At 45.4% G+C, this 57,671-nt stretch carries 41 protein-coding genes (2 of these 41 running past the window's edge); 15 read left to right on the top strand and 26 right to left on the bottom strand.

Annotated features, from left to right (window positions below; translation table 11 throughout):
- Positions 1-229: the final stretch of a DUF4302 domain-containing protein gene (locus ACDQ55_RS09215; RefSeq protein WP_420981081.1), read on the top strand. It extends 1,160 nt beyond the left edge of the window; only the last 229 of its 1,389 coding nucleotides appear in the window; its start codon lies beyond the left edge, outside the window; it ends in the stop codon at positions 227-229.
- A gap of 59 nt (positions 230-288) precedes the next feature.
- Positions 289-690, top strand: a complete 402-nt coding sequence (locus ACDQ55_RS09210) for a hypothetical protein (protein WP_420981080.1) — start codon at positions 289-291, stop codon at positions 688-690.
- Between the two features lie 78 nt (positions 691-768).
- Here ACDQ55_RS09210 and ACDQ55_RS09205 read toward each other — a convergent pair whose 3' ends face one another.
- The gene (locus ACDQ55_RS09205; RefSeq protein WP_420981079.1) at positions 769-1,131 is read right to left on the bottom strand and encodes a winged helix-turn-helix transcriptional regulator; all 363 of its coding nucleotides are present in this window, start codon (positions 1,129-1,131) and stop codon (positions 769-771) included.
- 333 nt (positions 1,132-1,464) lie between these two features.
- On the opposite strand from ACDQ55_RS09205, the gene ACDQ55_RS09200 reads away from it, so the two are divergent.
- Positions 1,465-4,095, top strand: a complete 2,631-nt coding sequence (locus tag ACDQ55_RS09200; protein ID WP_420981078.1) for a putative LPS assembly protein LptD — start codon at positions 1,465-1,467, stop codon at positions 4,093-4,095.
- 75 nt (positions 4,096-4,170) lie between these two features.
- On the opposite strand, the gene ACDQ55_RS09195 is transcribed toward ACDQ55_RS09200, so the two are convergent.
- Positions 4,171-4,731, bottom strand: coding sequence for a YceI family protein (locus tag ACDQ55_RS09195; RefSeq protein ID WP_420981077.1), 561 nt, complete (start codon positions 4,729-4,731; stop codon positions 4,171-4,173).
- 375 nt (positions 4,732-5,106) lie between these two features.
- On the opposite strand from ACDQ55_RS09195, the gene ACDQ55_RS09190 reads away from it, so the two are divergent.
- Positions 5,107-6,093, top strand: a complete 987-nt coding sequence (locus ACDQ55_RS09190; RefSeq protein WP_420981076.1) for an aldo/keto reductase — start codon at positions 5,107-5,109, stop codon at positions 6,091-6,093.
- A gap of 98 nt (positions 6,094-6,191) precedes the next feature.
- Here ACDQ55_RS09190 and ACDQ55_RS09185 read toward each other — a convergent pair whose 3' ends face one another.
- The 5 genes from ACDQ55_RS09185 to ACDQ55_RS09165 form a co-directional block, all read right to left on the bottom strand.
- Positions 6,192-7,544, bottom strand: coding sequence for a hypothetical protein (locus ACDQ55_RS09185; RefSeq protein ID WP_420981075.1), 1,353 nt, complete (start codon positions 7,542-7,544; stop codon positions 6,192-6,194).
- Between the two features lie 28 nt (positions 7,545-7,572).
- Positions 7,573-8,826 (bottom strand): YeiH family protein, encoded by a 1,254-nt coding sequence (locus ACDQ55_RS09180; protein ID WP_420981074.1) that lies wholly within the window; start codon positions 8,824-8,826, stop codon positions 7,573-7,575.
- Positions 8,827-8,853: 27 nt separating this feature from the next.
- Positions 8,854-10,272: a phytoene desaturase family protein gene (locus ACDQ55_RS09175; RefSeq protein ID WP_420981073.1), complete on the bottom strand. Its 1,419-nt coding sequence runs from the start codon at positions 10,270-10,272 to the stop codon at positions 8,854-8,856.
- A gap of 110 nt (positions 10,273-10,382) precedes the next feature.
- Positions 10,383-12,707, bottom strand: a complete 2,325-nt coding sequence (locus ACDQ55_RS09170; protein ID WP_420981072.1) for a GAF domain-containing protein — start codon at positions 12,705-12,707, stop codon at positions 10,383-10,385.
- Positions 12,708-12,807: 100 nt separating this feature from the next.
- Positions 12,808-13,698 (bottom strand): carbohydrate kinase family protein, encoded by an 891-nt coding sequence (locus ACDQ55_RS09165; protein WP_420981071.1) that lies wholly within the window; start codon positions 13,696-13,698, stop codon positions 12,808-12,810.
- 85 nt (positions 13,699-13,783) lie between these two features.
- On the opposite strand from ACDQ55_RS09165, the gene ACDQ55_RS09160 reads away from it, so the two are divergent.
- Together ACDQ55_RS09160 and ACDQ55_RS09155 are read left to right on the top strand one after the other, a co-directional pair.
- Entirely contained in the window at positions 13,784-14,467 is a 684-nt protein-coding gene (locus ACDQ55_RS09160; protein ID WP_420981070.1) for a VIT1/CCC1 transporter family protein, read from the top strand.
- A gap of 80 nt (positions 14,468-14,547) precedes the next feature.
- Complete coding sequence (locus tag ACDQ55_RS09155; protein ID WP_420981069.1) at positions 14,548-16,668, top strand: DNA topoisomerase 3; 2,121 nt, start codon at positions 14,548-14,550, stop codon at positions 16,666-16,668.
- A gap of 41 nt (positions 16,669-16,709) precedes the next feature.
- Here ACDQ55_RS09155 and ACDQ55_RS09150 read toward each other — a convergent pair whose 3' ends face one another.
- From ACDQ55_RS09150 to ACDQ55_RS09135, 4 genes are all read right to left on the bottom strand, one after another.
- A complete protein-coding gene (locus tag ACDQ55_RS09150; RefSeq protein WP_420981068.1) occupies positions 16,710-17,543 on the bottom strand; it encodes an oxidoreductase in 834 nt (277 codons plus the stop codon).
- A 238-nt stretch (positions 17,544-17,781) separates the two neighbouring features.
- Positions 17,782-18,483 carry a ribose 5-phosphate isomerase A gene (gene rpiA, locus ACDQ55_RS09145; RefSeq protein ID WP_420981067.1) on the bottom strand — a complete coding sequence of 234 codons (702 nt, stop codon included), beginning with the start codon at positions 18,481-18,483 and terminating at the stop codon, positions 17,782-17,784.
- A 128-nt stretch (positions 18,484-18,611) separates the two neighbouring features.
- Positions 18,612-21,065, bottom strand: a complete 2,454-nt coding sequence (locus ACDQ55_RS09140) for a glycosyl hydrolase family 95 catalytic domain-containing protein (protein ID WP_420981066.1) — start codon at positions 21,063-21,065, stop codon at positions 18,612-18,614.
- A gap of 60 nt (positions 21,066-21,125) precedes the next feature.
- A complete protein-coding gene (locus ACDQ55_RS09135; RefSeq protein WP_420981065.1) occupies positions 21,126-22,064 on the bottom strand; it encodes a YihY/virulence factor BrkB family protein in 939 nt (312 codons plus the stop codon).
- A 219-nt stretch (positions 22,065-22,283) separates the two neighbouring features.
- Between ACDQ55_RS09135 and ACDQ55_RS09130 the strand changes: the two genes are divergently transcribed.
- Positions 22,284-24,536, top strand: a complete 2,253-nt coding sequence (locus tag ACDQ55_RS09130; protein WP_420981064.1) for a cation:proton antiporter — start codon at positions 22,284-22,286, stop codon at positions 24,534-24,536.
- Positions 24,537-24,644: 108 nt separating this feature from the next.
- Here ACDQ55_RS09130 and acnA read toward each other — a convergent pair whose 3' ends face one another.
- Positions 24,645-27,371, bottom strand: a complete 2,727-nt coding sequence (gene acnA / locus ACDQ55_RS09125) for an aconitate hydratase AcnA (protein ID WP_420981063.1) — start codon at positions 27,369-27,371, stop codon at positions 24,645-24,647.
- Between the two features lie 122 nt (positions 27,372-27,493).
- Here acnA and ACDQ55_RS09120 point away from each other — a divergent pair, with 122 nt between their 5' ends.
- Positions 27,494-28,330, top strand: a complete 837-nt coding sequence (locus tag ACDQ55_RS09120; protein WP_420981062.1) for a class I SAM-dependent methyltransferase — start codon at positions 27,494-27,496, stop codon at positions 28,328-28,330.
- Positions 28,331-28,333: 3 nt separating this feature from the next.
- On the opposite strand, the gene ACDQ55_RS09115 is transcribed toward ACDQ55_RS09120, so the two are convergent.
- The 3 genes from ACDQ55_RS09115 to ACDQ55_RS09105 all read right to left on the bottom strand — a co-directional run bounded on the left by ACDQ55_RS09115 (position 28,334) and on the right by ACDQ55_RS09105 (position 31,513).
- A complete protein-coding gene (locus ACDQ55_RS09115; protein WP_420981061.1) occupies positions 28,334-29,347 on the bottom strand; it encodes an MBL fold metallo-hydrolase in 1,014 nt (337 codons plus the stop codon).
- 196 nt (positions 29,348-29,543) lie between these two features.
- Positions 29,544-30,359, bottom strand: a complete 816-nt coding sequence (locus ACDQ55_RS09110; RefSeq protein WP_420981060.1) for a tyrosine-protein phosphatase — start codon at positions 30,357-30,359, stop codon at positions 29,544-29,546.
- Between the two features lie 242 nt (positions 30,360-30,601).
- A complete protein-coding gene (locus tag ACDQ55_RS09105) occupies positions 30,602-31,513 on the bottom strand; it encodes a LysR family transcriptional regulator (RefSeq protein ID WP_420981059.1) in 912 nt (303 codons plus the stop codon).
- A gap of 93 nt (positions 31,514-31,606) precedes the next feature.
- Here ACDQ55_RS09105 and ACDQ55_RS09100 point away from each other — a divergent pair, with 93 nt between their 5' ends.
- The gene (locus tag ACDQ55_RS09100; RefSeq protein ID WP_420981058.1) at positions 31,607-32,731 is read left to right on the top strand and encodes an alkene reductase; all 1,125 of its coding nucleotides are present in this window, start codon (positions 31,607-31,609) and stop codon (positions 32,729-32,731) included.
- A gap of 556 nt (positions 32,732-33,287) precedes the next feature.
- Here ACDQ55_RS09100 and ACDQ55_RS09095 read toward each other — a convergent pair.
- The 8 genes from ACDQ55_RS09095 to ACDQ55_RS09060 all read right to left on the bottom strand — a co-directional run bounded on the left by ACDQ55_RS09095 (position 33,288) and on the right by ACDQ55_RS09060 (position 45,410).
- Positions 33,288-34,325: a zinc-dependent alcohol dehydrogenase family protein gene (locus tag ACDQ55_RS09095; RefSeq protein WP_420981057.1), complete on the bottom strand. Its 1,038-nt coding sequence runs from the start codon at positions 34,323-34,325 to the stop codon at positions 33,288-33,290.
- 26 nt (positions 34,326-34,351) lie between these two features.
- On the bottom strand, positions 34,352-35,545 hold the full coding sequence (locus ACDQ55_RS09090; RefSeq protein WP_420981055.1) for an MFS transporter: 1,194 nt from the start codon (positions 35,543-35,545) through the stop codon (positions 34,352-34,354).
- Between the two features lie 171 nt (positions 35,546-35,716).
- Positions 35,717-36,694: an LLM class oxidoreductase gene (locus ACDQ55_RS09085; protein ID WP_420981054.1), complete on the bottom strand. Its 978-nt coding sequence runs from the start codon at positions 36,692-36,694 to the stop codon at positions 35,717-35,719.
- Between the two features lie 60 nt (positions 36,695-36,754).
- A complete protein-coding gene (locus ACDQ55_RS09080) occupies positions 36,755-37,030 on the bottom strand; it encodes an ArsR/SmtB family transcription factor (protein ID WP_420981053.1) in 276 nt (91 codons plus the stop codon).
- 181 nt (positions 37,031-37,211) lie between these two features.
- Complete coding sequence (locus ACDQ55_RS09075) at positions 37,212-39,377, bottom strand: GH92 family glycosyl hydrolase (RefSeq protein WP_420981052.1); 2,166 nt, start codon at positions 39,375-39,377, stop codon at positions 37,212-37,214.
- 57 nt (positions 39,378-39,434) lie between these two features.
- Positions 39,435-40,358 (bottom strand): endonuclease/exonuclease/phosphatase family protein, encoded by a 924-nt coding sequence (locus ACDQ55_RS09070; RefSeq protein WP_420981051.1) that lies wholly within the window; start codon positions 40,356-40,358, stop codon positions 39,435-39,437.
- 20 nt (positions 40,359-40,378) lie between these two features.
- Positions 40,379-42,187, bottom strand: a complete 1,809-nt coding sequence (locus tag ACDQ55_RS09065; RefSeq protein WP_420981050.1) for a RagB/SusD family nutrient uptake outer membrane protein — start codon at positions 42,185-42,187, stop codon at positions 40,379-40,381.
- Positions 42,188-42,206: 19 nt separating this feature from the next.
- Complete coding sequence (locus ACDQ55_RS09060) at positions 42,207-45,410, bottom strand: SusC/RagA family TonB-linked outer membrane protein (RefSeq protein WP_420981049.1); 3,204 nt, start codon at positions 45,408-45,410, stop codon at positions 42,207-42,209.
- 302 nt (positions 45,411-45,712) lie between these two features.
- Between ACDQ55_RS09060 and ACDQ55_RS09055 the strand changes: the two genes are divergently transcribed.
- Positions 45,713-48,355 (top strand): hypothetical protein, encoded by a 2,643-nt coding sequence (locus ACDQ55_RS09055; RefSeq protein WP_420981048.1) that lies wholly within the window; start codon positions 45,713-45,715, stop codon positions 48,353-48,355.
- On the opposite strand, the gene prfH is transcribed toward ACDQ55_RS09055, so the two are convergent.
- Together prfH and ACDQ55_RS09045 are read right to left on the bottom strand one after the other, a co-directional pair.
- Positions 48,350-48,964, bottom strand: coding sequence for a peptide chain release factor H (prfH, locus tag ACDQ55_RS09050; protein ID WP_420981047.1), 615 nt, complete (start codon positions 48,962-48,964; stop codon positions 48,350-48,352). The genes ACDQ55_RS09055 and prfH overlap by 6 nt on opposite strands.
- 4 nt (positions 48,965-48,968) lie before the next feature.
- A complete protein-coding gene (locus ACDQ55_RS09045) occupies positions 48,969-50,369 on the bottom strand; it encodes an RtcB family protein (protein ID WP_420981046.1) in 1,401 nt (466 codons plus the stop codon).
- A 571-nt stretch (positions 50,370-50,940) separates the two neighbouring features.
- Between ACDQ55_RS09045 and ACDQ55_RS09040 the strand changes: the two genes are divergently transcribed.
- From ACDQ55_RS09040 to ACDQ55_RS09020, 5 genes are all read left to right on the top strand, one after another.
- The gene (locus ACDQ55_RS09040; RefSeq protein WP_420981045.1) at positions 50,941-51,567 is read left to right on the top strand and encodes a hypothetical protein; all 627 of its coding nucleotides are present in this window, start codon (positions 50,941-50,943) and stop codon (positions 51,565-51,567) included.
- A gap of 9 nt (positions 51,568-51,576) precedes the next feature.
- Positions 51,577-52,908: an ABC1 kinase family protein gene (locus tag ACDQ55_RS09035; RefSeq protein WP_420981044.1), complete on the top strand. Its 1,332-nt coding sequence runs from the start codon at positions 51,577-51,579 to the stop codon at positions 52,906-52,908.
- Positions 52,909-53,071: 163 nt separating this feature from the next.
- Positions 53,072-54,109, top strand: coding sequence for a sensor histidine kinase (locus tag ACDQ55_RS09030; RefSeq protein ID WP_420981043.1), 1,038 nt, complete (start codon positions 53,072-53,074; stop codon positions 54,107-54,109).
- Positions 54,110-54,111: 2 nt separating this feature from the next.
- Positions 54,112-54,813 carry a LytR/AlgR family response regulator transcription factor gene (locus tag ACDQ55_RS09025; RefSeq protein WP_420981042.1) on the top strand — a complete coding sequence of 234 codons (702 nt, stop codon included), beginning with the start codon at positions 54,112-54,114 and terminating at the stop codon, positions 54,811-54,813.
- Between the two features lie 136 nt (positions 54,814-54,949).
- A complete protein-coding gene (locus tag ACDQ55_RS09020; protein ID WP_420981041.1) occupies positions 54,950-57,502 on the top strand; it encodes an outer membrane beta-barrel protein in 2,553 nt (850 codons plus the stop codon).
- Positions 57,503-57,544: 42 nt separating this feature from the next.
- Here ACDQ55_RS09020 and ACDQ55_RS09015 read toward each other — a convergent pair whose 3' ends face one another.
- Positions 57,545-57,671, bottom strand: partial view of a metallophosphoesterase family protein gene (locus ACDQ55_RS09015; RefSeq protein ID WP_420981040.1) — the end only. The gene runs 722 nt beyond the window's last position; only the last 127 of its 849 coding nucleotides appear in the window; its start codon lies beyond the right edge, outside the window; its stop codon occupies positions 57,545-57,547.

Genomic DNA, 57,671 nt, shown 5'->3' with positions numbered 1-57,671 from the left:
TAACGGACAATTATATTTCAGCATATTATATGCAAACAGCCCATCTACCAACCCTGTAGGAATCGCCAAAACCATCAGCCTCCTGCAAAGTGGGCAAACTACTTATCCGGCTCCTACCGGCCCTCAGTATGGTTTCTATATTATTCCTAAGGAAGATGGCTATAGCTACGACATGGTAAATGCTGGTGGCGCTACCGCATGGATTAACTGGATTCCGAACGGAATGTAATGGGGAAATCCTGAATTGCCCTGATGGGCGCAGTGCTTATATTTATTTAATAATCAAGTATGAAAAAAATAATGATAATAAGTGCATGGCTGCTGCTAGGAAGCGGAATGATATATGCACAAACAAAAATTTCCGGCGATCCAGCCAAAGTAAAATCATCTGCCAATCAAATGCTGTCCACCACCGATTACTGCGGGATATTTCTCCAGGAGGCCGGTCTGAACAGTACGCAGTATACACAAGCCAATAAATTGTTCCAGGATTATATGGTAAATAAACGGAATCTCTTTCTGGCTAACAGAAAAAATCCGGATGCTTACCAGGAAAAAAAGACCACCTTGTTCAATACCTTAAAAGACAACCTGGCTACTGTGCTCAGTAGAGAACAATTGAACGCACTGCTTACAGCTAAACCAGCTAGCAATAATCAGCTGGTTCTTTTACAGATATTGGCAAATTAAGTAAGATGAAATTATACGGGGGTGTATCAACTAATTGATACACCCTCATTTATTTAGGATACCTAAATAAAATATTACTTATTCAAAAACCTGATTATTCTTTCCCAATACCATAGAGCGATGCAGCTCTCCCCACTCCCTCATAGCATTTAATACTGGCGTAAGGGTTTTGCAATAAGGTGTAAGATCATATTCTACCGTTACTGGCCGGGTATCGCACACCCGGCGGCTAATAAGCATATTCATCTCCAATTCCTGCAATTCCTTTGACAGCACCCTTGGAGAAATACTAATATCCCTCACCAGTTCTCGGAAACGTCGTTTGCCATTTTTATAAAATGTTAAAAGTATCAGTAGCTTCCATTTGCCGTTAATTACCTCTAAGGTATCTTTCACCGCCATCCCGGCGGATCTGCATTCTTTTTCGTTTAAATTTTCCATGTCAGTATCCTTTTTGTTACCGGTTTGCGCCCCACTACACGACAAACATATATGCTTCCGGTACTATTTTCGCCGGCCAAATCACCTTGGCCAACTGAGCATCAAAAAAACAGGAAAATGAGGAAAAAAATCTATCTGCATATGCATATTATGGTAACATTAACAATAGCAACTAGCTTTTAATTACGGGCTATTAGCTATCCGCTGCCTGTACCTGCGGATAGTTAACCGTGGATGCTTATCCATAACAACAACACTATTGCCACTTAGTATGGGATGATAGCAGTTAAGCGGCTTACCGCCAGCGACTGGATCTTATAAGCTAAAATATATATGGAACTGATTTGCCGGCTTCTCGCAATATCACTGACTGCCTTCATTTTCATCGCCGCAGGCATACCACATGCTTCCTTACGGAAGCTTCCGGATACAAAAGACAGCCTCCCGCTAGATACCTTGCCGGATACGCTTTCTACACCCAAACTGTCGAAAGACAGTTTGGACGCTCCTATTCATTATAAGGCCAAAGACTCTATTGTGATGCGCGTACCGCAGCAACAAATACTCCTATACGGTACTGCCTCCTCGAAATATAAAAACACCAACATTTCGGCCGAACATATACAGGTAGACCAGGAACGCGGCATGATGGGCGCCAGCAAGGGCACAGACCTCCAGGGAAAACCCTTCGGCCTGCCCGTAGTAGACGACAATGGCCAAAGCTTTGAGTCGGACAGCATGGAGTTTAACCTAAGCTCTCACAAAGCCAAAGTTTACCATACTCGCAGTCAATACGGAGAAAGCTTCCTCGCCAGCGACGCTTCAAAACGGATGCCTGATAATACTATCTTTGGCTTCAAAAACAGTTTTACAACCTGCGACCTGGATACGCCGCACTTTGCTTTCCGCGCCCGCAGAATAAAAGTAATTCCCGATAAACTCGTGATATCCGGACCTGCCAACCTGGAAATTATGGGTATCCCCACCCCCTTATTTATTCCGTTTGCCATATTTCCTATTACACAAGGGCAACGCTCCGGTATACTTACGCCACAATACGTATCCAACCAGCAAAAAGGAATCGGACTCGAAAACGGAGGGTACTACATGGGACTGGGCGAACACTTTGACCTGACCCTCCGGGGGAATGTATATTCCTATGGCAGCTGGGGGTTAACCGCCAGTCCAACCTACCGCAAACGCTATAAATATAACGGCGGACTTACCCTTAGCTTCGCCAATACCCGTTTCGGTGATCCTGCTGTAAAATCGGAGTTCAGCGCCTCCAAAGACTTCCGGATCACCTGGAACCATAGCATGGACAGCAAGGCCCATCCTGGCATGAACTTCGGCGCTGCGGTGAACTTCGGCACCTCTTCTTATAACAAATACAATGTATACGATTATACTACCCGGGTAAATAATAATATTGGATCTTCTATCACCTTTTCCAAAAGCTGGCAAGGCAAGCCATATAACCTGAGCATAGGCCTGAATCATTCCCAAAACCTCAGTACCCGTGACGTGTCGGTATCCTTCCCGGATGCTTCCTTTACGGTGAATACCATTTATCCTTTCCAGCAAAAGGAATTGAACGGCAACCCTAAATGGTACGAGAAAATAGGAATTTCCTACAACACGATCCTGCGCAACCAGGCCAACTTCAAAGATTCCCTGTTCGGAAAACAAGCCATGTTCGATGCCATGCAAACCGGTATGCAACATAACATTCCGATCTCTTTCTCTATCCCCGTATTTAAAACATTTACCTTATCGCCCGGTATCAACTATACCGAATACTGGTATGCTAAAAAATTTATCCGCCGCTGGAATCCTAATAAATTCAATCCCGGCCTGGATACCCTCGGCGCTATAGACACCACCTATCAGCCCGGCTTTTATGCAGCCCGGGACATCAGCGCCAGTATGTCGCTGTCTACCGCGATGTACGGAATGTATACCTTCGGAAAAGATGCAAAAATTAAAGCTATCCGTCATGTAATGCGACCCACACTGAGCGTTAGTTACCGGCCAGACCTTTCCAGCCAGTACTACCACGAACTACAATACAATAAACAAGGCGACAAACAGCTGGTATCCGATTTCGATGGCGCTATTATAGGAGTGCCCTCTCCCGGTACCTTTGGCGGGATTAACTTCGGCCTGGACAATAACCTGGAAATGAAAGTATTTTCCAGGAAAGACACCACTGCCAACCACGAAAAGAAAATCAAACTACTGGATGGTTTTGGTATCAACGGCAGCTACAACCTCGTAGCTGATTCCTTTAAACTGTCTACTTTCAGCCTATACGCCCGCACCAACCTATTCGACAAACTCAATATCTCCGCCAGCGGCAACATCGATCCATACCAGGTAGACTCCCGGGGCCACCGTATTGATAAATATGTATGGCAACAAGGAAAGATCAGCCTGGGAAGGCTTACTAACGCCAGCATTTCCATGAGCACTTCCTTCCAATCGAAAGATAAAAAGTCGCAGGCCAAAGAAATAAAAATCGATTCACTCAGCAATATACAAAGTACTGATGCCGCATTCTCGGCGCAGCAACGGCAGTTACAGATGGTACGTAATAACCCCGGCGAATATGTGGATTTCGATATCCCCTGGCGTATAGACCTCTCCTATAGCCTGGCCTATACCAATGCCATCATCGTAGATTCCGGCGGAGTGGTAAAACGAATCACACAATACATTAGTGTAAATGGCGATTTCAGTCTTACGCCTAAATGGAAGATCGGCGTAAACAGCGGTTTTGACTTCACCCATATGCAGGTAGCCTATACCAATATGTATATCTCCCGTGATCTACATGATTTCAACCTATCGATCAACCTGATCCCATTTGGTACTTTCCGGCAGTTCAGTATTACTATCGCCGCCAAAGCAGGACTTCTCCGGGATCTCAGAATTAACCGAACGAAACAGTTTTATAGCTACTGAGGATAGCCGCGCTTCCGCAGTAAGGTATGCCAACCTACCGGTTGCTTTACCGTTTCCGTGTAGCAGGTAAAATAGTTATTGCTTTTTCGCCAGCACTTGCAGCGATACTTTCAGCTTATCATCTATGGCATTATCTGGCCCCACTCCAAAATCATGGCGGTTAATGGTAAACTGGGCATTTAACTGGCAAGCATTTGATACCAGCACCGCAGTAAAGGGGAAGCTAACTGTTTTCGTAACTCCCTTTATGGTGAGCGTAGCAATGAGCTGGTAGGTATCCGGCTTACCTGCCGATACAACGCTGGTAGAAAGTATCCTTATCACCGGGTACTTCTCTGCATTAAAATATTTCTCTCCCAGCAGATCGCGGTCGCGCTTAGCAATGCCGGTATTGATTGTACTCACTTTTACAGTAGCATCTATTACTGCCGTTTTCAGATTTTGCGGATCAAAGGTAATATTGCCTTTGAGCCCTTTCAGATAACCGTTAACGGTAGTAGTAAATACCAGGTGATTCACAATAGTGAATTTCACCTGCGATCCATCATCCGTAGCCTGGTAATGTTGGGCGTGCAACGGACCACCACAAATGATTACAAGTAACAGGGCATATAAGAAAGTAAGTACTGTTTTCATACCTGCAAGTTGACAATTTATCTCATACCCAACAAGCCATTAAAGAAAAACAACAGGTTACATTTTGGATATCATCCAGATTGGCAACCCACTACAAATACACTTCCATTCAAGATAAATCATTAATAGCCAAGCCATATATATAAAGGGAAACAATACAAAGTCTACATTGTTTAAAGCGCAAAGTATTCAACACCATTCTCCAATATCTTTCTGGATAATGGTAAAATTATTATGCCTACCTGCTTCCAAAATCTGGGAATTCCACAATCTTTGATATACACAAATAATGCTGTTGTTTTTACAATTTTGATTTTTCAATGGGTTGTATCTTTGGTGAGCAAAAAACTTTCCTTAAAAACCAAATAGCAGCTTATGCAATACAGAACACTGGGCACTACGGATGTATCCCTTTCCTCCATCGGATTAGGTTGTATGGGAATGAGCCATGGTTATGGAGAACCCAACAACCCTGAGTCTATCGCTACGCTCGAGAAAGCATTGGAAATAGGTATTAATTTCTGGGATACGGCAGACATATACGGAGCCGGCCAGAACGAGATCCTGATCTCCGAGGTACTGAAAACCCATCGTCAAAAGATCTTTATTGCCACCAAATTTGGTTTTGTGAGCAATCCGGCCCTGGGCGCGCCTGCTTTAGACGCTTCCCCTGCCCACATAAAAAAAGCCGTAGAAGCCAGCTTAAAACGCCTGCAAACAGATGTGATTGACCTTTATTATGCCCACCGCATAGATCCTAAAGTACCAGTGGAAGAAACGGTAGGCGCCATGGCAGCACTGGTAAAAGAAGGAAAAGTACGCTTCTTGGGATTATCTGAAGCATCTGCCAACACCATCCGTAAGGCCCATGCTGTACACCCCATCAGCGCACTGCAAAGTGAATATTCCCTGCTGACAAGGGATGTGGAAAAAGAAATACTCCCCACCTGCAAAGAACTGGGCATTACCTTCGTACCATTTAGTCCGTTAGCAAGAGGCCTTGTTACCAACGACCTTAATATAAACGAGCTCAAAGAAGGGGATATGAGAAAATCCCTCCCGCGCTACCAAGGGGAATATGCAGAGAATAACCAGCACCTCGCAGCCGCTTTTGCAGAGTTGGCAGCCGGCAAAAACTGTACGCCAGCCCAGTTGGCGTTGGCCTGGATATTGGCGCAGGGCGATAATGTTATTCCTATCCCTGGTACCAAAAGAAGGAAATACCTGTTGGATAACGCCGGAGCTGTAGACGTACATTTAACAACGACGGATTTCGATAACATCGAAAAATTACTACAACAGTATCCTAATACCGGCGCCAGGTACTCTGCCGCTATGGACCAACTGGTAGACCGCAGTTAGCCGTTGCCGCTCATAATACGGGTATAGGTTCTGGCATGCATACCAGGACCTATACCCGTACCGGCCAGTAAAGATTGTTGCAAGAACTCCCGGTTATTCTACTCTCCGGTGTGCACCAATATTCCCTGGAGGCTATCTGATAAGATATTCAGCCTTAACCGTTGCTCCTCTGATATCGTGAGCTCCATCCGGAAACTACGGCCGTTACGTGGCAAAGCGTTGCTATCAGGAGTAAAATCGATACTGTAGTTATTTAAAAAATCTATCGAATTAAAAACGGGCAGCAGGAAAAACCCTTTCATCCGGTAAGCGCTATTTTCCGGCATCGCCTCATCGGCCATCCATTCCGGATTCCAGTACATGCCTACGTAAAAGTATATACGACTGGCAGAAAGGGGCAATGGCACCGCAATGCTCCCGTGTGGCTTTACATAACAGGAATAAAAAGAATCGGGCAATTGTATCAATATCACTGCGCCGGCACTCTCCAAACTGTTGCGTAACTGCAGGTATTGCCAGGCACTCCGACCTTCCCAGACATTGCCATACACAGGAATAGTATTTTCTATACCTGTATGCAAGCGGAAGGCTTTCATCAAGGCAGGCCCATATACATCCGTACCTGTGAGCGGTTCTGTAATTAATGGATGATTGACTACGCTTTGCATACGGGCCATGGAAGGCCGCCTTAATTGCGACAAAAGATATTTCACGGAGGGATCTGTAGGCGTAGCAGATAATAAGCTGATATCGGGGCGGATATACGCCTTTTCCTGCCTTTTTCGATAAAAAGAGGCGCCTGCATAAATGATTAAAGCCACAAGCGCAATAATTCCGAATTTAACAAGCAGTTCTTTGAGCGCCCCATCAGCCTTTGCAACAGGTTGCGAAATGGCGCGGAGCCCCACAGCATTCTGTTGACCGTAAACACTATGCTTACGGTATGCCGTTAGTAGTTGCAATGGCTCCAAACAGCAATGGAGAATTTTATTGTAGCAGTCTTGCAAACGCCGCCGGTCCAACAATACAGGTTGACTAAACAGTTGATCAAGCATTTCTGGCTGTTGCTGCTTAATAGCCTGTAATACCGCCGGGATAAATAATGGCTCAAAATAAGGCGCTATAAAAGACAAAAAAGCTTCGTCTTTATATAACGCCTTATCCATCAGCCAGCCATTGAACTGGCCTGTTTCCAGAAAATCTGTTAGTACAGCGTCTGCCTGTATTTCTTGGTGATAATATAGCAAAGTGGGTTGCTGCAAGCTTTCAAAGAATTGCAGCAGGTCGTTTTCATTGAACCACTCCTCACCTATCCGTAACGCCCGGTTGTTTGACAATTCCAGTTCTGCCATCATTTTTTTCCGGAGAAGGGCAATGCCCGATGTGTCCGAAATACTGACAGCTACACCATTCATTAGCACCAGGGTTGTATGAGGATTACGGTATTTCATACATACCCAAAGTACGATTATTTGCCGTTTACGAAAACAACAAATAAGCCAACACCAGCGTAATGATCACATTAAACCCCTGGGCTATCAGGAACGCATATACGGGCTTTCTGCTGTCGGTGCCAATCAAGTCTTTAAAATTGGTTTCCAGACCAATACTAGTAAAAGCCAATGCAAACCATAATCCCTGTAAACTTTTCAAAGGTCCTTTTACCTGGGCAATAGTAGCCGGTGAAATAAAGAAGCTGAATACCACTGAAGCCAGAATGAATCCAATCACAAACTTGGGGAATCTCTCCCAGATTACCCTAAGGGTAGGTTTGGTATTGGCATCTGCTGCACTGGGATGTTTGGTATAAGTCCAGTATACGGAAATTGCAAATGCAGCTACCCCCAATAGCACATTCTGTGAAAACTTAACGATGGTACTGATCTTCAATGCCGTTTCACCTACCAGCGATCCAGAAGCCACTACAGCGCCGGTGGTGTCGATACTGCCGCCTAACCAGGCGCCGGTTACTTCCTGCGAAAAATTAAAATAATGAGCAATCATGGGCATAAAGATCATCATCGGAATAGCGGTGATCAGTACCAGGGAAATAACGAGCGATAACTTTTTGGCATCTCCCTTAATAGCGCCGGAAGTAGCAATGGCAGCAGACACGCCGCAGATAGATACTGCGCTGGATAACATCATTGTCAGCTCATTATCTATTTTTAATCTTTTACATACCCAATAAGAAAAATACCAGACAGACAATACCACTACCAATGCCTGTATAAGGCCAAGGGAACCGGCTTTCAGTACATCAGAGAATATCACAGTAGTACCCAGCAATACCAGACCTATCTTCACAAAAAATTCTGAGGTAAGGGATTCACGGAGCCAGGAGGGCAATTTAAATAGATTACCGATCAATAAACCAATAATAAGGCTGAAGATCACGGCTTCCAATCCCAGCTCATTCAGCGCTGCATTGCCGGCCACTATCAGCGCCAGGGTGGTTAATGCATATACTACGGGGAATACCAGCAAGGTATTTTTCAGTGGCTTACCGGTAAGGAGGGACCCTAGCAAGGCGATAAGGATCACGTAGATAAACTGTTCTCCGATTTTCAACAAATTGGCGCCGGTTAATACTTTACCGGTAAGGTCTGCAGCGGTAGCCCATTTATATTCTGGTAAAGCAACCGTTACCCCGGCCAATGAAAGGAGGATGATCAGGAACCCGAGCGCAACGATGGCCCAGTCTTCCTGTAAATAAGACTTAACTGTAGGCATATAGTAACATTAATGATAGTGACGCTTTTAAAAAATATCCCGTAATACGGTATTAGCAGCATGATATCCACACATGCCATGCACTCCGCCGCCCGGAGGGGTGGCAGAAGAACAGATATAAATACCTTTGGCAGATGTACGATAAGGTGAAATACGTAGGGCAGGACGTGTGTACAATTGTTGGATATCAATGATACCACCATTGATGTCACCGCCAGTATAGTTGGGATTATAGGCTTCCATTTGCTGTGTATTCATGGTGTGTTTAGCAATTATCCGCTGTCTGAATCCAGGTGCAAAACGTTCAATTTGATTTTCAATGATTGTGGTCATATCTTCAGTAGAACCGTTTGGAACGTGGCAATAAGCCCAAGCGGTGTGTTTACCGGCGGGGGCCCTTTCATCAAACAGGCTTTGCTGCGATAATAATACAAACGGCGCTGTGCTGTGTTTACCTTCGTAAGCCAACTGTTCTGAGCGAGCAATTTCTTCGAAAGTACCGCCCAAATGCACCGTAGCCGCCTGCCGGCATTCCGGTGCCGTGAAAGGAATAGGGCCATCTAATGCCCAATCTATTTTAAATACACCGGGTCCATAACGGTAACGGCTCAACTGTCTTTTGTACAGCGGCGAAAATTTATCCCCAGCAATGGCAAGCAGTTGTTTGGGCGTAATATCAAATAATACAGCATGATGCGATGGCAGTTGTTGCAGCGAGCTAACGTTAACACCTGTTTGAATTTCGCCCCCCAGGGAGGTAAAATACCCCGCCAGGGCATTACCAATGGCTTGTGAGCCGCCTTTGGGAACCGGCCATCCATAGCGATGTCCTACGGCCAATAATACTATACCGATAGCTGCAGATGCAATATTCGTTAACGGTTGTATGGAGTGCGCAGCCATGCCTGCCCATAATCCACGGGCATGGGCAGTAGTAAACCTTCTGGAGATGGCGGTAGCCGATTGCAATGCATACCATCCAAAACGCGCCATGGTAAGTGGATGCCGGGGAATAGAAAATGGCCCTAGGCTATCTTCCGCTACTGCTTCCCAATGATTTGCCACAGGCTGCACCAGGCGGCGGTACATAGCTCCGTCTACCCCTAGCGCTTCAGCCGTTTCATCCAGCGAGCGGGCTAAAAAAGCGGCGCTGCCATCGTCGAATGGGTGTACTGCCTCCAACGGAGCATAAAGGAATTCCAACCCATATTCCGATAAGGGGAGCTGGGAAAAAAAAGGAGAGCCCATGGCCATAGGATGTACAGCTGAACATACATCATGATAAAAACCAGGTAAAGTGAGCTCCTGCGTACGCATCCCTCCGCCTATGGTATCTTTGGCTTCCAGGACCAATACAGATAACCCTGCCTGCTGCAGCCGGATAGCTGCAGATAAGCCATTAGGCCCTGATCCTACTACTATGGCATCGTAATCTCTTTTCTCCATATGTAAATGCGACGATCGGTTGATTTATAGTCTACAAACTTAGTATACTATTAATGGGAATGCAAATTATTTTTTTGAATAGCGGGTAACCAGCAGCTATCTGCTAAAAATTAGCCATTAACGGTTACCCTCAGCGCTTTTAAGCCGCTCAATCCCTGCAGTTCCTCTAATTCCAGTTCTTCTATCTCCGGCGTCAATACACCGGTTTCCTGCATATAATGAATAAACGGCAAGTAATCTTCCACATCCTTGCGATCGGAATAAATCAACGCAATTTTATCCGGTTGGGTTAACCGCTCTTCTGTATGGCGTATATGCACTTTATCGATCCGTTTCTTGATCATCTGATAGCGGATATTATAGGCGCCTTCCACATCAAACTTTCTCTCATCGGTCCGGAAGCTGATATCTATAGGATGGTTATGCACAAAAATCAATTGCGTGGTATGTAGTTGCCGTGGCATTTTTTCCAGCAGGTTGTGCGTTAACCTGGCGATATGCGCCATGGAAGACAACTGCCATAAACGCAGGTTTTTAAGATGAAAGTGATTAAACGGCCGGTCTGGCGCAATGGACTGCCCGATATAAATATCATACTCCACTCCATCAGTCCTGAACTTTTCAAAATAACAGGGATAAGATTCCTGTATTTTATGTTGCTCTGATTCGAAATACTGGTTCACCACATCGTTAATCAGCTGCATGGAAGCTTCCAGTGCATTCTTATTTATATCGCCAGACAGGTTATCCAGGCAGGTTTCCACGGTTTCCCGGCTTTTAGGATATTGTACTGCTATATGTTGCAGGTATTGTACTGCCTCTACTTCCAGGAAGATGTTCAGTTCATTTTCATCAGCAGGGCTCAATTGCTGTTCTACCAACACCTGTTGCCATTGTTGGCAGTGATAGATCATTTCTCTCAGCAGATCATTCTGTACAAACTGCCGCAAAGCGTCCAACGTGGCAACGAGCAGGCTCAGATGGCTGTCGAGGTCTGCGATGATCGCCCTATTCCTTTCTATTGTAGAATTCCGGATATCTATGGCTCCATAAAGCGGATACACTCCTTTAAAAAAGATGTGCTGCAAACCCGCCGGGAGGTTCTTTTTGATATTGTACAGATAATACCAGGCGGCTTCATTGAATTTCCATTGCACCGATGGTTGCACAGAAGTATAGCGTTCTTTGATTACCTTTTCAATTTCGAGATTAAACTCTTCGATGTATATCTGCAGCAACTGCGCCACCGGCCCAATAGCAGGTTCCAGCAAGGCCAGGGCCTTTTCATCGAAAGTGTCATCTCCCCAGGTATGCACGGCCATAATGCCCACCAGTTCATGCAGGTGAAAAACTGGCATCAGGGCTAGCGAGCGCACACCAAGCTTTCTGAAAAATTCCAGGAAAGCATATTCTTTCCTGTTCTCTTGAAAAATATCAGAAGAAAAATAAAATATCGGGCGGGAGGCAAATCCTTTGGCCTGACGGCTAAATTCCTGCGGCGACAACCGGTCTTCTCCCCATACGTCAAATAAAATACCAGTACCCCCTTTTTCCAGGCTATATACCGGTTCTCCATTTACCCGCAAAAAGGGAAACAGGTCAAACTCTATCTTACTGTTACGCACCAACGATTTGAGGGATTGAATCACCTCAGTATAACTTTTCTCCTCTACTAAAGCAGTACGTGAAAGCCTTACCCGGCTGATATTCTCTACTGCTTTACGGGCAGTTACCTCCGTAATGCTGATCACGCAAACACCCCTGAAACGGAACATATCCAGCGGCAGCATTTCTTCCAGTATCTCCATACCACCACCTTCGCTCAGGTGGGTATACAACTGCACAAAATCAATAACCGGCAAAGCTCCCTTGGCAGTTACTTCTACCAAGTCTGTATTAATATTCACCGCGTAATACTGCAATAACCCGGTCACTTTATTAATACCGGCATGGTACTGTTCAGTTTTTACCGGCGCCTGGAAATTATACAGCCGTTCCAATATGTAGGAATAAATTAGCTGCAGGCGGTCGCGGCGGTACTCCGAGGTATGCCTGTTCGCTTCATATTGGCTCGCATCTGCCCGTTTTCCTAGTAATTCATACAAGAGATCTGTACCATAAAAAGTAATGGGTAGAAAAGGGAAGGTAAGTCCCCAGGCCAATTGTTGTTCGGTATTGGAAACCGGAGAAAGACAGGCATATACATATTCCAGTTCCTTGATGTACAAATGGGCGTCTTCAATCAGTATATCACCGGTGCCCAGCGATGAACTTTTAAATTGAGCCAATGCCTCCCGGTACCATCCGGCTTTCACAGTTTGCTCTTCCTGTACTCTTTTTTCAAGGTAGGCGATGAAAGGTTCGAAGGAAATAGCGGCATCCAGCTGTAATGCTTGTCCTCTGTTGCCCGAAATATCCAAAATAATTGTCTGCATAAGGGACTATTCTTTCCTCACCAAAGGTAGGGAATATCATCCCGGTATAATGCCAAACTATTCTTAAATATCCATTGAAAATACCGGGGAATGCATACAATCATATCATCCCCATCTGTTCCTGCAATTGGGTAACATCATAATCTGGGCAGGCGCCAGGGTAAGAAGCCACTAATGCTCCAAGTGCATTGGCAAAAGCCAGGCATTCCCGGGCAGTGCGCTTCTGTATCAGGCCATGCAGGAAACCCGCCAGAAAGGCGTCTCCACTGCCAATAGTATCCACTACAGGTACGGCAATACCACCCATTGAGTAAATAGTATCATTCGTAAAAAGTAAAGCCCCCTCTTCTCCCATCGTTACTACGATGGTGTATACACGAAACCGTTCAGACAATAGCCGGATTGCCTGTTCTTTATCCACATAAGGTGCATACCAGCTGCTAACCAATTGCAATTCAGCTATATTAAGTTTTAACACATGGCATTGTCCCAGTAACCATTCTACATGTTCACGGGTATAATGCGGTTCGCGCAGATTAATATCCAATATCTTGATCACAGCTTCTTTCAACGCCTCTTCCAGGGTATGCCGCGATACTTCATGACGGGCGCACAAAGTACCAAATACCAGGTAGCGGGTATCCGGTTTGTTGATCAAAGCAGCCAAAGCAGGCTCCCATGTTATAAAATCCCACGCTGCCGGATATACGATATCATAATGCACATCATGAGGATTGGTGGTATCGGCAAATACCTTCCCCGTTTCATATTGCGGGTCTATTTGTATATAATTTGTGGGCAGGCCCAAACGCTGCAGCATATCCAACAGCCCCTGGCCGCGGATATCTTTACCTACCCGTGATACCAACGAGACCTTTTCTCCCAGCTTTTGCAGATGATAAGCAACATTCATGACAGCCCCTCCGGGTAATGCTTTCTCCGGCAATATGTCCCATAGCATTTCTCCAAAACAGACGATCTCTTCTGGCATAATTTTCAGGTTTAGTTTGTTTGTAACAAAATACAATAAAGCAACTTATATTTATAATAAGAAAATATCTGTAAACAGGGAAATAATGCACCACGAAGAACATTTAAAAAGCTCGGATTTTATTACAGACATGGTAATTGGTATGAGCGATGGCCTCACTGTACCTTTTGCGCTCGCCGCAGGGCTCAGCGGAGCGGTAAACAATAACGGCATCATTCTTACTGCCGGTATCGCCGAAATAGTAGCTGGCTGCATTGCCATGGGATTAGGTGGATACCTCGCTGGCAAAACAGAGCTGGAACATTATGAAAGCGAATTGAGAAGGGAATATACGGAGGTGGAAACGGTACCAGATAAAGAAATAGAAGAAGTGAAAGAAGTATTTGCCGAATATGGCCTTAGCCCCGAAGTCCAAACACTCATTGCTACCGAACTTGCCAAGGATAAAACCAAGTGGGTGAATTTTATGATGAAGTTTGAACTAGGACTGGAAGCGCCTGATCCCAACAGGGCGAGGCAAAGCGCCCTTACCATAGGCGCCTCTTACTTTGTAGGCGGCCTGCTCCCCCTATCTGCCTATCTTTTTACTGCCACCCCGAGACAGGGATTGATCGGTTCCACCGTACTCACTGTGGCCTGCCTCTTTATATTCGGATATTTCAAAAGCAAAGTAACCGGGCAACCGCCAGTACAAGGCGCACTGAAAGTAACCATGATTGGCATACTAGCAGCAGCGGCCGCCTTTGGCATTGCACACTTAGTGGCCTAACCGGCAAGAGCTATTCCCAATACATGAGTACCCATTTACAACTATTTATCCGACATTTGTTACCCAACTTTAAACAGATTATGAAAGTTTGCATTGCTGAAAAACCAAGTGTGGCAAGGGACATTGCAGAAGTGATTGGCGCTAAGGAACGCAAAGACGGCTACTATGAGGGCAATGGATTCCAGGTAACCTGGACTTTTGGCCATTTCTGCACCCTCAAAGAGCCACACGATTATTTTGAACAATGGAAGTTCTGGCGCCTGGAAGACCTTCCTATGATCCCTCCCAGCTTTGGTATCAAGCTAATAGAAAACAACGGCGTACAAAAACAATTCAACACTATCGCCACCCTAGTTCAGCAATGTGAAGAAGTGATCAACTGCGGAGATGCCGGCCAGGAAGGAGAACTCATACAACGATGGGTACTGCTGAAAGCAAAATGCAATGTTCCCGTAAAAAGACTGTGGATATCATCTCTAACGGTTGAGGCTATACGTGATGGTTTTCTTCATCTGAAAGAAGCAGAACAATATAACAATCTTTACGCGGCTGGCAGCGCACGCGCCATTGGCGACTGGCTATTGGGCATGAACGCAACCCGCCTCTTCACCAAAAAGTTTGCACAAGGAAAAGTAGTATTGTCGATTGGGCGGGTGCAAACGCCTACCCTCGCTATGATTGTACAGCGGCAAAAAGAGATCAATGCCTTTGTATCAGAAGACTACTGGGAGCTGAAAACGATTTACCGGGAAACAGAATTCACGGCAACCATAGACCGGCTCAAAAATCTGGAGAAAGCAGCCAAAGGGCTGGCTTACCTCAAAGAACACCCATTTGAAGTAACTTCCTTCGAAAAAAAAGACGGAAAGGAAGGAAATCCCCGCCTCTTTGACCTCACGGCCCTACAGGTGGAAGCTAATAAGAAATTTGCTTTCTCGGCAGACGATACACTCAAATACATTCAAAACCTCTATGAGAAAAAACTGGTTACCTACCCCAGGGTAGATACTACTTATCTCTCGGAAGACCTGCACCCGAAAATACACGGCATTTTGGAAGACATGACACCCTACAGTGCGCTCATCGCCCCGCTCCTGGTTAGTCCCATTCCTAAACTCAAAACGGTTTTCGACGATAAAAAAGTAACCGACCACCATGCCATTATTCCTACCGGTATGCACCCTGGAGGATTGCCGCTGGAAGAAAAACGTATATACGACCTGGTAGCCCGCCGCTTTATTGCCGCTTTTTACCCAGAGTGTAAGATATCCAATACCACGGTGCTAGGAAAGGTTGGTCAGGTACCTTTTAAGGTAACCGGTAAACAGATCCTGGAGCCTGGATGGAAAGAAGTATATGCCAATGACGTAAAGGAAAAAAAAGAAGGGGAGGAAGAAGAAAAGATATTACCACACTTCGAAGCCGGCGAAAGCGGCCCTCATACGCCCCGTATACACCAGGGTAAAACCTCTCCCCCAAAAGCCTTTACAGAAGCAACCTTGCTGCGGGCAATGGAAACCGCCGGCAAACAGGTAGACGATGAAGAAATGCGGGAGCTCTTGAAAGACAATGGGATCGGCCGGCCTTCTACCCGTGCCAATATCATTGAAACCTTGTTCAGGCGGAAGTATATTGAGAAAAAGAAAAAGAATATCTATGCTACCCAAACAGGTATAGACCTGATTGATACCATTCAAACTGAACTCTTGAAAAGCGCTGAGCTCACCGGCCAGTGGGAACGTAAGCTACGCCTCATTGAAAAAGGAGAATATGCTATGGACACTTTCAAGGATGAGCTCATACAAATGGTAGTGGATCTTACCAAAGAAGTAAAAACTGCCAGCTATAAATTTATTACCGTGGCGCCCGATCCTTTGCCGGTAACGGAAGAAAAAGAGACGTCTAAAAAAACAGCGGCCCCTAAAAAAGCAGTGGTCATTACAGATACCCTATGCCCCAGATGCCAGCAGCATCCGGTAAAAAAAGGCAATACCGCTTATGGCTGCGCCAATTTTAACGCCTGTGGCTTTAAAATCCCTTTCGAGGCATATGGAAAAAAATTAAGTGATAAACAAATCTCCGACCTGCTAACAAAAGGGAAAACCGGAAAAATAAAGGGGCTAAAAGTACCCGGTAGCGAGGAAGAAAAAGAAGGCAAGCTATCATTAGACAGCCACTGGCAGCTCATCATCAGCAGTTAACTACCGGCAGCCAACTGCTGATGAGATGATATTACACGGAATTAATAGCTGGTGGCAACAGTTTGTGCCTTCCAAGCTTCCAGATCTGCTTTTACGGCCTCTATTTTCTTATAAGCCATCTCATAAGCATCTTGCCCAAGAAACAAATGCAGTGGGGGCTGGGCTACATCGGCCATCTCAATAATAGTAGCCACTGCCTTCTCCGGATCTCCGGGCTGATTACCATTGATCTGTTGCTGATGCGCCTCCTGGGTTGCCCGCACAGACTCGTAAGCAGCTAAAGGATTAGCAGGCACACCCAAAGAACTGTTGGATAAGAAGGCTGTTCTAAAATACCCTGGAGATACAATAGTTACCTTAATACCAAAAGGCTTTACTTCTGCCGCCAGCGATTCAGATAAACCATCTACCGCAAACTTGGTGGCACAATAGCTACTAAAGCCAGGAAAATTACCGGTAAAACCAGCAATAGAAGAGATATTGAAAATACGTCCAGACTGCTGCGCTCTCATATAGGGCAATACCTGCCGGGTAAAATTAAACAGGCCAAATACATTCACATCAAAATTATCCCTGATCTCTCCGTCCGACAGCTCTTCCAGGCTCCCTATCTGTGCATAGCCAGCATTATTTACCAATATATCAATGCGGCCAAACTGACGGATGGTTTCAGCTACTGCCATTTGAATACTGTCTTCACTGGCGAGATCTACTCCCAGCGGTAAATAGTTACTATCCTGGGATATGTCTTCAAGAGCAGCTAAACTGCGGGAAGTTGCCGCTACCTTAACGCCTTTGCCCAACAGCTGTAATACCAGTGAGCGGCCCAAGCCTTTGGAGGCGCCGGTTATTAACCAAACTTTTTTGTTGTCCATGATCTTGCATTTTTTATTGATACAAAAGTAGTACAGGGACACACGGCGCTTGTTACGCTAGCCAAACCATTTACAAAGTTCAAGCAAACCTCCCATATGAAAAAGGGAATCTCCACGTTCAGATGAGGATCTGCTCGTTTTGATTATTCATATGGTGTAAGTTTTTTTAGATAAACAAGAGAACTTCTTGCTTGGTTGCTGGCCAGCTGTTAATTTTCCATTGTAGACAATAGTTGGATCAAAGTTGCCAGGCAGGATCTTTCCGGATCACTTCCACCCCTTTCTTACCCGCTATAATGGCGGCATGCGCCATATTATAAAAAAGAGAAGTTTCCAGCACACCCGGAATATCTTTTAACCGGTGATTAAGACTATCCAATGGTGGAAAAGAACGGAACCAGATATCAATGAGCAGATTTCCATTTTCTGTAATCACCGCACCATCTTTTTTATTGCTCAAACGAATCACGGGATTAGCCAATGAAAATAATTGCTTTATTTGTGTCATCACAAACGGCGTTGCTTCCGGGATCACTTCTATCACTACAGGGAAAGTAGTATACAGTTGAGTTACATACTTGGAGCCATCTCCGACCAGCACAAATTTTTCTGCCATTGCAGCCAATAGTTTTTCCCGGGTATGAATACCACCGCCACTTTTTAAGGCATTGAGCTGATGATCAAACTGATCGCAGCCATCTATATACAAATTCAGTTTGGATACCTCACTGATATGCTTTAACCGGAACTGCTGCTCTTCGAGCAATTGGCGGGTATTAAAAGAGGAAGTTACCGTAGTAATACTTTCCCACAAAACTGTTGTTTCCTTCAGATATCCTACCAGATGGGCGATGGTGGCACCAGCCCCCAGTCCCACTACATAACCTGGCTTTATGATATCCAACGCTGCTTTGGCGGCTATTTGCTTTAAGTCTTCCATAGAAGTAATAAATATGATTTTTTTGATTACCCTGATGTATGGATACAGTTGATTAAATCGTCATAAAAATAATCAGAAATATCAAATCAATATTTCTTACACCAGGGTAATCAAAAAAATCATATTCATCACATCTGCATGCTTATCAAATATTCCCTGCCTTTCTGCGTATCAAATACCATCGCTCCTTTTTCGTACCGGCGAGGCAGTACTTTACCGTTACGGTCTTTTACCACTGCATTTGGTGGTAACATAATTTTGCATACAGCGCCACTACCGGAATAAATGCTGGCCTGCTGCACTTTTTTATCTTTCCAGGAAAAATCAACTACAAAACCATTAACAGCGCAGAGACCTTTAACCTTACCCGCTGCAAAAGCTTCTTCACTGGGAAGGGCAGGCAGCAGGCGGATAATATTATCTACTCCATGGCTTTGCAGTAACATTTCTGCAATACCGGCAACAGCCCCCAGATTACCATCTATCTGAAAAGGCGGGTGCGCACAAAACAGGTTGGCGTAAGTGCCTGCGCCGGAGCGCATGCTGATTTCACCGGTAGCCGCAGTAGGCGTCCAAAGCTCACGCAGCATTTTCCAGGCATGATCACCATCTCCCAAACGTGCCCAGAAAGCTATTTTCCAGGCCCTGGACCATCCTGTACCGCCATCACCTCTCCTATTCAGTGTTTTTTCTGCCGCAGCAGCCAATGCTGGGGTATCCCAGGGCGTTATTTCGTCATAGGGGTACAAGCCATACAGCGGCGACACATGACGATGGTGCGGGTCTGCTTCTTTATAATCCTCCAACCATTCCTGTATACCACCTGTAGCAAAACTGATCTGGTCTGGGGCTAATTGGGCCCATACACTTTTAAGGCTATCTACCCAAAAACTGTCTGTATGTAAAATACCTGCAGCGGCGATAACGGCGCCCAGGAGCTCCCTGCCAATTTGCATGTCAATAGTAGGGCCCATACAGGTTTGGCCTTGTTGTTCGTTGGGAAGTATATATGCATTTTCGGGAGAATTAGAAGGCGCTGTTACCAGCCAATGATGCGTAGGCTCAGTGATCAGGATATCTTTATAAAAAATAGCGGCGCCTTTCAATACCGGATATGCCTGCGCCAGGAATGCCCGGTCTTGGGTATACTGATAATGCTTCCAGAGATGTGTAGCAACCCAGGCCCCACCGGTTAACGTAGCTCCCCAATCGGCACCTTCGCCAGGAGAGGTAAATCCCCAGGGATTGTTAATAACATGGGCCACCCAGCCGCCGGCATGATAATAAATACGGGCAGTACGCTGGCCATACTCCGACATTTGCCTGGCCAATGTGAATAGGGGTTGATGACAATCAGACAAATTAGTGATTTCTGCCGGCCAATAATTCATTTCTACATTGATGTTCAAATGATAATCCCCATTCCAGGGCGTCTGGTACTCTTCTGCCCACAATCCTTGCAGATTGGCCGGCATACCGCCGTTACGGGAAGAGCTGATGAGCAGGTAGCGGCCAAAATTAAAATACAAGGGCACCAGGGATGCATCCTGTCGCCCTTGCTGCAGTTGCTGCAAACGGTCTATGGTAGACAGCGTGTTGGCGTTATCGTTATTATCTGAAAACATTATGCGGCAACGGTTAAAATAAGACGTATAGTCTTTTACGTGATACATCAGCAATTGTTGCCAGGAAAAAGCAGTAGCCTTACGGATATCTGCCTGGGCCACCGGCATGGGTGCAGCGCCTCTTGTTTCCACGTGAGGCCAGTTCATATCGGTACGGGCAGCGAGCAGCAAAATACATTCATCTGCCCCACTTACCGTAATACCTTCCTTATCCTGCTGCTGACGGCCACCTTTATTCAATACTTTTAATACCGTAGCATATCTCACTCCTTCGTCGTTATTGCCGCCATCAAGAACGCCGCTCATAGTAACGCACTGTTGCCCCATCTGGATAACAGCGCGTTCTTTCCGGTGCAAACGGGTGGTAAAATATAGACTCCCCGGCTTGCTGGCCAACAACCGCACTACAATCACCTGTTGCGGAGCAGATACCAATACCTCTTCCCAGAAGCCAACGCCATTACGCTCCCAGCTTACCGTGCCTATAGCGCTATCGATCCGCAGAAGGCGTTGATAGTTATGTATATCCGACATCGTATCATGCCATTGAATGAACAAATCACCCAAAGTTTGGTAACACCCAAATTTCACATTGGCGCCATTACCATTGCCAGATCCAGCACCCTGGCAAACAAAATATTGCTGCAACATTTTCTGGGCGGCTATATTATCACCGTCTAGCAATAATTGCCTGATCTGCGGCAGGTAACTGCCAGCTTCCTTATTATCAGCATCCTGCACGCCGCCAGACCAGAGCGATATTTCATTCAAAACAATTCTTTCTGTATTGGGATTACCAAATACCATGGCGCCCATACGGCCATTGCCTAGCGGAGCAGCAGCTGTAAAATGCCGTGCAGGTTCGTTGAAGCGCACAGTCACATCCGACTGTGCCACTGCGTTGATTGCCCCTAATAAAATAATAATAATAGTCTTGTAATATATCTTGCGGTTCATATCTATCAAGATATATAAAAAATACCGTGAAAGAAAGAGAAAGCAGGCTATTAGCTGCTGCTAACTTCCCTTTTGCTCATCGGAAAGGGTGAGCTTATATTTGCTGGCTGAGCGCAAAGGATGTATGGGCCGATGAGTACGGGCAGACCAGGCATCGGTGAAACAAGCGCCATAGTAAAAGATCAGGGAAGCATAAAACATGAACAATAATATCAGGACAGTGGAAGCAGAGGCGCCATAAATACTGTTAATACTGCCATAAGTAAGCATTACTTTCAGAACAGCTTTACCAATGTTAAATAAAATACTGGTCACCAAAGCGCCTGTCAAACCCGCTTTCCAACGGGGACGCCCATCGGGTAAAAAATAAAACACCAGGAAAAACCAGATGGTAACGATGAGCACAGAGATCACATAATTTAATGCGCTATTATAGTAAGTAGCCAATACAGGCAGATAAAGATCAATATACTTCCCCAGAAAAGCACGGGCGGCTTCTGCTATCAAATCCATAATAAACAGGATGCCTGCAAATACAATAACCAATGCAGCTTTTAAGCGGGACACAAGTATCTGGAACACGCTTTCCTTATGGATACGTCTTATTCTCCATAATTCGTTGAGCGATCCTTTTATAATTTTAAATAAGGTAGTGGCTACGAACAACAGGAATATAAATCCACCAATGGCAATGATCCAGTTTTGCGCAATACTGCGGAAAGCCTGTAGGGTGCCCAGGATGGCTTCTGTGGTTTCACGGCCAAATAAGCCTTCCAACTGCATCATGAGGTGCCGGCCCGGGTGCTGTATACGGAATATCAGGCGGAACAACTGTATCAGGATGATCAGAATTGCCGGTAATGCGAAAGTGGTGAAGAATGCCGTGGCTCCTGCCATGCGCAACGGATCGCCGGCCTGCAGGGCCTTATAAGCGTCTTTAAACGAAAGCAAAAATAATTGCCAACGAGGTAATGTTTTATCAGTGGTACCGGTTTTCATGCCTACCTGTTATCATACTAATTTACTGATTAATTTGTACACCGTACCTTTGCCTGAAAATGCGGCGTAAGCGCCAGCGAACTTAATCTTGACCACCCGCAGGAAAAATGATATATTAGCAAATATCAAAGATCCGGAAACTGGCACCTGACACATATGAGCATGGTTATTCATTGCCATAAAAGTACAACACATGACATTTAAATCGATTTTTTCTGTATGCATCTACCAAAATTAATTATTGACCTGGCACTGATATTAGGAGCGGCGGGAATTATTACCTTACTGTTCAAACGGTTGAAACAACCAATGGTACTGGGGTATATTATAGCTGGTTTTTTGGTGGGTCCTAATTTCAGACTGTTTCCTACCATTGCAGATCCGGAAGGCGTAAAAACCTGGTCTGAAATAGGCGTTATATTCTTATTATTTTCCCTGGGCCTCGAATTCAGTTTCAAAAAACTGATGCGGGTGGGTGGTACAGCTGCCATTACTGCTTTTATAGAAATTGCGTGCATCACAGTAGCCGGTTATTTTACCGGGCAGCTAATGGGCTGGGGATTTATGGACAGCCTGTTCCTGGGCGGCTTGTTAGCCAGTTCTTCCACTACTATTATTATACGGGCCTTCGAAGAACTGGGCATTAAGCAAAAGCCCTTTACCAAGATTGTATTTGGCGTATTGGTGATAGAAGATATTGTGGTGATCCTGATGATGGTATTACTTTCTACTATGGCCGTGAGCAGGCAGTTCCATGGCGTGGAAATGTTATTTACCATCTTAAAATTGATGTTCTTTCTGGCCGTTTGGTTCCTCGCAGGCATTTTCCTGCTACCTACTTTCTTAAAAAAAATGGAAAAGTATATTAATGGGGAAACCTTACTGATCCTGAGTATTGCCCTTTGCTTTGGCATGGTGATATTAGCCACCAAAGTTGGGTTTTCTGCAGAACTCGGCGCTTTCATCATGGGTTCAATTATTGCAGAAACCACCTCTTCAGAAAAAATAGAACACCTTATTCAACCGGTAAAAGACCTTTTCGGCGCTATCTTCTTTGTATCTGTAGGCATGCTCATTAACCCGCACATGATCGCAGAATATAAGTGGCCGGTATTAATCGTTACCTTATTGACCATTATCGGCAAGTTTTTCAGCACCGCCACAGGCGCCTTACTTTCTGGCCAGCCGTTGAAACAGTCGGTACAAATAGGCATGAGTATGGCACAAGTAGGTGAGTTTGCCTTTATTATTGCCACCCTGGGCCTTTCCCTGGGCGTTACCAGTGAGTTCCTTTTTCCGGTGGCAGTAGGCGTTTCTGCCATTACTACTTTTACCACTCCTTACATGATCAGGTCTGCAATACCGCTATACAACTGGCTGGAAAAAATTCTGCCTCAAAGCTGGCTGAATGCCCTGAAGCGCTATACTACCAGTTCCCAAACCTTACAAGCGGAAAGCGATTGGCGCATTGTATTGCGTAGCTATGTAAGGGTAATCGTATTAAATAGCGTGATCATTCTGGCCATCATCCTGCTGGATGTATATTATATCGGCCCATTAATCATCTCCTATATCCTCGATCCGCTATGGACACGTTTATTATGCGTAACAATAGGCATTGTCCTGATGTCGCCTTTTATCTGGGCCCTCGTGGTACAAAAGATCTCTAGCGGTTCCTACAAGGAACTATGGCTGGATTCCAAATACAACCGTGGCCCGCTTGTAGTAGTGGAGGTAGTACGCAACGTAGTGGCCGTGTTGTTGGTGGGCTTCCTGGTAGACCAATACTTTACTTTCTGGCAAGCTTTCCTGGGTACAGCCGTTATCATGGCCTGCGTGCTGCTGGCACTGCGCTCCCAGCTGCAAAAATTCTATAACCGCATAGAACATCGTTTCCTCACCAATCTCAATGCCCGTGAAGATGCAGAAGCAGACGCCGCAGCACTGAAAAAAGCCAAAGACGCCGATCTGCTCCCCTGGGATGCACAGGTATCTGAAGTTGAGATAAACCCCTGGTCTACACTGATAGACATTCCATTGGCAGACTTACAACTGCGTGAGAAATATGGCATCAACGTAGGTGCTATCAAAAGAGGAGACGTTACCATCTACGCACCTACCCGCGATGAAAAACTGTTTCCTTATGATATCCTTTCTGCCATTGGTACAGAAGCCCAACTGGATGAATTTAACCGGGTGATCAACAATCTGAACATGCCACGCCATGACGACGGATCTGATGAGAACATCGGGCTTACCAGCATTCTCGTAGACGAACACAATGGCCTTAAAGGGCAAACGATCCGGAATTCCGGTATTCGCGAAAAAACAAAAGCGCTGGTGGTAGGCATTGCCCGCAACGGGGAGAAAATCCTAAACCCGGCCTCTGAAACCACATTCCAATGGGGAGATATCGTATGGCTGGTGGGCAACCGGAAATTAATCAATGAATTTTCCAGGAATAAGGGATAGGGGATAAATTACCTTTCTATCTTCCAATATGCTGCGGAGACGCCAACAAGTCCTCCGCAGCATGTTGTCTTTATGTTGAAGAATAATGGAATTTTATATTACATCATCTTATGCCTTTTGCAGGAAAGCCCTCAACACGTACTGTAAAATACCACCATTGCGATAGTACTCGATTTCTATCGCTGAATTCAATCTGCTTTTTACTTTAAATACAACCGGATGGCCAGATGAAGGTATAGCCGTTACCGTTAACACCTTACCCGGCTCCAGGTCGGAAGCAATGCCTGCTATGCTATACAACTCTGTACCCGTTAATCCCAGTGAGGCAGCATTTTCACCATCCAGGTATTGCAAGGGCAATACTCCCATCCCCACCAGGTTACTACGGTGGATACGTTCATAGCTTTCGGCAATCACGGCCTTTACTCCCAGCAGGTTGGTGCCTTTTGCAGCCCAGTCGCGGGAAGAACCGCTGCCATATTCCTTTCCTGCAAGTATAATTAAAGGCACTTTGGTTGCGGCGTATTGCATAGCGGCATCATATATGGGCAACACCATACCAGTGGGGATGATAGTCGTAAAACCACCTTCTTTAGGCGACAGTTCATTTTTAATACGCACATTAGCAAAGGTACCTCTGATCATCACTTCATGATTTCCCCGGCGGGAACCATAGGAGTTAAATAAACGCGGATCTATACCATGATCCAGCAGGTACTTACCGGCGGGTGTATCTGCTTTGAAAGAGCCAGCAGGTGAAATATGATCCGTGGTAACAGAGTCGCCCAGTTTCAGCAACACACGGGCGCCATTGATATCTTCCAAAGATGCCGGCTTTTCCGGCAGCCCATTAAAGAAAGGCGCTTCACGGATATAAGTAGAATCGTTGCTCCATTGGTAGTTATGGCCGGTGGGCGCCATCAGGCCACGCCATTGGTCATCTCCATCAAAAATTACCTTATATACCTCTTCAAAATCCTGTTGTTTTACCGCAGCGGCTACTGCTTCATTGATTTCTTCCTGGGTAGGCCATATATCACGGAGGTAAACGGCTTCCCCATTCGGGTCATATCCCAGGGGAGCAGTGAGCATGTCTACGTCTATTCTGCCGGCGATGGCATAAGCCACTACCAATAGTGGAGAAGCCAGGAAATTCATTTTCACCTGCGGATGTACTCTGGCTTCAAAATTACGGTTACCGGATAATACAGAGGCCACCACCAGGTTGCCTTTATCGATCGCTTCCGAAACCGCTGGCGGCAGCGGGCCACTGTTACCAATACACGAAGTACAGCCATAGCCCACTATATGAAAACGCAACGCTTCCAGCTCCGACAGCAAACCAGAACGTTTCAGGTATTCTGTTACTACTCTGGAACCTGGCGCCAGGCTTGTTTTCACCCAGGGCTTCACATACAATCCGCGGCTGATCGCTTTCTTCGCCACCAACCCTGCTCCTATCATCACGCTGGGGTTAGAAGTATTGGTACAACTGGTGATAGCGGCGATAGCAATAGCGCCATCGCTCAGCACATATTCCTCATCCTTTAGCTTGATGCGGACCGATTTGAGGTATTCCACTTCTATGGCTACATCTTCCACCGGCTTCTGTATCTCGTAAGTAAAAGTGGTACCGGAGCCGCCTTCCGATAGCCAGGCTGTATCACGACGTTTGCCTTCCGGAGTGTACATCCGTTTAAACTCCTTATTGAGCAGGGTTTCAAACTCATTGTGCAAATCACGCACCAGGATGCGGTCTTGCGGCCGCTTAGGACCCGCTACGGCCGATTGTATCTGGGAAAGGTCTAGCTCAAGTATATCTGAATAGGTAATTTCTTCCGTACCATGCCGCCATAACATATTTTCCCGGCAGTAAGATTCCACCTGTGCAATCTGCTCAGCAGAACGATTGGTACGGTGCATGTATTCCAGGGTTTGTTGATCAATAGGGAAATATGTGACCGTACAGCCAAATTCGGGCGACATATTAGAGATCGTAGCTCTATCTGGAACAGAGAGGGTATCCAGCCCTTCGCCAAACACTTCCACAAACTTATCCACCACACCATACTTACGAAGCAATTGGGTAATGGCCAACACCATATCAGTTGCAGTAACGCCTTCGCTTAACCGGCCAGTAAGCTTTAAACCGATTACCTGCGGACAGGTAAAATAAATGGGTTGCCCCAGGATGGCCGCTTCCGCCTCAATACCTCCTACTCCCCAGCCTAATACACCGATTCCATTCACCATGGGCGTATGGGAATCTGTACCTACCAGGGTATCAGGAAAAAGCCATCCATCGCGGTTAATAATGCCCTTAGCGAGGTACTCCAGGTTTACCTGATGACAAATACCCATGCCCGGCGGCACTACCGTAAAATTATCGAATGCCTGCTGTGCCCATTTCAGCAACTGGTAACGCTCTTTATTACGTTCATACTCGTAGGCTACATTTTTCACATACGAATAATCGGTGCCAAAAAAATCTACCTGCACCGAGTGGTCTACAACCAGATCTACCGGGATGGCCGGGTTAATGCTACTGCCTTCTTTTCCTTTCCGGACTACTTCCGCGCGGATAGATGCAATATCCACCACCGCTGCTACCCCTGTGAAATCTTGCATAAGTACACGGGCAGGTTTAAAAGGAATTTCATTATCGGTACCGGCCGGGTTCCAGTTGATAAGCGTATCCAGGTGTTCGTCTGTGATAGCGAAATTATCATGGTTTCTCAATACGTTTTCCAATAATATCCTGATGGAAAAAGGCAGGCGGGAAATTTGTTTTCCTTCCTGTTCCAATTTGCTGAGAGAAGCGATACGTGGCTGCATAATCTGAGTTGTTGACAATCTAAAAAAACAATACCGGCAGCATTTTGTTTATAAAGCCGCCAATATTCCCCTGCTGTACATATGCACGCCCAGGCAGTAGCTTTATCTAAAATGCTCTCAAAATGGCCCAAAAATTAAAAGTTCCCTCTACTTCCCGCCTGGTACTGGAAGCCGCCATGTCGCTTTATACCTCGCCTTTACAGCAGCGTTATATAGCCGCCATCGACTTCAGCGAAACCAGTGGCTTGTTTTATGACCTGAAACGGCAATATTCCAGCATTGTAGACATTATATGCCTGCGTAAAGAAAGCATCCGGCAAATGCTACAGGAAAAATTCTCCCAATCACCACAGCAACAGGTGGTTATCCTGGGTGCGGGCCTCGACCCGCTATCGCTCTACCTGCTGGAAAACTATGCCAATGACATCAGCCATATTATTGAAATAGACAATGGCTATATAGAAGAAAAACAAAAAATATACACTGATATCCTGCCTGAAACTGTACCCATCCACTTTTCGCGCTGCGATATCACCGACACAGACCTATTGTGGCATAAGCTCCGGGAAAATGGCTACAAGGAAGCATTACCCACCACCATCATTTTTGAAGGCGTGTTTCATTATATCCGTAACGAAGCTTTTATACAGCTGATGAAATTATTCCGGACCACAAACCACCGGAATACTGTAATGATGGATTATTTTTTATCTGATCAGGAAGTGCCAGACGGCTACCTCCCTGCCCAGCAACGTGTACTGGAGCTAATAGAAACTGCACTCGGACTATCGTTAAATATTCACAGCCGCGCAGTGATCAGTAGTTTGCTGGAGTACCTTGATGCCGATCAAGTAAAAACGGTAGCGCTGCATGAAGTAGAGAAAAAGCTTACCGGGAGCAACCAGCTATTGCATGCCCCCGGCGAAGGACTACTGGAAATGGTTCACTTCAATATCTGAGCCCTATTGTATAGTTTTCCACCAGTGGTCGTGCGGGTAATGTTCCCCTACAACTACTGGTTCGCCGATACGTGGCGTAGTTATCTGAAGGCCCCGTAAGGAGGCGCTGGCAGTACTGCGGGCAGGCGGCTCGTTCCAGGGATGATTGGCCAGTGTGAACTTAGCCCAATGCACCGGTAATAGTACTTTACCCTGCAAATCTATGGCTGCCTGCACCGTTTCTTCCGGTTGCATGTGAATAAAGGGCCAGAAATCATTGTACTGCCCACATTCCAGGATCACCAGATCGAAAGGACCGAATTTATCGCCAATTGCTTTAAAATGGGCATCGTAACCCGAATCGCCACCGATAAAGATCTTATACCCGAAGATCTGCAGTACAAAAGATGCCCACAGGCTTCCTCCCCTTTTCAGGCCACGACCTGAAAAATGTCGTGCAGGCGTAGCTGTTAGCGTAACATCCTTGGCTACCTCCCGGGTTTCCCACCAATCCATTTCTGTAATATTATGATTAGTTTCCACTATCGTTAAATCGCGCCCCACGCCCAAGGGCGTATAAATTGCTTTCACCCGCAACTGCAATTGTGCCAGTGTTTTTTTATCCAGATGATCGTAGTGGTTATGGGTAATAATCAACAAGTCTATTTCCGGCATGTCTTCCACCGTATATACGTCGGCGCCAGGAAAGGCTTTCACCATAAAAGGCACAGGACTGGCACTGCCGCTAAACACAGGGTCTACCAGGATATTAAAACCGCGCACTTGTATGAAATAGGACGAATGCCCAAACCATACTACTACGGGTTTTTCTGTATACAAAGTTTTCAGATCTGTTTTTACTGAGGGCAATAGCGCTGAAGGCCTTACATTAGCCCCCCGGTGCATCACCTCTTTCAACATCTGGTAATAGGTAACATGATCCGGCTTGAGGGGGGTAAGTGATAGGTTCTGAAAGGCTCCCTGCCGGAAATTTTGGGAATGTTGTATTCTCTCTTTTATAGAAACTTTGCGCTGCATGCCGTAAAATTAAAATGTTTATCTCATAGAAAAGACGAACAGCGTCGTAGTATATTGTATCAGCATACGGAAAGCAGTTTCAGTACACCAGCTTGCGCTGGTCGTTCGTCATCATGGCTGTTTGCCGCTTAGTGATCATGTGGGTAGTAAGGGGTATTCAAGCAGCCGCCAACAGCTAACCGTTGGCGGCCAACGCTTAAATCGTATATTTCTCTTTCAATAAAGCTCTTTCTTTAGCGCCTATCCCTAATTCCTTTTCAAAAAAATTATCTACTGTACCATATCTGTTTTTAATTGCATTGAACAAACTATGCAGCAGCTCAGGCTTTAATTCCATTGCTTTGCGGATCGTAGCTTCATCCAATCCCGTACCTTTCTGTAAACCGCTGTACATCTGATTGTTCATCGGCAACAGGTACACGTTACTGGCAGTAAAATCAGCTTCAATAACGCTTTGTGGCACACCCAGCACATAAAGGAACAAAGCCGTAGCCATACCCGTTCTGTCGCGCCCACCTGTGCAATGATACATCAGCGATTCGTTGGCTGGTAACACCAATAACTTCTGAAACAAGGGCTTGTAACGAGCACTCAGATAGGTGGTATTCCCATAAAATTGATCCAGCCAATTGCCACCGCTTTTAATCATATCCACCATCTGTGCCATACCAGGCAAGCTATCGCTGCCTGCGGGGCATAACTGGTAATCGGTATGCGGCAACAGGTGATCTGGCGCAACTGCGGCCTCTTTTACGCCCCGGAAATCAATAACAGTATGAATATGTTTCTGTTCCAATACAGACAGATCCTGCTCCGTAAGCCGGCTTACATCTGCAGAACGGAATACCTTACCCCATACCACACTTCTTCCATCTGTGGTTTTATAACCGCCCACATCGCGGAAGTTCACGGTCCCTTGCATACGCACTACCCGCTGCGTACTGTCTGTTAATTGCGCAAAGATGGCCCCAGGCAAGGCAATAGCCATCACTGACAGGATGAGTTTCTTCATAAATGCAATAATGATAGATAATCGTGATTGTTATCATGCACGAATCGATTTAAATGTACCAACATTTACCGATAACCTATCTTACAGCATATTACCAAATCATTACCGGTAAATATGCTCACACTTTGCGGGTTCAAAGCCAAATCTCCCTTTATCACCGGTGTAACGCCTACCGCATATATTAAAGCGATGATGGCCAGCTATTAAAACAAACAATCAGTTGCAGATTCCCCATAAAAAAACTAACCGGCAGCTAACTGCTCCCTAAATATGTCTTCAATACGTTTAATTTCCTCCGCATACATGGTTTTCTTCCTGGAACCGAAATAAAGGGTATTTTCGATTACCTGAAAGCCTTGCCAGGCCAACTTAATATGCCCCGCCGCTATTTCCTGGCTACATAAAAAATCAGGTACTACAGAAAAGCCTTCCCCATCACTCAGGCAGCGGATAATGGAACAAAGGTTAGGTACTATATAGTTAGGCTTAAACTCCAGATGGTGTTTAAAATTCTGCTGCCAGAATCTTTTCAGATGCTCGGTATCAGCAGCGGTACTGTACCATATCTGTTCTTTCAACCAGTTTTCTATTTCCTCTGCAGCGGCCGTCCCGGCCTTTAATAAGGCGGTTAGCGGTTTAATATTCGTTTTCTTTCCGGCTATCAATACCAGCCGCTCTTTGGAAAAAGGCTTGAATTCCAGGTTTCTCTGCTCCCCCTTTTGTGGTGTGATGATCAGGTCTAATAGGCCTTTATCCAGATCTTGTATCATTTCGGGATATAGACCAAATTTAATGATGATGTTAAATGGCAGGGAGGAAATATGCTTTTCCAGGGTAAACTGGAAGGTTTCAAAACACATTCCTATACTAATTGTAGCACGATCTGTTTTAGTGCTTTTGTGGAATAGTTGTTCTGCGTTTTCCAGTTTAAGTAAGGGCTCTTCAATAAAGTTGTAGATCACCTTTCCTCGCTCGGTGGGCACCATTTTTTTAGCCAACCGGTCGAATAGTTTATACCCGGTATAAGCTTCCAGCGAATTGAGGTGCAGACTTACCCCCGGTTGGGAAATAAACAGGACCTGCGCTGCCCCTGTCAGTGATCCTTGTTCATATATTGCTTTAAAGGTCCGGAGCCACTCCATGTTAAGTCCCATTTTTCTATAATTTTTCTGATACAAATGTATAATTTAAATAATTATTGTAATAGTACTTTTTGATAGACCTTTGCTGCGACAAAAGAGAAAATCATGCTTTTTACAGACTATACTTTAGGCGGATTAACATTAAAGAACCGGATCGTGATGCCGCCCATGACCCGCTCCCGTGCGGCCAAAGGGGATATAGCCACCGACCTGATGGCCGAATATTACCAGCAAAGGGCCTCTGCCGGCCTTATCATTGCTGAAGGTACCCAGATCAGCCGGCAGGGTCAGGGCTATGCCTGGACGCCAGGGATCTACACGCCTGATCAGATAGAAGGATGGAAGAAAGTAACGAAGGCAGTACATGCCCATAATGGGCGCATTTTTGCACAGTTATGGCATGTGGGCAGGGTATCCCACACTTCCATACAAGAAAACGGGGCCGCTCCGGTAGCGCCTTCCGCCTTACTGGCAGCTGGCGTTAAAGTATTTGCCGATCCGGAAGGAAAAGGACCTGAAAACGGCGCTGGGGAAATGGTACAGCACTCTATGCCCAGGGAGCTAAGCATCCCCGAAATAAAGGCCATCATCGATGATTACGCACAAGCCGCAAAAAATGCCATCAAAGCAGGCTTCGATGGCGTAGAACTACATGGCGCCAACGGCTATCTGATAGAACAATTCATAGATTCACAAACCAATCAGCGTACCGACGAATATGGCGGTTCCCTACAAAACAGGTTACGCTTTCTTAGAGAGGTGGTAACTGCCGTAGCATACGCAATAGGCAAAAACAGAACCGGTATCCGGCAAGCGCCTTTAACTACTTTAATGGGTGCGCAAGATGATCACCCGGAAGAAACTTACATTGCAGCCGCCAAAGTGCTAAACAATATCGGCATCGCTTTTATACACATCGCAGAAGCAGACTGGGAAGATGCTCCCGTAATGCCGGCTGCCTTTAAAACCGCCTACCGCGAAGCCTTCTCCGGAACGCTCATCTATTCCGGTAAATACACCAAAGAAAGAGCAGAAGAAGCTTTGCAAAATGGCTGGGCCGACCTAATCGGATTTGGCCGTCCGTTTATTGCCAACCCCGACCTTCCTTACCGGCTCGAACATGACCTGCCCTTGAATGCACTGGATAAAACCGCACTCTTCGGCGGCGGCACTAAAGGTTACACCGATTATCCAGCATATGAAACAACAACGGCAAATATATCATCGTAAAAACTCCCGGTAGTTTTATTATGAACTGATCATTGTCAAAAAATTGAGCCCCGGTAAATATACCGAGGCTCTTTCATAGGGGTTTCAGTAGATAGCTTATAATTTATAAAAAATTATATTCATCCCTACTACAGCAGTACCTAAGCATAGCGGAACATTTGTTTTATACTTATCAGCCAATAACAACATCCCCAACCGCTGGGTACTCATATAAAAAGAGGTAGAAATTCGTTTAATGATAGGCGTTATACCCATACAATCCATACCCAGCCTGCTACATGAGCACATTCCATCATTACACATACTAACCGTACGGTATATACGCAATGCAGGCAGTACCAAATATAAACAACTTTATACAATGCCACAATACATGCCGCAAGTTTTGTTTCCAGATTAGCCGGTAGCTACTATGCCCAGCCGTATAGCCATCTCCGTAAAACCTTTTATTTCTTAACCTCAATAGTTAGTTAAAGAAGCATCTCGTGTTTACAGCGCATTAAAAAAGCCGTCCCAATTTATTATGAGACGGCTTCTTATACTATGCTGCTTAAACTTATTCTGAAACTTTGATCACAATCTTTCCAAATGCACCTTTATCCAGGTGACGAAAAGCGGTAAGGGCATCTTCAAAAGCATATACCCGGTCAATTACCGGTTTTACCTCCTGATGCTCTGCCAAAAATGCGTTCATTTCTTCAAAGGCTTTCCGGTGGCCTACTGCTGAACCTTGTAAACGCGCCTGTTTAAAAATAACAGGTAGTATGTTGATGGTAGCTTCCTCTTTATCCAGGAATCCGATAAGGTTAATTAAGCCTTCTACCTTGATAGCCCGTACAGATTGATTGATGCTTTTATCACCGCCTACTACCTCCAATATCTGGTCTACTCCTTTACCACTGGTGATTTCCAATGCTACCCGGTCCCAATCAGGCGTTTTCACGTAATTGATGATATGGGAGGCGCCCAATGCCAATGCTTTCTTTCCTTTTTCATCATTGCTGGTGGTTACAATCACTTCCGCTCCCAGTGCACTGGCCAGCTGAATGGCAAAAATAGATACCCCACCGGTACCTTGTATTAACACAGTGCTTCCTTTACCGGGCCTGCCAAATCTGGTAAGTGCGTGCCACGCAGTTAACGCAGCTATGGGCAAAGTAGCGGCTTCTTCATCAGAGAGGTGCGCAGGTGCAGCTACTGCAGCATAGTCTGGTATGATCATGTATTCTGCAAGCCCGCCAGGCAAAGGTCCGCCTAACAAATAATTTGATTCATCAGGACGGGTTACGCCTTCCAACCACTGAGAAAATAAATGACTGGTTACACGATCTCCCACATTAAAGCGGGTTACCGCGTTACCTGCGCTCACCACGGTTCCTGCAACATCCCCTACTAGCGTTAAGGGACCCTGTAACAATATGTTTGGATCATAATATCCCTCAATAATGGCCTTATCCCTATAATTCAAGGATACCGCTCCTACCCTGATCAATAATTCTCCCGGGCCAGGAACTGGCACTGGCACTTCATCCAATTGCAAACGGTTCAGGTCGAAGGCGTGTAACCGCCATGCTTTCATATTTGTGTTTGACATATTATGTTGAATTTTAAATAATTTATTTAGTGAACAACTATTGGAGAAGGAATGGAAGATGGCTCCTCCCCGGTTTTCTGCCGGCCTTCCCAAATGCTTCTTACAAATACCAACAGTATTGCTATTACGCCAAAACTGATGGCAACCCAGGGAATCTGGCCAATGCCTTGATGTACAATTACCCAACCGCCTATCATCGTACCGGCTGTAATGCCGAAATTGGCGAAAGAAGCCGTGAGGCCATTGGCGAATTCCAACGCTTCATGTGCAGCAGCACTGATAGAAGACGTTGCGATTAAAAATCCGGGCGCATACAGGATACCCCATAATGCTACCCATGCCGTAGTGGCCAACGAAGTATGACCAGTGAAATATAAACCTAAAGGCACGAGGATATTACATCCCGCCAAAAAAGCAATATTGGACCAGGCAACATGCTTACTTAACGTTTTACCGGCTATCCATGTTCCTAATAAACCGGTAACGCCAAACAGGAACATCAGGTAGCTGATACCTTGGGGGCTCATTGCTTTTATTTGTACCATATAATCCGCAAAGTAGCTATACAGGGCAAATTCAGCGGAAAACATAAAAAAGGTCATCATCAGGCTCAACCACACAGAGGGTTTTCTGAGGATACCTAACTGATGGCCAAAAGTTACCTTGCCCGTTACCGGCATAGGTGGCATCACCGCATAGATACTAATAAGCGCTAACGCGCTGATCAGCGCCTGCAAAACAAAAGAATACTGCCAGGTAAAAACACTGGCTAGGTAAGTGGCCAATGGAATAGTACTTACTGTAGCGATACTGATGCCACTCAAGGCAATAGCCATCATTTTATGCTGATCTTTTTTAGGCGCTATCCTTATTACTGCTGCTATAGCTGCCGCATAATACACCGAATGCAGTAAAGCCGGCAATACCCTTACCGCTACCAATAACCAGAAGGGAGGCGATACGGCAGACACCACCCCGGTGATCAGGAATAGGCTTAAGCTAGTGAGCATTACTTTCTTGCGGTCGTAGCCCGAAGCTAACAAGCTCATAAAGGGACCGGCAATGGCTACTACAAAGGCAAAGGCACTTAATAATAATCCAGCCCTGTTGATACTGATATGATAGTGGACAGCTATCTGCGGAAGAATACCGATCACGCCAAATTCCGTTGTCAGGATGCCAATTACGCCCAGGCAGGACGCGTAAGCTAATTTTTTCATTTAGTGCGGATGTTGATTTATAATAGATAGATAAATAGCAATACATCTATATTTTAAAGCATAAAAAAGCTTTTAATTACGGGCTGGTTAACTTCCGGCCAGGCCGGCAACCATTGGTTTACCAATGGAAATGCCGGCATGTTTTGATGCAATAGACATACAGATAATTATTTACTTAACAGAGAGACTACGGAAATAAGGTATAATGTAAGTTCCGAATTCTTCTATAATATCTTCCGCCGGCCGCCTTGTTGGTTTCAGGTTCAATACGGCGTGCGATAACCCTGCTTGTAATTGTTCTTCCCAAAATCTGATCAATTGGTTTCTTCCTCCCCTCAACATGGTTCTGCCAAAAAAGATAGGTTCGTCCGGATTATCGGACAGATCGAAAAAGAGTCCATAACCGTAAGGTTTAAACACGCCATTAGTGGCTGCTTTCCAACGTGGAATCACATCCACCATCCTACGGGCGTCTGCTCCGTGCCATATCCACCCGTCTGTATTTTCAGCGATCCATTCCATCGTTTGCCCGGCCCTTCCAATGGCAATAGTGGGCAAATGATGGGTAACAGGCTTGGGGATCAGATCAATACCTCCATCCATTACTCCATAATATTGTGACTGATGCTGTGGAAATTCATTTTCAGTGACTACACGGATAATATCGCGGGCCTCACGGTAACGGGCTGCCTTGTTTTCGAAATTAACGCCAAAGGCAGGGTATTCACTATACCTGTCTCCTGAAGCCAGGCCCAGTAAAAAACGTCCCCCAGACAGGTGATCGATGCTGGCAGCCTGTTTAGCAACAATCAGCGGATCACGGAGAGGCAATACTATCCCTGCTGTACCAATAGCCATCCTTTTAGTGATGCCCGACAACCATCCCGCATATACTAATGGGTCTAATACCTGACCAGCATCTCCAAAAAGTGGATCCAGGAAAGGCACATCCCTTAACCAGATCACGTCTACACCGGCTGTATCCGCTTTACGCACCAACTTTTCATAGTTGGCCATATCCGGCAATGGTCCGTTAGGATAGCCATCCATTGGCGCCACAAAGCCAAAAGTGAGTTTACCTTCCTGGAATACCTGTGTAAAACCCGGATGCTGTTGCAGGTGATTAGCTGTTGTATTATTGTCTACCATATCCATTATATTTATAGATACATAGAAATTCATCTATGCTTAAGTCTTTAAAAAACCTTTTTATGGTTTTAAACTTTTTATATAATCCGCAAACTCATCGAGCACGGCAGTGTTCAATGCATATTTTATGTTGCGTCCTTCCTTAATGGATTCCAGTATGTTGGCATCCACCAGCTGCTTCACATGGTGTGAAATGGAAGGCTGCGTCATATCCAGTATCTCATGGATCCTGGAACAGGGTAAAAAATCTCCTGTAGTTTTAAATTCCTGCAAAATCTTCAGCCGGTGCGGATCGGCTAAAGCTTTACCTATCTTCTCAAACCGTTTACTATTCATATTTTTTCGATTCGCTTGGCAAAGGTAAACAAAAACATCGAAATATATCTATGTATCTTTCAACGTAATGACAATTGCTCAGCCTGCATGGGGCCGACTAAAGTAAACATTGGAAAGCGCTGTTTTATTCACAGCTGCCTATCCGGAGAATCCACTTTTTAGCCAGCCCCCACTATTGTAATTATAATGCATGCACACTGGCTCCCCAGCGCCTGGCGGGCCGATCCCCCATTTCCAGTTCCAACGTCCCTCCGTTAACTAACTGCCCATGCGTAAAAAAAGGCGTAGTTAAAGGCTCTCCATTCATTTTTGCACTTTGTATGTATTTATTGGCTGCTGAGCAATGACGCGCCAGAATGGTAAAATACTTACCATTGGGCAAGGAGATACGTACTTTACTGAATACGGGGCTACCTATGGTATAAATAGGAATACCTGGGGTAACCGGATAAAAACCCATGGAAGAAAATACCACAAAAGCGCTCATGCCACCGCCATCTTCGTCTCCGGGAATACCGAATACATTGTCTTTAAACCAGAGGTCCAGGAGGAAGCGGACGCGCTGTTGCGTTTTCCAGGCGGCGCCAACATAATTATACAGGTAGGGTATATGAAAACCGGGTTCGTTGCCCATAGAATATTGTCCTACCAAACCCGTAGCATCAGGGAATTTATGCCATAATTCATAACGTGGCATACCGGGGTCTTTACGGAACAGTTCATCCAGACGGGCTTCGAATTTCTTCTCTCCCCCCATCATATCAATCAAAGCGGGCAGGTTATGCTGCACCTGCCACATATAGGTCCAGCCGTTGTTTTCATCATAGTAATCCCGTCCGCCAGGGCCGCCGTCAAACGCGGGGTCGATATCAATCCAATTGCCGGCGCTGTCTTTTGGCATAAAAAATTTGCTGCAGCGATGCCATAAATGCCGGTAATTTTCTCCCCGGGCGGCAAACAAGCGGGCATCAGCTTCCCGATGTAGGGAGGCCGCCAGCTGCGACAATGCCCAATCATCGTAACTATGCCCCAACGTTACCGCCACCGATTGCCGTTTCTCAAAAGCATGTACAGCGCTAACTGTTTCCGGTTCATCCGGATGAAGGGCCGGATAATAACCTTTTTCCTGGTAGAACGAGTCTAACGCACCTGCAGGCCCATTGCGCCAGGGAAGCATGGTCGCCATCAGCGCATTTTTCTTCATGCCTTCGTAAGCGGCTTCCAGTCCAGGGATATGCAGGCCTTTACGCAGGGCATCCAAAAAAATAATGGTACTATGAAAACCGTTCATACAAGGATGATCGCCATACAACCGGGGAAAGGTTGGCATCCAGCCGCTCTGTTCGTACATACGTATATACGATTGCAGCATGTCTTCTTCCTGTTGCGGGTGCAGCATCATGCGCAACGGATGCAACGCCTGGTAAGTATCCCAGGTGGCGTCATCTACATAAAAAGGCCGGAGGGTTTTGTTTACACTTTTATTGTAACCACTGTAATACAGGGTATCTTCTGTAATATCCACCATACGTTCGTGGCAACGGTAAAGCGCTGTATAAAAAGAACGGCGTTGCGCCTCGCTGCCTCCCTGTACCTGTATCTGGTTCATGACCTCGTTCCAGCGCTGTGCGCCATTGTTTTGTACCGCCGTAAAGTTTTTACCATTTATTTCCACTTCAAAATGATGCTTTGCGCTGGCAGCGCTTACATAGGAAATGGCGTATTGCAGGGTAATATCATTAGCAGTAGCATCCGGGAAACTGATATACTGCAGGGTATCAGACAATGTATGTATCAATGCAGGCGTATTAAACCGGCCGTATAAATAAACCGGAACATCATGATAGGTGGTTTGCGCAGTTACCTCCCTACCAGTTACCTGATAGCCGGGTTTCGCCAGCAGCAGTTGATGGGCTGTTTGACGTGGAAAACTAAACCGGTACATACCGGTTTTATTGCCGGGTGCAAAAGATACGGTGATATTATCTTCTATAAGCACAGTGCTGTAATACCAGGGATGTATCACTTCCAGATCGTGGTCGTAGGTTTGTTTACGTAGCCACAGGTCTGGCGATAGTGTGCCTGCGGCAGGTTTCACGACAAAGAGCGGGCCATCGTTATGCCCTGCCACTTGCAGTGGGAAACCACTGATCTGATCATCCGTATAATCCTTTCGTAGTGGGTATACACGGATCATCTGGTTGGGTAACTGCATTACAGGGCGGGTAGGTTGCAATAACGTGGAAATATTACCGATAGTAGGGTCAATAAAGGAGGTATTGCCAGCGCCACAACCTCCACATAAGAGCAGGGCGATCACCGGCAGGTAACAAAAACGTACATGCATAGGAAGGTCTTTTCATAACACGGGCCTGCTATATTAGCAGGCCCGTGCAAATAAAATTTATTTGCTGTATTCCACCGTAGCAATCACCGGGAAGTGATCGGAAGGTTCTCTGGCAACATACTTCGAGAGACGAGCCTCTTTAGGGAGGTTGTCGTTGACCGCAGCGCCGCTTTCAGTACGCAGGCTGCGCCAGGTATCCGTTAATATACCATAACGGGTTACTGTGAAATCCTTTGTCAGAAAGATATGATCAATCCGGCTATCGGTTTTGCTGTTGGCTTTAAAATCATTGAAAGTACCGTTCAACGCATACCTCACTGCAGTGGTTTCGTATGCATCTTTCAACACACCGGAGTTGTTGATAATAGCGTAAGAATCACTGGTTTGGTCTACGTTAAAGTCGCCTGTAAGGATCACCGGTTTGTTGCCGGTCATTTCCTTTACTTTGGCCAGTATCAATTTGGAGCTTTCCGCACGGGCTTTTACGCCAATGTGGTCCATATGCAGATTAAAAAAGTAAAAGGTAAATCCTGTTTGGATATCCTGGAATTGGCCCCAGGAACAAATCCTGGGCAGTACGGCATCCCAGCCTTTATTAGGCCTGTCCGTGATAGCAGACAACCAGAAGTCACCTTTTTGCAGCAGTTTAAACTTGCTGGTTTTATAGAAGATGGCAGAATGTTCCCCACCTTGTTTTCCATCGTCGCGGCCAACTCCGGTGAAATCGTAGCCTTGCAGGCTGCCTTTGATGTCCAGCAACTGATGGTACATACATTCCTGCGTTCCAAAAATATCAAAATCATGGAATGCAATCAGGGAGGCAATTACCGGTAAGCGTTCTTTCCAGCCATTGCCATTCATGGAATCTTCCTTGTTGTTATCGTTACGCATATTGTAGGTACCCACATTAATTTTTTGGGCACTACCTGCGTAAGATAAGGCTACTACACACGCCAACAGGATCATAATACTTTTCTTCATCTGCTATTGTTTAACGGTTACTATTTATCTTCCCAGCCTGGATTCTGCACCAGTGCAGGATTAAGCTGCAAATCATTATATGGGATTGGATACAAATATTTGTAATCTGCCCACTCTTTAGACACATTATCCAGCCAGTGCAGTTCTCCGTAAGTACCATTGGATAACTGTTGCGGATTAGGCAATCCTCCTATTGTAGAAGACACATTCACATAGGTTACCCCCTTTATTTGGTCGGCAGGCAATGTCTGGTAGAAACATACGTCTGGCACACCGTCGGCATTGAGGTCCATTGGCACATCCAGCGCAGGCACATACATACCAGTCCAGGATTTGGTGAGCAAGGCACCTTGTTTCCATCTCAACAAATCGGCGAAGCGGAAACCTTCCAAGGCCAGCTCAATACCGCGCTCTCTGCGGATCTCCATCAGGGATGGATCATTTACGTCGGTAAAATAGTTAGCCACCATGTAAGGGTCCAATACTGTTGGCTTAGCATTGATACCACCGGTAATACCTGCACGGGCACGCAGTGCACCTACTGTAATACTCCAATCATTATCTGTCAGTTCTTTCAGTTCTGCCTTGGCTTCCGCATAGTTAAGCAAAATTTCTGCATAACGCATCAACGGAATAGAATTCGTATTGGTAGTACCATTATCATAATAGGTATCATCGAGGCACCATTTAATAGGCATATAACCTGTATAGGTATAGGAAAATACCGGAGGTGCAGCTACAGTGTTACCATTGCTGGTACGCATGTAACCCGGAGTACGGATCGTTTGTGCCAAACGGGCGTCACGGCCTTGCGTTTCTTTTGCAAATGGCAATGTGTCGTACCTGTTGATGTTGGTAAACGGTGTACCATCAATATTTAAATAAGTATTGATGAATGTACGGGTAAAGTTAAGACGGGAACCATAGGTAGCGCTGGTATACCACCAATTGGCATCATTATATACGCCCAAACTGGAGTTAGCGATGTTAGCCAGCATTACTTCTGTAGCTACCGGGTTGGCGCTGATAAACAGCTGACGGTAAGCAGCGGTAGTACCACCTGCCTGGCTAAGATTGTACACTTTACTGTCGATCACCTCTTTGGCAGCATCCCTGGCCTTTTTCAACAAGTCGTCTGCTCCTTCGGTAAGTTTATATTCCGGATGGTATTTACGGAAAGTACCTTCGAACAGGCATACCCTGGATTTAAATCCATAGATCACATTTTTGGTGATCTGGCTGCTACTAGGATCGGTGATAGTGGTAAGGTTAGCGGCGGCATAATCCAGATCGGCGATCACAGAATCCATGATGAGCGCGCGGGAATCGCGGCCGGCGTACAGTGCAGGATCACTTACGTCAAAAGGCTTACCGATCCAGGGCACATTACCAAAACGCTTTACTTTATCAAAATAAAAATACGCACGGAAAAATCTGGCCAGGGCCTGATAGTTGTTACGTACCGCTTCTGATACTTTCGGATTATTATTGTTAGCGATAAAATAGTTAATGTTACGCAGCGTCTTCCAATCCCAGCCATTAGCGGTTCTGGAAGTATAGCCATTCTGTCTCAGGAAGTCATTCACGGAGTTAACGGCGCTGAAATCGGCCATATTATCTCCCTTATAAATGTCACTAAGACCTGGCAATCCATCATAAAAGGAATTGCTGTACAGCTTTAAGCCATCCGGACTGCCGAATACGGCATCTCTAGTAGCGGTGCCCTGTGGTGTTTGATCGAGATTCTTAGCGCATCCGGTTGCAAATAACCCGATAACGGCTATCGCTGCGATCCTTTTACGGAATAATGCAGTTATATGTTGTTGCATGCTCTTTCTTTTCTAATTATCAAAGTGTAATGTTCAAACCAAGCGTAAAGCTCTTTAACATAGGATAGTTGTTACCATTACCGGAGTTACCCGAATCAGTGATCACATCAGACCTGCGGATGCTCTCTACGTCGAGGTCGCGGGTAATGCGGTATAAAGGCGACCATGACCAGAGGTTTTCACCGGAGAGATATACACGGGCAGCAGTCATCTTTGCTCTGGATACCAGTGCGTGAGGCAGGTTATAACCGATCTGGATATTTTTCAAACGGATGTAAGCTACGTTCTGCATGTACTTTGTTTGTGCATTGTACAACTCACCGGCAGAGTTCTGTGCCACATAACCGCGGTAACGTGGGAAATATGCATCTGGGTTTTCTTCAGACCAGATATTACCCACCTGCGATTTAGGCATATAATTGTAAGGACGGTTGTACTGTCCCCAGAAAACATCTGACTCAGAACCAGGCCACCAGTCTTGCTGCAGCACACCCTGGAAGAATGCGCCAATAAAGAAATTATTCCAGTCAGCATTGAGGGAAATACCATAAGTATAATGTGGCAGTGTATCGCCTACAATCACCATATCTCCGTGCTGTGACAGCGTGTTAGCACCGTTATTGATCACTCCGTCGCCATTTATATCTTTAAATTTGATATCTCCTGGCAACCATTGTCCGCTATTGGAAGCTTTAAACAACGCCTGTGCTTTAGCAGCATTAGCTACGTTGTCTTTAGTCCAGTAACCATCATTCACATAACCCCATACCTGTCCGATTTTCTGGCCTACATAATAGTCGGTCAGTTTGCCGTTGGTGTTGTTATATTTGGTAACAGTAGGTCTGTAGTCGGCCATAGACACGGTTACATTGTAGTGCAATGGTTTAGAAGACACCTGGAACTGGTCTTTCCAACCTACGGCTACTTCCCATCCTGTTGTTTTCAGGTCTGCATAGTTACCTTTTGGTACGTCGCTACCAAATACAGCCGGCAGGGTTTGTCCTACGGTAAACATGTTTTTGGTTATTCTCGTATACATATCACCGTTAATGGTGAGGTGATCGTTAATAGCAGCCAGGTCGAGACCCAAATCGCGGGTAGTAGCAGTTTCCCAGGTAAGACCGCTAGGCAGCACTACTGGTTGGGCAGTTTGTTGTTGCTTAACGCCGTTGATCACCCTGTTGGATTGAGTGATGTTCATTTTCTCCTGGTAAGCGTAAGATTCTACGTTTCCATTACCTAATGAACCATAAGAGCCACGTACTTTCAGATCGGAAATGATCCGGGGAGATACTTTCCAGAAAGCTTCGTTAGACACTCTCCATCCTCCGGAAACAGAAGGGAAGAATGCATACCGCTGATTGGAAGGGAATTTGGAAGAACCGTCGTAGCGACCATTCACTTCCAACAGGTAACGTTCCTTATAGGAATAGTTCAGGCGGAAAAACTCACCCATAATTGCCCAACGGTTGTAACCACCGGCAGTAGTAACGTTGGTACCCAACGCCAGGTTGATATCTTTCGCGTCGCTATACACAAGGCCATTACGGGTAGTAGCAAAACCTTTGTAGGTAGACTGCTCGTAGTTAAAACCTGCCAATGCCTTAAAGTAGTGAGCATTACCACCGAAATGGTTTTCATATTCACCATAAATGTTGGAAGCCATGTACAGGGTACCATAATTGCTCATCATGAGGTCGTTGTAACCAGTACCTACATAAGCAGTTACACCAGGAGCCGGGCTATAAGGCACCGGAACACGTATACGCTTTTGGTTGTCGTTCGCCTGCTGGAAAGTGAAATCACCTTTCAGACGTACCTGGTCTTTATAGATATTCGCTACAAAACCGGTAGTATTTTTAAACAACTGACGGTTCATATCGACTCCATTACGACCATAAAACAGGTCACCTACTGTATAAGCAGCAGTGTAAGTAAGGGTACCATCCGGGTTAAACATCATCGCAGAAGGGTGACCTTCGTCGGCCATGTTTCTCCAGATACCACCGCCTTCACCTACGTTGAGTGGGTTGTGGTAATCGCGGCTGGAAAACTCTGTATTATTATATACCTGCAGGAAAGGGAACAACTGGATATTTCCTTTTGCCCGGAGGTTATACATTTTAAAATCATCTGAATTGAAACGGAACAATCCATCTTGACCATAATAGCGGCCAGTGATGTAGTAACTAGCTTTTCCACTGTTACCGGATACAGACAAGTTCTGTTCTGTAGCAGTAGTGTGGTTTTTATACAACAGTCCGTACCAATCAGTATTACCATAATACTCATAGTTCCCTGCACTATTCACGATAGTCTTAGGCAGTGAAGGATCTGCATTATGTGCTTTCAGCGCTTCCAGGTATGCATTGGAAAAAGGCTGGCTTTTGTTGATGTTTTGCGGCACCTGGGAATAATCGTTCCAGGCAGTCCAGGCTTCGTTGAAGTTCTTAGCATACTCATAACCATTAGTTACCATATCTGGCACGGTAGTAGGCGACTTCATAGAATAGTTGGAAGAATAGCTAACAGTCAGCCTGTCTTTTGTTGGTGCTTTGGTAGTGATGAGCACTACACCGAATGCAGCTCTGGCACCATAAATAGCAGCAGAAGACGCATCTTTCAACACGGTTACACTGGCTACATCAGCAGGGTTCAGCATACTCGCGTCACCTTCCACTCCATCAATAATAACCAAGGCGCTACCACCCTGACCGATGGATGTTGTACCACGGATGTTATAGGTAGGCGACTGAATAGGCTTACCATCACCAGGCACCAGGTTCAGGTTAGGGATCACACCCTGCAAGCCCTGGCTCAGGTTAGGAATAGGACGGTTTTCCAACACTTTACCACTCACCTGTGAAACAGCGCCGGTTAAGTTTACCTTTTTCTGTGTGCCGTAGCCTACTACTACTACATCATTTAAATTAGACACATTGTCTTTCAGCTTCACCTGAATATTTGTCTGGTTTCCGACAACAACCGTATCTGATTTATAACCGATGAAGTTAAATATCAGTTGGTCCTGGCTGTTGGCAGACAGCGTGAAATTGCCCTTCGGGTCTGTGGAAGTACCCATAGCGGTACCCGATATTTTCACAGATACGCCCGGTAATGGCTGGCCGGTACCATCCAATACCCTTCCGCTTACTGGACGGGTTTGAGCTATGCCTCGGACATTGCAGCATAGCAACAGTAACATACATAACCATCTTCTCATGACGATTTTAATGATTTTACAGATCAGGAATAATTAATTTATCTGGCTGCAAATAAGCAAGTGAAGGTTAACCGGGCGGTTAACTGGTGATTAACCCTGGGGATTAACGGCAAAAAAGTATAATGAACAGATTCAATTAACCAAATTAATGAAGGAAAAAGTTTCTTAAAATAAAGTTAACTTTCAGAGCACCATTAATAACTGTTTAGCTAGTAACTTGCCCCGTTATAGAAGGCAGTAACCGCTTTTCTTCTGAACATTGAAAAAAGACTTACAGAATAAACTGTAGGTAAGGGAACCATATGTATAGAATCACTTCCTTGTTAATCATATTACTATTCATCTGTGCCGGCAGTAACGCCCAAGAAGCGTATGGGCTGGAATTTGCATGTAAGAACATAGCTCAGGAAGCACGCACGTCTTTAGATGTTTTTCCGGACAAACCACTGATCGTAAAAGATAAATATGCTTTTTCTTTTGAACTGGCTTTCCTTCCTTTCTATAATTCTTACTTTGGATATGTGTTCCGGTTAACAGATGAAAAGAAACAGAACATAGACCTTATATATAACGTACAAACACAGTCTTTCAATATTGTTACCGGCAACGATTTTTCAGGCATTTCATTCCGGATCAACGAAGACTCATTATATCACCACTGGAACCGGCTGCAGTTTGATATTAATACAACAACGCATACACTACAGGTGAGTATAAATGGCCAGCTGCTGCGTAGCATTCACCACCCGGTGTTATCCGGGCGCCAGCTGCACTTATGTTTTGGCGCCAGCCACCGCAAACCATTTAAGTCGTTCGATGTGGCGCCGATGCGGATCAAAGATGTAAAAATATATAAAGATAATACACTGCAACATCATTGGCCATTAGACCAGGTACGGGGAAATATAGATAAAGACCTGCTCACCGGACAAATAGTCAGCATCAGCAATCCAATCTGGCTGCGCCCCAGGTTTAATGAATGGCAACTGGCCGATTCCATCACCATGAATGGCAACGCCAGTGTAGCATTCGACCCCACCTCCGAAACAGTGTACATTACAGGCCGGGATACTGTATATAATTACAACTGCAGCGCACGTACACTACTCACACAAACTCTTCCCAGGTCACAAGGTACACCTGCGGGAATCCGCGCAATATATGACCCTGTAAAAAAACAATTCTGCAATTTCTTTCCAGATAAACAACAGGTGGCTTATTATGACTCTACTGCCGGGCAATGGGATCAACCACTCGAGCATGATGCCGTTACCACCTACTGGCATGCCAATATTCTATTCTCACACTACGATAGCGCGGTATATGCACTGGGCGGATATGGCAACTTCCATTATAAAAATGAAGTACTGCGTTATCATACACGCCAGCAGTCCTGGGAAAACCAAAAGGTTAGCGGCGATTTTTTCACACCACGTTACTTATCTGCTGCCGGTATTAATAAAGCAGGCGACAGTATCTATATACTCGGAGGTTATGGTAGCCTGGCGGGCGATCAACTACTTAATCCACACTGCCTTTACGACCTAACCGTATACGATGTAAAACGCCGTTCATTCAAAAGCATCTATAAATTAAAAGAGCCGGAAGAACCTTTTGCCTTTGCCAGCAATATGATCATCCCCAATGGCAAACAGGAATACTACACCCTCATATATGCCAACGACCGGATGAACTCTTCCTTGCAACTCATAAAGGGTTCCCTGAAAGCGCCGGAATACAGCAAAATGACCAGCAGCTTTCCTTATAGGTTTTATGATACCAAATCTGCCGCCTACTTGTTTTACTGCCCGCAAAATGATAAGCTGATAGCAGTAACGTTATTTACTCCCAAAAACAATATTACCCACGCTAAAATATATACGATACAATTTTCTCCTTACGGACTTGCCGTAAGTACACCCGAAAAACATATACCCGTATACGTTATACGCCTGTTAATAGCTGCTGCCGTCGGGCTATCCTTATTACTCATTGCAGCCGGCATTTCATTTTTTGCAAAAAATAAAAATACAGGAGAACAGGTAGCCACACCAGTATTACCTACTGCAGATGTAACAGCAACAGTAACACCTGCAGACAATTTGCGCACGGAAAACCTGCATGAGCAACATCTTCCAGAAATTAACGTACAGGAAGATGCACCCATTGCCATTAATTTCCCGGTTACAACACAAGCACCTACGCCCGGCCCTGCGGTGTATTTGTTTGGCCAGTTCACCGTACTTGACAATACTGGCAACGACATCACCCGGTCTTTCAGTCCACTGCTGAAAGAGTTATTCCTTTTGATCTTCCTCCATTCACTAATGGGCAAGCATGGTATCTCTTCCGAAAAAGTGAACGAGCTATTATGGCCGGGCAGATCGGTGAAAGATGCGAAAAACAACCGTTCCGTGAATTTGGTAAAGCTGAAAAACCTCCTGGATAAAACCGGCGCTTATACTTTGCTCAAAGAAAATGATAAATGGATATTCCATTTTAATGATGAACAGGTATATGTAGACTTACAAGCATATTTGGCGTTGCTGGCAACCGCATCGCCACAAGATACCACCACCATTGCACAGATAGCCGGTATTGTGCATAGGGGCGCCTTCCTGCAAGAAACCGAATACGTATGGCTCGACAAATTCAAAGCAGACATTGCCGCCCAGGTGATTCCGTTGCTCACGCAGTTCCTGGAAAATAACCAGGTAGCTCCCGAGCTCACCATCCACCTGTGCGACTGCATCCTTCATTTTGATGCTTTAAGTGAAGAAGCCGTACTACTCAAGTGCAAAGCACTGGTTGCCCTAAGGCAGCATGCCTCTGCACGTAAAGTATATACTTCCTTTATCGCAGAATACGAACGGATCTACGGTGTTCCCTTTGAAATGGACTATGCACAGGTAGTAGACCCTGTTAATACCGTGAGCAGTTTATAACTGCTCACGGATCACTTTTACGGCCAATCCTCTTTCCAACTCATTATGTTCCTGCCACTGCTGCTGTTGCTGCTGCAATAATAATGCGGCCTGAGCTGCCTGAAACTTTGCCTCCAACCGCTCCAGGGCCAACTGCTTATTTTGCCACTGAGAACGGCTATCAGAAGCCGTTACCTGTAAACCACTCGAAGTATGCAGGGCGCGCACAGCGGTTTCCACCTTATTCACATGCTGCCCGCCAGGCCCGGCAGCCCGGCACGTATCGAATACTACTTCCTTGGGATTCCAAAGTAGCCGCTGTGGTATTGCCAATACCGACACACCCACAAACCAGTTCTTTCGTTTATGCCATTTGCGGTAAGGGCTGGTAGCAATCCATTGTATAGTACCCTCCCACTCCTGCACAAAAGCAGCAAGTCCCTTCCCTTTGAGTAACAGGGTGGCAGATAACAGTGTGCCATTAAGCTCTCCCTTCATATTATCAAGCACGGTTATATGAAAACCTGCCTCGCGGCCTTGCTTGATTACTTTTTCCTGTACTTTGGCCACTACAAGGCAACATTCCACGGGGCCGCGACCGGCTGTAATTTGTATGATCAGTTGTTCCACGTCATTAATCTTTATTCATTCTTACAATAGCAGGCATAAATTTGCCTTGTATGTCCACTAGGTCGTGCTGTGCCGCTATCACTGTTTCGATGTTTTTATAGGCGACCGGGCTCTCTTCCACACTACCGCCTATCAAGGTAACGCCGGCGCTGGCCAATATTTTTTTCATACCGGAAACAGTCATGTTTTCTTTTGCCTTTTTGCGGCTCATCGCTCTGCCTGCGCCATGAGAAGCAGAATACAGGGAATGCTCAGCTCCTTTTCCGGTAACCAGGTAAGCTGCGGAACACATACTACCCGGAATAATCCCCCATTCCCCGGCATGTGCCGGCGTAGCGCCTTTCCGGTGGATAATCACCGTCTTGCCATCTGCCAGGGTATCTTCCCAGGCAAAATTGTGGTGATTTTCTATGGTGGCGAGAGATTGTAGTCCCAAGGCCTTTAACAGATTGGCATGAATACGGTCGTGGCAGGCTTTAGCATAATCCCCCGCCAAATTCATAGCCAGCCAGTATTCCTGCCCGGCTTCACTGTGGAGATCCAACCAGGCCAATTGCTGCGCAGATTTCGGCAGCTTACAGGTGCTCATGGCAATGCGGGTATAATACTCAGCAATGGCAGCACCCAGTCCCCGGCTGCCGGAATGCGACAATAAAGCAAGATATTTTTTGGGCGGTAACTGCAAAGCATTACCCTCCCTCATCTCTATGAGGCCAAATTCCACAAAGTGGTTGCCACTGCCGGAAGAACCTAACTGACGTGCCGCTTTGAGCTGTAACTTCTTTAACAAATCTGTTGACTGGAATACCGGGCTATCTAACACGTTATGTTCCTGCGGGAAATTTAATCCCCCTTCCATCCCAAAATGCGTATATGTTTTTAGCGCCATTTTGATCTGGTAAGAAAAGCGTTTTAAGAAGCTCTCTCCTTCGTCGAAAATGGTGAGTGCCATGCGACAACCAATATCCACGCCTACTGCAAAAGGCAGTACCGCCTGATCGGCAGCTAGTACACCGCCTATAGGCAACCCATAGCCCGTATGAGCATCCGGCATTAAAGCGCCCTGTACAGTTACCGGTAAAGACATGGCCACTTCCATCTGTTGTTTTGCCGAACGTTCTATGCCTGCCCCGCCATATACTTTCAGGTAGCCACTACGCTCCAATAGCTCATATGTTTGAAAATGACAAGCCACCGGTTCATCCAGGAAAGTAGCGGCAATTTTCCCCAACACACTGTTTGACAAATACTTTCCGGGATCTGCTTTGATCTCGATAAGCATTTGCAGCAATGCTTTTTTATCGTGATGCTTAAAATGTTTAGCAATAATATTGATGACCAGGCTCCTTGCCTGATCGTTAGTATAACCTATTTTACTAAGTTCTTTGGTTTTTATACTGCCCATAAAAGGAAATATGATCCGTGCGCATCAGCCTTAGCCGTACACGGTAGCTATACCGGTAATACCACCGGTATGCAGATGAATACAATAATAATTAAGGTAAAAGCGGGAGTCGCCGGCACCCATCCGGGCGCCTGTTTTTCGCAACAAGCATAGGCAAACGGAACAAGATAGTAAGCACGGCTTATCTGATCATTGCAATAAACAGTTGATCACCTAGGTATTTTAAAATACTACCGGGAAAGGGCCATTCATCCAACTTATATACAGTAGACGTTTGCCTGATTAGGCAAGCAGCGAAAGAGGCGATATGTGGGTATGTGCTGTCATGATTCCTTGCAATTTAAAAATGAAACAATCAGGAATTCGGAGCAAAGATATATTTATATTTCTCAAATATCAAAATCTTGCTAAAAAACAGGGAAAAAGTACTTTTCAAGACGGGATTTTAACATTTCAGGAAAGAATAAAAAGCTGTTTATCCATGCTCGTAACGTACATTTGTGTATGCCCGCTTTAACCTCCGTCGACCCGCTCCGGACGGGCCATTTCAAGAATAGTAAAACTTTTTCCCATGAACAAACAGCTCATACGCAACGCTTATAAAGTGTACTGGCTGGAAAACGGTAAAGCCCCCGTTTCTGTATACGCGCTCTGCAAAATAGTAGACATTGCAGAAACTGACTTTTACGGAACTTACAGTTCACTGGAAGCAGTAGATCAAGACATCTGGTTAAACCTCTTCCAGAAAACACTGGATCAATTACAAACAGATGAAATCTACCAACAATATAACGCGCAGGAGAAACTGTTGGCCTTCTATTTCCTCTGGGTACAACAACTGAAAGAAGACCGCAGTTACCTGTTATTACAGCGCAAACATTTCCGCTTGCCAGACCTCCATCGCAATAAACTGGAAACTTTCCGCAAGGCATTCAACGATTATGTGAGCGACTTGATAAAAGCCGGCTACCAAACCAACGAGATCAAGGAAAGAAAATATATTTCCGATCAATACGTGCATGGCTTCTGGTTACAAGCGCTGTTTGTGCTCAGATACTGGCTAGACGATAACAGTCCACAATTTGAAATGACCGATGCCGCTATCGAAAAAGCAGTAAACCTCAGTTTCCAGCTCATCAAATCCAACACACTCGATAGCTTGCTGGATTTCGGAAAATTTATCTTTACAAGGAAGTAACGATCAGGTATGAAAGAACAATCCAACATACCCACCTCCAAGGTGGAAAGAGCAGGAAGATTTGTGACAACAGGACTTAAAGTTGGTACAAACTATATTAAACATTACACACGTAAACTCATAGATCCCTCCACTACCAAAGAAGCACTCCACCAGGATAATGCAACGGATATCTATGATACGCTCAGCAACCTGAAGGGAAGCGCCCTGAAGGTGGCGCAAATGTTGAGTATGGACAAAGGAATGCTCCCCAAAGCCTATACAGAAAAATTTGCCATGTCGCAGTACAGCGCGCCTCCACTAAGCGGTCCACTGGTAGTGAATACCTTTGTAAAAACACTAGGCCAAACACCCGCACAGCTATACGATAAATTTGAGCTGCAAGCCTCTAATGCCGCCTCTATCGGCCAGGTACACAAAGCCTATAAAGACGGTAAAATGCTGGCGGTGAAAATACAATACCCAGGGGTAGCCAATAGTGTAAAATCAGATTTACGTATCGTGAAACCCTTTGCTATCCGCATTGTGGGCATGAACGAAGTAGACATGGATAAATACTTCGAAGAAATTGAAAGTAAGCTGCTGGAAGAAACAGATTACAAACTGGAACTACAGCGCTCTATGGACCTGTCGCGCGAGTGCGCCCATATCCCTCATTTGCAGTTTCCCGGTTATTACCCCACCATGTCTTCCGAACGGATCATTACCATGGACTGGCTGGAAGGCGAGCACCTGAAAGAGTTTTTATTACACCAGCCTTCCCAGGAAGCAAGGAATAAAATCGGGCAAGCCCTATGGGATTTTTACCAGTTCCAGGTACACCACCTGAAACAGGTACATGCCGATCCTCATCCTGGTAATTTTCTGATGCGCACCAACGGCACCGTTGGCATTTTCGATTTTGGCTGCGTAAAAGAAATACCAGAAGATTTTTACCAGAATTATTTTCTGCTGGTAGATAAGGAAGTATTGAAAGATGAAAAACGCCGGCACGACATTTATACCAACCTGGAAATGATCCACCCTAGCGATACGCCGAAAGAAGTGGCCTTCTATTCAGGTCTTTTCCAACACATGATCGATTTGCTCACGTTGCCATTTACCCTGGAAACATTTGATTTCGGTAATGAAGCCTACTTCAACGAAATATATGCGTATATGGATGAACTGTACAACATGAAGGAGATCCGCGAGTCTAAAGTAGCCAGGGGCTCCCGGCACAGCTTATACATTAACCGCACGTATTTTGGCTTATACTCCATCCTCAGCGATCTGAAAGCCAATATTATTACGGGGCCAGGCAGAATACAAGACCTGATGCAGCACAGTAACCCACATTAAAAAGATTGACACCATCTTTTTAATGCGCCAGTAAAAGCTATATATAAAACATATTCTTTTTTAATACAATACAATATGATCTATTTTCTGGTTAGTCGAAGATTTACCGGGATTAGTCGCAATCTGCTTCCCCTCAAACAGATAAAATAATTACTTTGGCGCCATGAAAAAGGAATGGTTCCTACAAAAATGGGCGGTTGTTGCCCGGCATATCCTCGCATGGCTGATCTTTTGCTCACTCCCTTACCTGCTGCGTCCTGCATACGAAAACCATGAGCGTATGACCGAAAAGCAGTTATGGAACCTGTTTGTATATGCCACTTATATCGTTTTTGTGGTTTTCTTTTACCTTAACGCCTGGATACTGATTCCCCGCCTGGTATACAAGAAGAAAATATGGCAATATATTATGGGGATATTAAGCGTATTTCTTTTCATGTGTGCCATGAGATATGGTTTTGAAAGATTTATACTTAAACCGCACAACATCGACATCAAGCCGGCTATTTTATTTACATTTCTCACCTTTTTCCTCGTACTGTCTGCCAGCACTGCTTTTCAGATGTTGGTAGATAAAATGAAACAGGAAAGACAGCTTAGCGCCAGGGAAAATGAAAACCTTAAAACAGAATTATCCCTATTACGCTCCCAGGTAAGTCCTCATTTCATGTTCAATGTACTAAACAACATGGTATCGCTGGCCCGTAAAAAATCGGACTTATTGGAACCTTCGCTGATAAAATTATCGTCCCTGATGCGCTATATGCTATATGAAGCAGATGAAGATCAGGTACCTTTACAAAGGGAAACGGAGTATCTCCAAAGCTATATAGACTTGCAGCAACAACGGTTTGGAAAAAATGTAACCATCTATGTATCCCTGGAAACGCCGGAAACCGGTTACGAAATAGAACCGATGCTACTGATCCCATTTGTGGAAAATGCCTTCAAACATGGTACCGGGTTCATTCAGGATGCTACGATAGATATCCGGTTGCATACCAGGGGCAATTTGCTCTTTTTTGCGGTACGCAATAAATTCAATACCACTTCATCAGCAGAAATAAAAGATAAAACCAATGGCATAGGTCTTGCCAATGTCAAAAGACGATTAAATTTACTATACGGTGAAAATTATGTGTTGCATATCAATCAAAAAGATGACTGGTTTATCGTATCCTTGCAATTAAATCTCCACTAATCATGATGCAATGTATTGCTATAGATGATGAGCCATTAGCGCTGGACCTGTTGGAAGATAATATCAGCATGGTACCTTACCTCCAACTGGTAGGCAAATGCAACAATGCATTTGAGGCAATGGCTATACTACGGCAACAACCTATAGACTTGATCTTCCTCGACATACAAATGCCCGGCCTTACCGGTTTGCAGTTCCTGGAATCCTTACCTAACAAGCCTTTGGTAATACTGATCACGGCTTACGAAAAATATGCACTGGAGGGGTTTAATCTGTCGGTAACAGATTACCTGGTAAAACCCGTATCACTGGAACGTTTTATCAAAGCATGCAATAAAGCCCAGGAACTATACCAACTAAGGAACCAAACCAAAACAGATAAGGAACCCACCGACTTTTTCTTCGTCAACGTAGATTACAGCCTGCACAAAATTGTATTTGCAGACATCCTCTGGATCGAAGGATTAAAGGATTATGTAAAAATACATCTCAAAAACAGCCATAAACCTGTTATCACCCGTATCAGCATCAAAACGCTGGAAGAACAACTCCCCTCCTCCAAATTTATCCGCATTCACAAATCCTATATTGTTGCTATTGCCGCTATTACCAGCATCCGGAAAAACAGTGTTTTCCTGCAGGAAATCGAATTGCCAGTCGGTGAAACATACAGGGATGCCTTGTATGCCATCGCGAAAATATGAAGTTGCCCCGGCAGTCATTATTTCTTATTCACCATATCTAAGAAATGCTGCGGATCATATCCAAATAATGCCCGCTCATCTCATTTTATTTATTTAATCCAACAGAGCGATATACTTTTGACATCTGAATTTTTACATGATGAAAAAGATTTACCTGTTTATCACCCTGCTTTTGCTTTCAATAAGTACCTGGGCCCAGCTGCCTGCCGGCGCCAGAATACCTATGGGAGCGGGTATGGGCGGCCGCGTATACGGGAAAGTAGTTGACCCCGACGGGAAACCCGTACCTTATGCCTCCGTTATCGTACTGCAAAACCGTATGGATACGGCCACCAAGAAAATGCAAGAAAAGTTGCTGAAGGGCGCTTTAACCAAAGGAAATGGTGAATTCACCCTAGAGGATTTACCTGCCAGGGGACCGCTCAAAATGCGTATTACTGCCACTGGCTACAAAACTTTCGAGCAGGCGGTGACCTTTCCGCCTTTCGATAAAGATTTAGGCAATATTAAGCTGACAGTGAGCACCACTCAGCTGCAAGGCGTTACCGTAACCAGTACCAAACCACTTATGCAAATGGACATCGACAAAAAGGTGTTCAATGTAGAAAAGAATATTGTCAGCGCCGGCGGTACCGCTCTGGATGTGATGAAAAATGTTCCTTCTGTGAACGTAGACATCAACGGGAACGTCACCTTACGCAACAGCTCGCCACAGCTATATATTGATGGCCGTCCCACTACGCTTACCCTGGAACAGATCCCGGCAGATGCCATCGAAAATGTGGAAGTAATCACCAATCCTTCTGCGAAGTACGATGCTTCCGGAGGAGGCGCAGGCATCCTCAACATTGTGCTTAAAAAGAACCGTAAAACCGGTTACAATGGTAATATCCGGGCCGGTGTGGATAAACGTGGCGCCTTAAATGGCGGCGGCGATTTTAACCTGCGCCAGGATAAAGTGAATATTACTGCCAGCGTAATGGGCAATCAGATGAAAGGCCGCGCCAATGGTACTACCAACCGTAATAACTTCGGCGATGAACCTGCTACCCTGGTTAACCAAAGCAACAGCAATAAAAACGATGGCGGCTTTGTATTCGCCAAACTCGGGCTCGACTGGTTTGTCACTAACCGTACCACGTTATCTGTTGCCGGTATCAAAGTACATGGTGCTATGAACCCTACAGAAAGAATAGATATCCATACTGACACGCTTGCCAAAGGTGGTATGTCTTCTTTCAGTGAGCGGAATTCCGATTCGCATAACAAATTCAACGCCAACGGGTTGGTATTGGGGATGAAGCACCTTTTCCCCAAAGAAGGCGAAGAGCTTACTGCCGACTTCAACTACTTTGGCGGTAAAAGCGACAACCATTCCAACTACCGGACCGATTATTACGGGCTGAACAATAGCATTGCCAACAGTGATCTGCAAAAGATACTGGGGGGCGGCGAGATAAGCTTTATGACCATCCAAACCGACTACGTAAAGCCATTCAGCGGTAAACTGAAGCTGGAAACCGGTTTAAGGGCATCTATCCGTAAAACGAAGAGCAATTTCAACAACTATATGTTTGAGAACGACAAACAAGATTATGTGTTGATCCCAGCCGCTTCCAACAATTATAAGAATAGCGATAACGTATATGCCGCTTATGCCAGCGTATCCAACAGTATCGGCAACTTCGGGTATAAGGCAGGTGTACGTGCAGAAAGCTCTAACTATACCGGCGACCTTCTTAACAATGGGCAACATTTCAAAAACAATTACCCGGTAAGTCTTTTCCCGTCCCTGTTCCTGAGCGAAAAGCTGAAAAATCAACAGGAACTGCAACTGAGCTATACCAGGAGAATTAACCGCCCTAACTTCTTCCAGCTGATACCGTTCACTGATTCTACCGATAAACTGAACATCACCAAAGGTAACCCTGGCCTGGTACCAGAGTTTACCCAATCGCTGGAAATGTCTTACCTGAAAACATTCAAGGGCAATAATACCTTCCTGGCCTCCTTGTACTACCGTCATACCAACAACCTGATCACCCGTTACCTGACCAAGGAAACTGATCCGGTAAATGGACAAGACATGCTGGTGAACACCTATATCAATGCCAACTCGAGCTATTCTGCCGGTTTGGAATTAACCGCAATGTACAATCTTGCCAAATGGTGGAATGTGTCTGCCAATGCCAATATTTATAATTCGAAAATCAATACAAACAATATAGCACAATCGCAAGATGCGCTCTGGAGCTGGTTTGGCAAGTTGAATAATACCTTTAAGCTGCCAGCTAATTTTGAACTGCAGTTAACCGGTACTTACCAGTCTAAAACCAATTTACCGGTGAGCGACAATAAGAATGTGCAGGCTGGTCCTCCTATGCAACAATCACAAAATGCATCGCAGGGCTACATCGCTTCTTTCTATGGTGTAGATGCGGCCATTAAAAAGAGCTTCCTGAAAAACAATGCTGCCTCTATAACACTGAGTGTCAACGATATCTTCAGAAGCCGCTGGTCTGATCAATATTCAGAAAGTCCTTATTTCACACAATACTATAGCCGTTTGCGCGATCCGCAAATGATCCGGCTCAACTTTGCTTACAGATTTGGTAAAATAGATGCCAGCCTGTTCAAGAGAAAGAATATGGGCGCTGGCATGCAAGGCATGCAGGAAGTGATCCAATAAATAGTTGTTTATGTTTAAAGCGCCGGGATGCCAGGGGAACACCTAGGCATTCCGGCCTTTTTCATCCGGATATAGCCCCCATACCTGGTCGCTCTGCCACACTTCTTTGGTATCGATATTCATAGCAGATATTTTACCGGTAAATGCTGCACCTGTATCCACATTATGC

This window comes from Chitinophaga sp. 30R24 (genome assembly GCF_049056765.1).
Lineage (GTDB): Bacteria > Bacteroidota > Bacteroidia > Chitinophagales > Chitinophagaceae > Chitinophaga.
This window is presented reverse-complemented; position numbering and strand designations above follow the sequence as displayed.

What these genes read in the sequence shown, in the direction of transcription:
- ACDQ55_RS09210 (WP_420981080.1), top strand. Translation starts at nt 289, where the DNA reads ATGAAAAAAATAATGATAATAAGTGCATGGCTGCTGCTAGGAAGCGGA.
- ACDQ55_RS09205 (WP_420981079.1), bottom strand. Translation starts at nt 1,131, where the DNA reads ATGGAAAATTTAAACGAAAAAGAATGCAGATCCGCCGGGATGGCGGTG.
- ACDQ55_RS09200 (WP_420981078.1), top strand. Translation starts at nt 1,465, where the DNA reads ATGGAACTGATTTGCCGGCTTCTCGCAATATCACTGACTGCCTTCATT.
- ACDQ55_RS09195 (WP_420981077.1), bottom strand. Translation starts at nt 4,731, where the DNA reads ATGAAAACAGTACTTACTTTCTTATATGCCCTGTTACTTGTAATCATT.
- ACDQ55_RS09190 (WP_420981076.1), top strand. Translation starts at nt 5,107, where the DNA reads ATGCAATACAGAACACTGGGCACTACGGATGTATCCCTTTCCTCCATC.
- ACDQ55_RS09185 (WP_420981075.1), bottom strand. Translation starts at nt 7,544, where the DNA reads ATGAAATACCGTAATCCTCATACAACCCTGGTGCTAATGAATGGTGTA.
- ACDQ55_RS09180 (WP_420981074.1), bottom strand. Translation starts at nt 8,826, where the DNA reads ATGCCTACAGTTAAGTCTTATTTACAGGAAGACTGGGCCATCGTTGCG.
- ACDQ55_RS09175 (WP_420981073.1), bottom strand. Translation starts at nt 10,272, where the DNA reads ATGGAGAAAAGAGATTACGATGCCATAGTAGTAGGATCAGGGCCTAAT.
- ACDQ55_RS09170 (WP_420981072.1), bottom strand. Translation starts at nt 12,707, where the DNA reads ATGCAGACAATTATTTTGGATATTTCGGGCAACAGAGGACAAGCATTA.
- ACDQ55_RS09165 (WP_420981071.1), bottom strand. Translation starts at nt 13,698, where the DNA reads ATGCCAGAAGAGATCGTCTGTTTTGGAGAAATGCTATGGGACATATTG.
- ACDQ55_RS09160 (WP_420981070.1), top strand. Translation starts at nt 13,784, where the DNA reads ATGCACCACGAAGAACATTTAAAAAGCTCGGATTTTATTACAGACATG.
- ACDQ55_RS09155 (WP_420981069.1), top strand. Translation starts at nt 14,548, where the DNA reads ATGAAAGTTTGCATTGCTGAAAAACCAAGTGTGGCAAGGGACATTGCA.
- ACDQ55_RS09150 (WP_420981068.1), bottom strand. Translation starts at nt 17,543, where the DNA reads ATGGACAACAAAAAAGTTTGGTTAATAACCGGCGCCTCCAAAGGCTTG.
- rpiA (WP_420981067.1), bottom strand. Translation starts at nt 18,483, where the DNA reads ATGGAAGACTTAAAGCAAATAGCCGCCAAAGCAGCGTTGGATATCATA.
- ACDQ55_RS09140 (WP_420981066.1), bottom strand. Translation starts at nt 21,065, where the DNA reads ATGAACCGCAAGATATATTACAAGACTATTATTATTATTTTATTAGGG.
- ACDQ55_RS09135 (WP_420981065.1), bottom strand. Translation starts at nt 22,064, where the DNA reads ATGAAAACCGGTACCACTGATAAAACATTACCTCGTTGGCAATTATTT.
- ACDQ55_RS09130 (WP_420981064.1), top strand. Translation starts at nt 22,284, where the DNA reads ATGCATCTACCAAAATTAATTATTGACCTGGCACTGATATTAGGAGCG.
- acnA (WP_420981063.1), bottom strand. Translation starts at nt 27,371, where the DNA reads ATGCAGCCACGTATCGCTTCTCTCAGCAAATTGGAACAGGAAGGAAAA.
- ACDQ55_RS09120 (WP_420981062.1), top strand. Translation starts at nt 27,494, where the DNA reads ATGGCCCAAAAATTAAAAGTTCCCTCTACTTCCCGCCTGGTACTGGAA.
- ACDQ55_RS09115 (WP_420981061.1), bottom strand. Translation starts at nt 29,347, where the DNA reads ATGCAGCGCAAAGTTTCTATAAAAGAGAGAATACAACATTCCCAAAAT.
- ACDQ55_RS09110 (WP_420981060.1), bottom strand. Translation starts at nt 30,359, where the DNA reads ATGAAGAAACTCATCCTGTCAGTGATGGCTATTGCCTTGCCTGGGGCC.
- ACDQ55_RS09105 (WP_420981059.1), bottom strand. Translation starts at nt 31,513, where the DNA reads ATGGGACTTAACATGGAGTGGCTCCGGACCTTTAAAGCAATATATGAA.
- ACDQ55_RS09100 (WP_420981058.1), top strand. Translation starts at nt 31,607, where the DNA reads ATGCTTTTTACAGACTATACTTTAGGCGGATTAACATTAAAGAACCGG.
- ACDQ55_RS09095 (WP_420981057.1), bottom strand. Translation starts at nt 34,325, where the DNA reads ATGTCAAACACAAATATGAAAGCATGGCGGTTACACGCCTTCGACCTG.
- ACDQ55_RS09090 (WP_420981055.1), bottom strand. Translation starts at nt 35,545, where the DNA reads ATGAAAAAATTAGCTTACGCGTCCTGCCTGGGCGTAATTGGCATCCTG.
- ACDQ55_RS09085 (WP_420981054.1), bottom strand. Translation starts at nt 36,694, where the DNA reads ATGGTAGACAATAATACAACAGCTAATCACCTGCAACAGCATCCGGGT.
- ACDQ55_RS09080 (WP_420981053.1), bottom strand. Translation starts at nt 37,030, where the DNA reads ATGAATAGTAAACGGTTTGAGAAGATAGGTAAAGCTTTAGCCGATCCG.
- ACDQ55_RS09075 (WP_420981052.1), bottom strand. Translation starts at nt 39,377, where the DNA reads ATGCATGTACGTTTTTGTTACCTGCCGGTGATCGCCCTGCTCTTATGT.
- ACDQ55_RS09070 (WP_420981051.1), bottom strand. Translation starts at nt 40,358, where the DNA reads ATGAAGAAAAGTATTATGATCCTGTTGGCGTGTGTAGTAGCCTTATCT.
- ACDQ55_RS09065 (WP_420981050.1), bottom strand. Translation starts at nt 42,187, where the DNA reads ATGCAACAACATATAACTGCATTATTCCGTAAAAGGATCGCAGCGATA.
- ACDQ55_RS09060 (WP_420981049.1), bottom strand. Translation starts at nt 45,410, where the DNA reads ATGAGAAGATGGTTATGTATGTTACTGTTGCTATGCTGCAATGTCCGA.
- ACDQ55_RS09055 (WP_420981048.1), top strand. Translation starts at nt 45,713, where the DNA reads ATGTATAGAATCACTTCCTTGTTAATCATATTACTATTCATCTGTGCC.
- ACDQ55_RS09045 (WP_420981046.1), bottom strand. Translation starts at nt 50,369, where the DNA reads ATGGGCAGTATAAAAACCAAAGAACTTAGTAAAATAGGTTATACTAAC.
- ACDQ55_RS09040 (WP_420981045.1), top strand. Translation starts at nt 50,941, where the DNA reads ATGAACAAACAGCTCATACGCAACGCTTATAAAGTGTACTGGCTGGAA.
- ACDQ55_RS09035 (WP_420981044.1), top strand. Translation starts at nt 51,577, where the DNA reads ATGAAAGAACAATCCAACATACCCACCTCCAAGGTGGAAAGAGCAGGA.
- ACDQ55_RS09030 (WP_420981043.1), top strand. Translation starts at nt 53,072, where the DNA reads ATGAAAAAGGAATGGTTCCTACAAAAATGGGCGGTTGTTGCCCGGCAT.
- ACDQ55_RS09025 (WP_420981042.1), top strand. Translation starts at nt 54,112, where the DNA reads ATGATGCAATGTATTGCTATAGATGATGAGCCATTAGCGCTGGACCTG.
- ACDQ55_RS09020 (WP_420981041.1), top strand. Translation starts at nt 54,950, where the DNA reads ATGATGAAAAAGATTTACCTGTTTATCACCCTGCTTTTGCTTTCAATA.